35 protein-coding genes and 1 pseudogene are annotated in these 44,136 nt (G+C 54.8%); 19 read left to right on the forward strand and 17 right to left on the reverse strand.

Annotation, left to right across the window (positions count from 1 at the left end; all coding sequences use genetic code 11):
- On the reverse strand, positions 1 to 443 hold a 443-nt coding region (locus tag ACW8F6_RS02300), incomplete at its 3' end, for a rod shape-determining protein (protein ID WP_491574225.1).
- A 338-nt stretch (positions 444 to 781) separates the two neighbouring features.
- Here ACW8F6_RS02300 and gatC point away from each other — a divergent pair.
- The 5 genes from gatC to cysZ all read left to right on the forward strand — a co-directional run bounded on the left by gatC (position 782) and on the right by cysZ (position 5,204).
- Positions 782 to 1,069: an Asp-tRNA(Asn)/Glu-tRNA(Gln) amidotransferase subunit GatC gene (gene gatC, locus ACW8F6_RS02305; protein ID WP_491574226.1), complete on the forward strand. Its 288-nt coding sequence runs from the start codon at positions 782 to 784 to the stop codon at positions 1,067 to 1,069.
- A 21-nt stretch (positions 1,070 to 1,090) separates the two neighbouring features.
- Positions 1,091 to 2,545 carry an Asp-tRNA(Asn)/Glu-tRNA(Gln) amidotransferase subunit GatA gene (gatA, locus tag ACW8F6_RS02310; RefSeq protein ID WP_491574227.1) on the forward strand — a complete coding sequence of 485 codons (1,455 nt, stop codon included), beginning with the start codon at positions 1,091 to 1,093 and terminating at the stop codon, positions 2,543 to 2,545.
- A 29-nt stretch (positions 2,546 to 2,574) separates the two neighbouring features.
- The gene (gene gatB / locus ACW8F6_RS02315) at positions 2,575 to 4,026 is read left to right on the forward strand and encodes an Asp-tRNA(Asn)/Glu-tRNA(Gln) amidotransferase subunit GatB (RefSeq protein ID WP_491574228.1); all 1,452 of its coding nucleotides are present in this window, start codon (positions 2,575 to 2,577) and stop codon (positions 4,024 to 4,026) included.
- An 85-nt stretch (positions 4,027 to 4,111) separates the two neighbouring features.
- Positions 4,112 to 4,408, forward strand: a complete 297-nt coding sequence (locus tag ACW8F6_RS02320) for a PA4642 family protein (protein WP_491574229.1) — start codon at positions 4,112 to 4,114, stop codon at positions 4,406 to 4,408.
- A 13-nt stretch (positions 4,409 to 4,421) separates the two neighbouring features.
- A complete protein-coding gene (gene cysZ, locus ACW8F6_RS02325; RefSeq protein WP_491574230.1) occupies positions 4,422 to 5,204 on the forward strand; it encodes a sulfate transporter CysZ in 783 nt (260 codons plus the stop codon).
- Between the two features lie 34 nt (positions 5,205 to 5,238).
- Here cysZ and ACW8F6_RS02330 read toward each other — a convergent pair whose 3' ends face one another.
- From ACW8F6_RS02330 to ACW8F6_RS02340, 3 genes are all read right to left on the reverse strand, one after another.
- Entirely contained in the window at positions 5,239 to 6,498 is a 1,260-nt protein-coding gene (locus ACW8F6_RS02330) for a GGDEF domain-containing response regulator (RefSeq protein ID WP_491574231.1), read from the reverse strand.
- Between the two features lie 80 nt (positions 6,499 to 6,578).
- A complete protein-coding gene (rhlB, locus tag ACW8F6_RS02335) occupies positions 6,579 to 8,150 on the reverse strand; it encodes an ATP-dependent RNA helicase RhlB (protein ID WP_491574232.1) in 1,572 nt (523 codons plus the stop codon).
- An 85-nt stretch (positions 8,151 to 8,235) separates the two neighbouring features.
- A complete protein-coding gene (locus ACW8F6_RS02340; RefSeq protein WP_491574233.1) occupies positions 8,236 to 9,882 on the reverse strand; it encodes a diguanylate cyclase in 1,647 nt (548 codons plus the stop codon).
- 97 nt (positions 9,883 to 9,979) lie between these two features.
- On the opposite strand from ACW8F6_RS02340, the gene ACW8F6_RS02345 reads away from it, so the two are divergent.
- Complete coding sequence (locus ACW8F6_RS02345; protein ID WP_491574234.1) at positions 9,980 to 10,852, forward strand: HDOD domain-containing protein; 873 nt, start codon at positions 9,980 to 9,982, stop codon at positions 10,850 to 10,852.
- On the opposite strand, the gene ACW8F6_RS02350 is transcribed toward ACW8F6_RS02345, so the two are convergent.
- Positions 10,809 to 11,633: a hypothetical protein gene (locus ACW8F6_RS02350; RefSeq protein WP_491574235.1), complete on the reverse strand. Its 825-nt coding sequence runs from the start codon at positions 11,631 to 11,633 to the stop codon at positions 10,809 to 10,811. The two genes, ACW8F6_RS02345 and ACW8F6_RS02350, sit on opposite strands and share 44 nt — an antisense overlap.
- A 217-nt stretch (positions 11,634 to 11,850) precedes the next feature.
- On the opposite strand from ACW8F6_RS02350, the gene ACW8F6_RS02355 reads away from it, so the two are divergent.
- From ACW8F6_RS02355 to ACW8F6_RS02370, 4 genes are all read left to right on the forward strand, one after another.
- Complete coding sequence (locus ACW8F6_RS02355; protein ID WP_491574236.1) at positions 11,851 to 12,375, forward strand: RNA polymerase sigma factor; 525 nt, start codon at positions 11,851 to 11,853, stop codon at positions 12,373 to 12,375.
- Positions 12,376 to 12,729: 354 nt separating this feature from the next.
- Positions 12,730 to 13,728 carry a FecR family protein gene (locus ACW8F6_RS02360; protein WP_491574237.1) on the forward strand — a complete coding sequence of 333 codons (999 nt, stop codon included), beginning with the start codon at positions 12,730 to 12,732 and terminating at the stop codon, positions 13,726 to 13,728.
- Between the two features lie 251 nt (positions 13,729 to 13,979).
- The gene (locus ACW8F6_RS02365) at positions 13,980 to 16,814 is read left to right on the forward strand and encodes a TonB-dependent receptor (RefSeq protein ID WP_491574238.1); all 2,835 of its coding nucleotides are present in this window, start codon (positions 13,980 to 13,982) and stop codon (positions 16,812 to 16,814) included.
- 135 nt (positions 16,815 to 16,949) lie between these two features.
- Positions 16,950 to 19,742, forward strand: coding sequence for a TonB-dependent receptor domain-containing protein (locus tag ACW8F6_RS02370; protein ID WP_491574239.1), 2,793 nt, complete (start codon positions 16,950 to 16,952; stop codon positions 19,740 to 19,742).
- Between the two features lie 125 nt (positions 19,743 to 19,867).
- Here the strand turns inward: ACW8F6_RS02370 and ACW8F6_RS02375 are convergent, their stop codons facing one another.
- Positions 19,868 to 21,016, reverse strand: coding sequence for a tetratricopeptide repeat protein (locus ACW8F6_RS02375; protein WP_491574240.1), 1,149 nt, complete (start codon positions 21,014 to 21,016; stop codon positions 19,868 to 19,870).
- Positions 21,017 to 21,140: 124 nt separating this feature from the next.
- On the opposite strand from ACW8F6_RS02375, the gene ACW8F6_RS02380 reads away from it, so the two are divergent.
- Positions 21,141 to 22,907 carry a peptide MFS transporter gene (locus tag ACW8F6_RS02380; RefSeq protein WP_491574241.1) on the forward strand — a complete coding sequence of 589 codons (1,767 nt, stop codon included), beginning with the start codon at positions 21,141 to 21,143 and terminating at the stop codon, positions 22,905 to 22,907.
- A 95-nt stretch (positions 22,908 to 23,002) separates the two neighbouring features.
- Here ACW8F6_RS02380 and ACW8F6_RS02385 read toward each other — a convergent pair whose 3' ends face one another.
- The 3 genes from ACW8F6_RS02385 to ACW8F6_RS02395 all read right to left on the reverse strand — a co-directional run bounded on the left by ACW8F6_RS02385 (position 23,003) and on the right by ACW8F6_RS02395 (position 26,064).
- Positions 23,003 to 24,781 (reverse strand): M2 family metallopeptidase, encoded by a 1,779-nt coding sequence (locus tag ACW8F6_RS02385; RefSeq protein WP_491574259.1) that lies wholly within the window; start codon positions 24,779 to 24,781, stop codon positions 23,003 to 23,005.
- A 68-nt stretch (positions 24,782 to 24,849) separates the two neighbouring features.
- Positions 24,850 to 25,503, reverse strand: coding sequence for a glutathione S-transferase family protein (locus ACW8F6_RS02390; RefSeq protein WP_491574242.1), 654 nt, complete (start codon positions 25,501 to 25,503; stop codon positions 24,850 to 24,852).
- 27 nt (positions 25,504 to 25,530) lie between these two features.
- Entirely contained in the window at positions 25,531 to 26,064 is a 534-nt protein-coding gene (locus tag ACW8F6_RS02395; protein WP_491574243.1) for a GNAT family N-acetyltransferase, read from the reverse strand.
- A 594-nt stretch (positions 26,065 to 26,658) separates the two neighbouring features.
- On the opposite strand from ACW8F6_RS02395, the gene ACW8F6_RS02400 reads away from it, so the two are divergent.
- The gene (locus tag ACW8F6_RS02400) at positions 26,659 to 27,450 is read left to right on the forward strand and encodes a substrate-binding periplasmic protein (protein ID WP_491574244.1); all 792 of its coding nucleotides are present in this window, start codon (positions 26,659 to 26,661) and stop codon (positions 27,448 to 27,450) included.
- A 67-nt stretch (positions 27,451 to 27,517) separates the two neighbouring features.
- Here ACW8F6_RS02400 and ACW8F6_RS02405 read toward each other — a convergent pair whose 3' ends face one another.
- The 3 genes from ACW8F6_RS02405 to ACW8F6_RS02415 are packed head-to-tail and all read right to left on the reverse strand — an operon-like array spanning position 27,518 to position 32,090.
- Positions 27,518 to 27,820: an Mpo1-like protein gene (locus tag ACW8F6_RS02405; RefSeq protein ID WP_491574245.1), complete on the reverse strand. Its 303-nt coding sequence runs from the start codon at positions 27,818 to 27,820 to the stop codon at positions 27,518 to 27,520.
- Positions 27,821 to 27,840: 20 nt separating this feature from the next.
- Positions 27,841 to 30,939 carry an efflux RND transporter permease subunit gene (locus tag ACW8F6_RS02410; protein WP_491574246.1) on the reverse strand — a complete coding sequence of 1,033 codons (3,099 nt, stop codon included), beginning with the start codon at positions 30,937 to 30,939 and terminating at the stop codon, positions 27,841 to 27,843.
- A complete protein-coding gene (locus ACW8F6_RS02415) occupies positions 30,939 to 32,090 on the reverse strand; it encodes an efflux RND transporter periplasmic adaptor subunit (protein ID WP_491574247.1) in 1,152 nt (383 codons plus the stop codon). The genes ACW8F6_RS02410 and ACW8F6_RS02415 overlap by 1 nt, the downstream gene beginning before the upstream one ends.
- Before the next feature lie 148 nt (positions 32,091 to 32,238).
- On the opposite strand from ACW8F6_RS02415, the gene ACW8F6_RS02420 reads away from it, so the two are divergent.
- A complete protein-coding gene (locus tag ACW8F6_RS02420; protein ID WP_491574248.1) occupies positions 32,239 to 32,883 on the forward strand; it encodes a TetR/AcrR family transcriptional regulator in 645 nt (214 codons plus the stop codon).
- Positions 32,884 to 33,112: 229 nt separating this feature from the next.
- Positions 33,113 to 34,390, forward strand: coding sequence for an aspartate aminotransferase type Ic (locus tag ACW8F6_RS02425; RefSeq protein WP_491574249.1), 1,278 nt, complete (start codon positions 33,113 to 33,115; stop codon positions 34,388 to 34,390).
- Between the two features lie 56 nt (positions 34,391 to 34,446).
- On the opposite strand, the gene nhaA is transcribed toward ACW8F6_RS02425, so the two are convergent.
- From nhaA to ACW8F6_RS02450, 5 genes are all read right to left on the reverse strand, one after another.
- The gene (nhaA, locus tag ACW8F6_RS02430) at positions 34,447 to 35,811 is read right to left on the reverse strand and encodes a Na+/H+ antiporter NhaA (protein WP_491574250.1); all 1,365 of its coding nucleotides are present in this window, start codon (positions 35,809 to 35,811) and stop codon (positions 34,447 to 34,449) included.
- Positions 35,812 to 35,953: 142 nt separating this feature from the next.
- Entirely contained in the window at positions 35,954 to 37,873 is a 1,920-nt protein-coding gene (locus ACW8F6_RS02435) for a cation:proton antiporter (protein ID WP_491574251.1), read from the reverse strand.
- 24 nt (positions 37,874 to 37,897) lie between these two features.
- Positions 37,898 to 38,653, reverse strand: a complete 756-nt coding sequence (locus tag ACW8F6_RS02440; RefSeq protein WP_491574252.1) for a mechanosensitive ion channel domain-containing protein — start codon at positions 38,651 to 38,653, stop codon at positions 37,898 to 37,900.
- 29 nt (positions 38,654 to 38,682) lie between these two features.
- A complete protein-coding gene (locus ACW8F6_RS02445; RefSeq protein ID WP_491574253.1) occupies positions 38,683 to 39,294 on the reverse strand; it encodes a LysE family translocator in 612 nt (203 codons plus the stop codon).
- A 198-nt stretch (positions 39,295 to 39,492) separates the two neighbouring features.
- Positions 39,493 to 39,831 carry a DUF1820 family protein gene (locus tag ACW8F6_RS02450; protein WP_491574254.1) on the reverse strand — a complete coding sequence of 113 codons (339 nt, stop codon included), beginning with the start codon at positions 39,829 to 39,831 and terminating at the stop codon, positions 39,493 to 39,495.
- A gap of 165 nt (positions 39,832 to 39,996) precedes the next feature.
- Here ACW8F6_RS02450 and miaB point away from each other — a divergent pair, with 165 nt between their 5' ends.
- The 5 genes and pseudogenes from miaB to ACW8F6_RS02475 all read left to right on the forward strand — a co-directional run.
- Complete coding sequence (gene miaB / locus ACW8F6_RS02455; RefSeq protein WP_491574255.1) at positions 39,997 to 41,361, forward strand: tRNA (N6-isopentenyl adenosine(37)-C2)-methylthiotransferase MiaB; 1,365 nt, start codon at positions 39,997 to 39,999, stop codon at positions 41,359 to 41,361.
- Between the two features lie 167 nt (positions 41,362 to 41,528).
- A complete protein-coding gene (locus ACW8F6_RS02460) occupies positions 41,529 to 42,554 on the forward strand; it encodes a PhoH family protein (RefSeq protein WP_491574256.1) in 1,026 nt (341 codons plus the stop codon).
- Positions 42,551 to 43,009 (forward strand): rRNA maturation RNase YbeY, encoded by a 459-nt coding sequence (ybeY, locus tag ACW8F6_RS02465; RefSeq protein ID WP_491574257.1) that lies wholly within the window; start codon positions 42,551 to 42,553, stop codon positions 43,007 to 43,009. Before ACW8F6_RS02460 ends, ybeY begins: the two co-directional genes overlap by 4 nt.
- 73 nt (positions 43,010 to 43,082) lie before the next feature.
- A complete protein-coding gene (locus ACW8F6_RS02470) occupies positions 43,083 to 43,934 on the forward strand; it encodes a CorC family transporter (protein WP_491574258.1) in 852 nt (283 codons plus the stop codon).
- An 8-nt stretch (positions 43,935 to 43,942) separates the two neighbouring features.
- Positions 43,943 to 44,136: pseudogene (locus tag ACW8F6_RS02475) on the forward strand (apolipoprotein N-acyltransferase); the annotation flags it as partial.

Raw genomic sequence — 44,136 nt, forward strand, 5'->3', positions numbered from 1 at the left:
CCTATGGCCGCGGCCATAGGCTCTTCGATCAAGCGAACCTCGCGTGCGCCCGCGCCCAAAGCCGACTCGCGAATGGCGCGTTTTTCAACTTCGGTGGACAGACAGGGAACACAAATCAGTACCCGCGGGGACGGCTGAAACCAGCTGTTTTCGTGCACTTTGCGAATAAAGTGCTGCAACATTTTTTCGGTGACCTGAAAATCGGCAATCACGCCGTCTTTCAAGGGCCGGATTGCAGTGATGTTGCCCGGTGTTCGGCCCAACATGCGCTTGGCTTCAACACCGACCGCTTCGACAATTTTTGAGCCATTGTGCTGGCGAATGGCAACCACAGACGGCTCGTCTAAGACGATACCGCGCTCACGTACATAAATTAGGGTATTGGCCGTGCCCAGATCAATGGACAGGTCGTTTGAAAACACTCCGCGCAGGCGTTTAAACATGGGTGGGTCGCACCTTACTGCTAAATAATCTGAATAGTTGTTGGGATTCGGGCCTACTTATTAGAGCCTGTTACGCTCACGCTATTCTGAAATGAGACCTGATCCAGCGTTCAACAGGACCTGCCAGACAGGATTTGCGCAGGTTAATGGCCACTTCGTCCATAATCCACGCACTCTAACAACGGCAGGGATTTTGAGCAAGGCGCAAATATGGTAACTTTAGCGCCCTTTTTCACATTCCTGTGCCCAACGACACCCTGGCGCATATCGCGCGGGACGGTGTTTTGCCCTTTAACCGGCAGCGCAGACCGAATGATCCAACACAGTGGAGACAAACAATGGCAGTGGATCGCTCTGACATCGTCAAACTGGGTGAACTCGCCCGTTTGCAAATCAGCGAAGAAACCATCGACGAAGTGACCCGCCGACTGGGCGACGTTTTGGCGCTGGTGGATCAGCTGCAAGCAGCAGACACCGACGCCGTCACCCCCATGGCGCACCCCATGGACGCCCTGCAACGCCTGCGCCCAGACACAGTGACCGAAGCCAATCAGCGGGATGCATTTCAGGCCATTGCCCCGGCCACCGAAGACGGGCTGTATCTGGTACCCAAGGTCATCGATTAAGGCCGCACAAGGAAAGACACCATGCACAACAAAACTTTGGCCGAACTGAGCGCCGGCCTGCAAGCAAAATCCTGGTCCAGCGTTGAGTTAACGCAGCATTTTCTCGAGCGCATCAAACGCTTAGACAGCCGCTACAATAGCTTCATCACTGTGACAGAAGACATAGCGCTTACCCAGGCGCGCGCCGCTGATGCGCGCTTGGCAGCGGGCGACCCCCACCCCCTGTGCGGTCTGCCCATTGCCCACAAAGATATCTTTTGTACCCAGGGTGTGCGCACCAGTTGTGGTTCGAAAATGTTGGATAATTTTATCGCGCCCTACGACGCCACCGTGGTGTCGAACTACCAGTCCGCCGGCGCGGTCATGCTGGGCAAGACCAACATGGACGAGTTCGCCATGGGCTCCTCTAACGAAACCAGCTTTTACGGGCCGGTGAAAAATCCATGGGATACCGGCTGTGTACCCGGTGGGTCTTCAGGCGGTTCCGCTGCCGCCGTGGCTGCACGCTTGGCGCCAGCCGCCACCGCCACCGATACCGGTGGTTCAATCCGTCAACCGGCCGCCCTTTGTGGTCTTACCGGTTTGAAACCCACCTACGGGCGCGTATCGCGTTGGGGCATGATTGCCTTTGCCTCCAGCCTGGATCAGGCCGGCCCCATGACGCGCACGGCGGAAGACGCAGCGCTCATGTTAAACAGCATGGCTTCCTTCGACCCGAAAGATTCCACCAATATCGAGCGCGACGTACCCGACTACACGGCACAGCTAAACGATTCGCTAGCGGGGCTAACCCTCGGCGTGCCCAAGGAGTATTTTGGCGAAGGCCTGGACGCCGGCACCCAAGCGGCCGTAGAAGCAGCCATCAAACAGTATGAAGCCCTGGGCGCCAAGGTGAAATCCATCAGCCTGCCTCACTCGCACCTGGCAGTGCCCGCCTATTATGTGATTGCCCCAGCCGAGTGCTCGGCCAACCTGTCGCGCTTTGACGGTGTCCGCTACGGCTATCGCTGCGAAAATCCTGCGGACTTGGCCGACCTGTACAAGCGCTCGCGTGGTGAAGCCTTCGGCGAAGAAGTTCAGCGCCGTATCCTGGTGGGCACCTACTGCCTGTCGGCAGGTTACTACGACGCCTACTATCGCAAGGCGCAAAAAGTGCGCCGGCTAATCAAGCAGGATTTTGTGGACGCCTTTAACGAGGTAGATTTAATTGTCGGCCCCACTTCGCCTTCGCCCGCCTTTGCCTTTGGCGCCAAAGGCGCAGACCCTATTGCCATGTATCTGGAAGACATTTACACCATCGCCACCAACTTGGCAGGGCTACCTGGTATGTCGCTACCCTGCGGCCTGGTCGACAACAAACCTGTGGGCCTGCAAATTATTGGCAACTATTTTGATGAGGCGCGCATGTTAAACGCCGCGCACCAGTTCCAATTGCACACCGACTTTCATCAGCAAGCGCCCGCAGGCATCGAGTAGGCCTAGGTATATTATTAAGGAGTGACCCCATGCAATGGGAAACGGTAATTGGCCTAGAAGTGCATGTGCAACTGGCCACCGCAACAAAAATATTCTCTGGCGCCAGCACCGCCTTTGGCGCTGAACCCAACACCCAGGCGTGCGCAATTGATCTAGCCATGCCCGGCACACTGCCCATCGTCAATGAACAGGCCTATCGCTACGCCACCATGTTTGGCCTGGCGATAGACGCAGACATCGGCAAGCGCTCATTTTTTGAACGCAAAAACTATTTCTACCCCGATCTGCCCAAGGGTTATCAAACCACGCAACTGGAAGCCCCCATCGTCGGCGCCGGTCACGTCGATATCAGCCTGGCCGACGGTCGCACCAAACGCGTTCGCATCCACCACGCGCACCTGGAAGAAGACGCGGGCAAGTCGTTGCACGAAGACTACCACGGCATGAGCGGCATCGATTTAAACCGCGCCGGCACGCCGCTGATCGAAATCGTCTCCGAGCCCGACATGCGCAGTGCCGAAGAGGCCGTCGCCTTTGCGAAAAAGCTGCACTCCATCGTCACCTCGCTGGGCATTTGCGACGGCGATATGTCTCAGGGATCAATGCGTTTCGACGTCAACATTTCCGTGCGTCCGATGGGCGAAGAAACCCTTGGCACCCGCACTGAAACCAAAAACCTGAACTCTTTCCGGTTTATGGAGGAAGCCATCAAGTTGGAAGTAGAGCGCCAGATTGATGTCATCGAAGACGGCGGCACCATTGTGCAGGAAACGCGCCTGTATAACGGCGAGCGCAAAGAGTCCCGCTCCATGCGCTCGAAAGAAGAGGCCAACGACTACCGCTACTTCCCCTGCCCCGACCTGCTGCCTGTGGTTATCGACGACGAATACATCGCCGCCGTGCGCGCCAGCCTGCCCGAGCTGCCCGACGCCCGTCACGCGCGCTTTAAAGACACCTATCAATTGTCTGACTACGACGCCAGTCAGCTCAGCGACGCACTGCCCACCGCCCAGTTTTTTGAGGCGACTGTCGCCGTTGCCGGCGACGCCAAGCTCGCTGCCAACTGGATCATGGGCGAGCTGACTGCGCGCCTTAACGCAGAGGATCTGGTACTGACCGCAAGTCCGGTTTCGGCTCAGCAGTTAGGTGGCATGATTGCCCGTATTAAAGACGGCACCATTTCCAGCAAGCAGGCCAAAGAAGTATTTGAGGCTATGTGGGCCGGCGAAGGCGATGCCGATGCCGTCATCGAGAAGCGCGGACTCAAACAGGTATCGGACACCGGCGCCCTCGAGGCCATGGCCGACGAAGTCATCGCCGCCAGCCCCAAGCAGGTGGAAAACTACAAAAATGCCGATGCCGACAAACGCCCGAAAATGCTGGGCTATTTTGTGGGTCAGATCATGAAGGCATCTAAAGGCCAAGCTAACCCACAGGCCATAAACGACATTTTGCTGAAAAAATTGAACGCACTACTTTAAAAAGCTGCCAGCGACGCCTGCTACTGGCAGGCGCCGTTGGCCGAACAAACACAATAGCTACAACACTACCGTCACAGGAAACACGATGTCACTTAAGAAAGACAAACAAAAAGTTCTCGGCCAGGTTTTTTCCGACGAACAAGTGAAGACCTTTTTAGATTTTGAAGCGCCCGCAGGCGTAAATCCCGATTTTCACTGCCTCGAAAAAGCCTATCGCGGTATGGTGGCCGAAAATTTCGCCACCTTTGTTGAGATGTTTAAAGCCGCCGGTCGAGACCTGAACGCCACCAATCCCGAAGGTCATACACTCCTGCACATCGCCAGCTTGCACAAGCAGAGCGAAGACTACGCAAATATTCTTCGCGCCGCCGGCGCCCAATAGGCGAACAATTCAGATGATTAGACTCAACGGCACACCCACCTCGGGCCCGGCTGCTATTTCACTGGGACTTCGGCTGGTGCTGCACCCGGATCTGCGCCTGTTTATATTGGTGCCTCTGATCATCAACGTCGTGCTGTTCTTCCTGCTAACCGCATGGCTGCTGCATGAGTTTGGGCAGTTAACTGACTGGCTGCTCACCTTGCTGCCCACCTGGCTCAGTTTTCTAGGTGGTATCTTGTGGTTAATTGCGGCATTTTTACTGGTATTCGTATACGGCTACAGTTTTAGCATAATTACCAATCTAATAGCTGCGCCTTTTAACGGTGTATTGGCTGAAAAAATAGAAACCAAGCTCACGGGTATAGCGCCCCCGCCTGAACCCCTGTCGTCTATGATTCCCAGAACCCTGGGCCGTGAATTGCAAAAGCTGTGGTATTTTATTTCTAGAGGGGCCTTGGTGCTCTTGGGCTTATTCGTGCTGTCGTTTATTCCGCCGTTCAATTTACTCGCACCGGCGATTGCGGCGCTTTGGGGTGCTTGGTGCATGACTATTCAATATGCCGATTACCCCGCAGACAACCACCAAGTGCCTTTTAAGCAACTGCGTCAACAACTGGCGGGCCAGTCGCTGGGGAGTTTTAGCCTGGGCGGGCTGGTGATGCTGGGCAGCATGGTACCGATCGTGAATATCTTCGTGATGCCCATTGCGGTGGCGGCGGCTACCGTGTTTTGGCTACGCGATATTCAAGGCCGCGCGCTCAATGCCGATGTGTTACTCGAGCACAAAGACGCGTGAGGTTTTACGGGTTGAGTCGACTCAGCCAGCCCCACTAGGGCTCATCGTCATCACCTACCACCAAGTTTCGACCCGCCTCTTTCGCGCGCATCAGGTACTCGTCGGCGCGTGCAATCTGATCATCTAGGGAGGCACCCAGTTCGTTGGTGACGCCGGCACTAAAACTGCAATAGATTTCGCTGCCGTCGTCCAATACCAGGGGCTTGTTAGCCACCATTTGCCGAATTTGGGAGATGAGCGATTGTGCTTGATCGTTATCCAGGCCCGGCAGCAGTGCGTAAAACTCTTCACCGCCAGCGCGCGCCACTAAAAAGCGCTTCAGCGCACCTTGTAGCATCTCGGCCACCTGTACAAGCAGGCAATCGCCAATTTCGTGGCCGTAGACGTCGTTCAGGTGACGGAAGTTGTCCAAGTCCATAATCGCCGCCGCGATGGGCTTGTTATTGGCCACGGCGTCCTGATACAGCAGCTCGCCGCGCTCGTAAAAATAGCGCCGGCTCCAAATGCCGGTCAGGTAGTCTTTAAAGGTAGCGTCGCGAATTTGCCGGATCAGCTCCAGCGACTCCACATTGTGGCGCACGCGACAGTTAAACTCTTCGTAATTAAAAGGCTTTTGCAAAAAGTCATTCGCGCCGTTTTTGATGAATTTTGCCGACAGTGACTTATCGCCCTGCCCCGACAGACCGATTACCACAAGATCACTTTTACCGTATTTGTGGCGCAAATTTTTGACTAATTCTACGCCGTCCATTTCCGGCATGTGAAAGTCGGTGATCACCAAGCTGATATTTTCCTGCGACAAGATCACCTTAATGGCGGCCTTGCCATGCTCTGCGCTGAACACTTGAAAACCCTGACGCAACAGCAGCTCACTAATGTAACGGCGCGAAGTGGAGGAGTCGTCCACCACCAATACGGCGATCGACTGATTGAGTTCCAGTCGCTTAACCATGCCCACCGCATACTCATAGGAGTAGCGACCTTCCTTTACGACATAATCCACTATACCCTTGCCGAGGATTTTTTCGCGGCGTTCTTCATCGTAGCTGCCGGTGAGCACAATCACCGGCACGCCGGCGTCTAGCACCAAATCAACGACCTCGCCGTCGGGGGCATCGGGTAAGTTCAAATCGGCCAAGGCCGCAAATAGCTGGTCCTTTTGGGTTTCGAGGATGGCTCTCGCCTCGGCTAGGCTGGTGGCAAATACAGCCTCTAAGCCGCCCACCTGCTTCACCACATGTTTGACAATTTTGGTCACCAGCTGACTGTCTTCAACAACCAATATCCGCTTCATGGCGCTCCCAACCAAGGCATCTAAGGGTCAGTCTAGACAATAAAACAAAACCCGGCCTGGGCCGGGTTTTACTTAGCTAATCAGCGACGGTGAGAGCCGCCGCGCGACCCTCCAGACCGGTGGCCGCCAGAGCGACCATCCCGGCTGCCAGGTCTGGGACCGCGGCTGCGCCGCGCGGGTGGCAGTAGCGCCGGGGCTGGCGCCAGCAGCTCCTCGGGGGGCTGCTCACATTTAAGCTGTGCCCCCAGAAGTTCGCCGATAGGCATGAGTCGAAAGGCGTCATCCTCGCAGGCAAAGCTCACCGATTTACCCTTGCGGCCGGCCCTGCCGGTGCGACCAATGCGATGTACATAGTCTTCGGGCTCTTCCGGCAAAGTGAAATTCACCACGTGGCTGATGCCATCGATATGAATACCGCGCCCGGCCACATCCGTTGCCACCAGAACTTTAATGGCGCCGGATTTAAAATCATCCAGCGTGCGAACGCGCTTATTCTGCGCCACTTCGCCAGAGAGTAGCCCTGCTTTAAACCCGTGCGCCTCCAGCTGCTCGTGCAAGCGCCGACACTGATCGCGGCGATTGGCGAAGACGATCAAGCTGTCCACTTCCTCCTGCTGCAACAGGTTGTACAGCAAGGTGTACTTCTCCTCGGTGCTGGCCAGATAGACGTGTTGCTCCACGGAGTCGGTGGCCACCGACTCGGGCTCAATTTCAATACGCACTGGATCAATGGTCCATTGATTGGCCAAGTTCAGCACATCGTCGGTAAAGGTTGCGGAAAACAGCATCGTCTGGCGGAGGTTTTTCTGCGGCGTCTGACGAATAATTCGCCGCACCTGCGGAATAAATCCCATATCTAGCATGCGGTCTGCTTCATCCAGCACCAGAATTTCCACGTGATCGAGATAGACATCGCGATTGCCGGTGAAATCGATCAAGCGTCCCGGGGTCGCCACCAGAATATCCACCACTTCACTGTGCAATCGCTGCTGTTGCTTGCCGTAATCCATGCCGCCCACCAGGGTGTGCACAGTAAGATCGGTGTATTTCGTCAACAGCTTGGCGTCGTCGGCAATTTGAATAACTAACTCGCGCGTGGGCGCGATAATCAATGCGCGGGCTTCGCCGGCAAAGCGCTCGCCCTCGATAGGGTTGTTCAGCAATTCGTCAATAATGCCCACTAAAAACGCGGCGGTTTTACCGGTGCCGGTTTGGGCTTTACCCACTAGGTCATCGCCGTTGAGTGCATAGGGGAGCGACTGCGCCTGAATGGGCGAGGCGTATTCAAATCCCAGATCTGCAATGGCGCGCATCAGCGGCAGCGGCAGATCGAAATCGTGAAATCGGGTTTTGCCAGGTAGGGGCGGCACTTTGAACTGGCTGATATCCCAGGGTTCCTGAGCCGCCTTGGTCGCCTGCTTTTGAGGCGCTCGCCCCTGGCCTGCTGCCTGTTCGCCGCGCTTGCGGCCACCGCTGCGCGGTTTGCGCGCCCGGCCGCTAGAGGGCTCTGCCGCCTCTTTCTTCGGACGATCAGCGCCGCGCTTGGGCTTGCGCTCACTGCCACTCGCAGATTTTCGATCGGGTTTAGATTGGCTTGTGCTAGGCTGTGGCTCCCCACTACCTACCAGATTTTTTATAAATTTAACAATCAACGTTGATTACTCACCTGTTTAAGGCGCGGGAGTATAACACGACGCCAGCGCCTGCGCGTATTTTAACCAAATACAGCTGGAATGGTCAGTGCACTCGGCCCATACACACCCGATTTCTACCCGCACCCTTGGCCTTATACAGAGCCTCGTCGGCCGCCTTGAAAATAGTGCGCAAGGGGTTGGTTTCGTTCAGCGCCCGCACTCTAGGCTCGCTGGCATCTGCCAGCACTGCGCCAATACTGACGGTGATCTGTTCCAACTCGGCGGCCCGATGTTCAATATTCTCGATTTCCACCGCGTGACAAATCCGCTCGCATAGGCTCTGCAGACCACTGTGGGAGATTCCCATAATAACCAGACAAAACTCTTCGCCACCGTAGCGCGCCGTCAATGCATCCCGAGCGGGCTGCTCAGCCAACAAGATCTCAGCCACCTTTTTAAGTATGCGGTCGCCAGCCGCGTGCCCATAATAATCGTTGTATTTTTTGAAGTGGTCGATATCAATTAACACTAAGCCATAGGTAGACGCCTTCGCCATACACGATAACCAGGCCTCGTCCATAAACTGATCTAGATAACGCCGGTTGGCGAGCCCGGTTAAGACATCCGAAATAGAGGCTTGCAGCAACTCCTCCTGGCGCCGCTTGGCGTGCTTTTCGCGCTCGCAAACCTCTTCTAATAACAGGTTAAATTGCTCGGCCAAATGATTGAGCTCCAAGTAGCTGTCAATGTTTAGCCGGCGCTCGTAACTGCCGCAGGTCGTGATGCGCTCCATCTGCAGCTCAAGATCGCCAAGGGGCAGCAGCAACCACCGACGCACAGCATAGGCAAGCCCCAACAACAGCACCAATGCCGCCAACAATCCCGCTACGATAGCGTCGGAGATCAACTCGGTCTCCATACCCAATTCATCGAGCGTCAACCACAGCAACATCACTGGCTCATCATTGACATCGCGCAGCAACCAGTAAATGCGGTTGTCATCGTCCCGCGCACGCACTTGCCCCGCCAATAGATAGCGCCACATCGGCGCCAACGAGGCTTTGCCATCGGGTAAAAACTGGCCGTTAAATTCTAATTGAGTTTGCTCCGCAACGCCGGCGAGGTAGGCGCGCCCCACCCACGCCCACATCACCAAGGTGCCGGCGCTTTGTTGACTCCCATCGCCCAAACCCGTGGGAAAAATCGGATAGGCTGCGAATACCACGGGGCTGTTTGCCCCGCGCACGTACCCCCGTCGACTTTCAATGTGGCCGGCGACCGGGCGGTGGGGCGGAATATAGAAATACTGTTGCAGTGTGGCGTCGCTGACTGGCGCTCCGCTCAACAGGGTGCGCTTATCAGCTGTACTGCCCAGTTCCTGACCATAGTGCCACACGATTTGCCCAGCTGCGTCCAGAAACATCACCCCATCGAGCTCGTTGTCGATCAGTGTGCGATCGTCAAAATTGCTGGCAATGAAGGCATCGTGGGGGGCGCGAATATAATCGTAGGCAGCATCCCAAAGTGCATTATCCGCGACACGGCTCTCGTACACGGTCAAACGCTGTAATAGCGCGTTATTAATGCGCAATACATCTTTGCCGTCGGATTCATTGATCACAGCGCGCAAGGTGGGTAAATCGATGAAATGGCGAACCGCCAATTGCGCCGCCAATAAAAAGAAGAATGCTACTGCGCCTAACACTAAGGCGCGAGAACGCAGCAAGTAACCCGACTGAAGTGCAATCAAACGCTTAATTTCTCACCGTAAATTGACAGGATTTGGCACAGCCCTACCAGTGTAGCTGCAATTTACCGCCTCACGCCGCCTGGCCAAGCAATGAGCTATGCTGCATAGGCAACTAGCCATTTGCTGTGAGATCGCCATGGGGCTTTCAAAATTACTGGATCAAACCCACCAGCTGCCTGCCGTTCCCGAAGTGGTGCAGATGGTAATTAACTCCTTCGACGCGCCGCACATCAACACCGAGGCTTTAGCCCAAAAGCTCGCGAGCGACCAGGTGCTTACCGCGAAGGTGTTGCGCCTGGCAAACTCGGCGCACTACGGCAGCCAACGGCAAGTGGCCTCGGTCAACGCGGCACTGGTTACACTAGGTTTAAATACGCTGCGCACTTTGGTGTTGGCATCGGGCTTAACTGGTGCCTTTCGCGCTCCGGAGGGGTTTGACCTTGAACAATTCTGGCGCAACAGTTTCTACACAGCCAGCCTTTGTCGCTGGCTGGCGCGCCTTTCACCACTGGAACCTGAGACCGCCTTCACCTGCGGCATGATGCATAATATTGGCAGTTTACTAATTCACATTCTTGCGCCGGACAGAGCTGCACTGATCGACAGAGTACAGCCGGCGAACCCCCACGGCTCAGACGATAGCGCGTGGGATTTTACCGATTTGGGCGCCGAACTTACCGAGCGCTGGCGCTTTCCCGAGCGCATCAGCCAGGCAATTCGCCACCAATTGGCACCAGAACGCGCGCGCACTAGCTCGGCAGAGGACGCTGGCTATGCCTACCTACTGTTTCTGGCCAACTATATAGTGGTGCTTAACGACAGCAAGGACCCCACCGCCATGCTAGCCCAATTCCCCACAACCCAGGCACTGGCTGCAGGGGTCGACCTGGACTCCCTGTTGCACAAGCTGCCAGAAACTCGACAGCTCAGCGCCGGTTTTGATCTATTGCTGCAGGAATTGCGGACCTAAGTGGCCGCCAGGCCGAGCCCAGAATTGCATCGCCCACCACCATGCTCAAATCGGCGCCGTCGACACCTGCCGCCAGACCCGTGATTTGAAACCCGTCGACTCGGTAGTGCGACTGCCAGTTCGGCTCGGCTCCACTGCGATCAAGACGCCATACAGTCGACCCACGCTCGCTGTACCCGCTCACCCAAATAACTTTCCCCAAGGCGTAAATTGCACCGGGTTGCTGCCCCTCCCACGGGGGAAGTACACCGCCCGCAGCACGACTGGTCAGAGCATAATCTGGTAGCGAAATACTGGCGTCGACCAACCCCTCAGCCTCGCTAAATGCCAACACTCCCAACGCCTTGGGCCCGGCATCAGGACACGCCAGCTCACGCCAGCTGTCCGGTACTGACACAACACCTAATACCGAAGATTTCGGGTTCTTGTCCCAATTGCGCAACTGCAGGTGAACCAGATGATGACGATCAGGCTGGGCTACCAATAGCAGCAACTCCCCGCGATAGTCAGGCACACCACAGGCCGCCAATACCTCGCCCGCCAGCACCGACTCCCAGTCCTCTATGCCCAGGCTGCGGTAGCGCACCGTTGTTTCGGAGGGCTTAATCAGACCGAAGGTGGACTGCGCGCGCCCCTGGTGAACCACCAGAAAGGTGTCGTCATCGACGCCTGCCAAAGCCGCCATAGGCCCTTTGGTGGGCGGCGGCGGGGTCGATGCCATCGACCAGAGTAGTACGGCTATTAAGCCCCACGCCAAGGTATGAAAGGCTGCATGAATCAAAACAGAATACCCGCTAAATCCAACAAAGCGGCCATGTTACCGGCTTCGAGCGCCACTGCAACATGCGCTGGTTGCGCTGGGCAACTGCTGTCCTATAAACTGCCGCCGTGATATAACGCGCTACCCGCCCAGAAGTGCCTCCTTAGGGAATTTGCACACATAACAACGAATATCCAACTTAAGATACCTTCGGTAAATGGCATTACGAAAGAAATCAATGCTAGAGCAGCTCTTTGACAGCCATGCGACAGGTCTGGTGCGTTACCTGACTCGCAAGATGAAGAGTGCCGAAGATGCGGAGGATATCGCACAAAACGCCTTTATTCGCATCCAAAAACTTGCCGAAGCAGGCGAACTGGAAAATCCCAAAGCCTACCTCTACCAGACCGCATCCAACCTGGCCATCGACCAGATTAGGCGCGAAAAGCTGCACAGCAACTACTTGCAGGGCGAGGTGACGCGGCAACTGGCCGATTACGAAGTGCCCGGTGCCATGCCGGACTACTGCACCCCCGAGCGCTTACTCGGTGCCAAGCAGCAGTTAGATGAAATGGAGCGAGCCATCGGCAAGTTGCCGCTAAAATGCCGCCAAGCCTTTCTGTTGCACCGGTTAAAGGGCCTGTCCTATGCAGAGATTGCGCACGACATGGGAATTTCAGTCTCCAGTGTCGAAAAATACATCCTCCAAGCACTAAAAGCGTGCAGAAAAGCCCTTGAACGGGTCGGCGCTAGCGAAATTTAGAAGCAGTCGACTTTTTTCACCTTTCCCATTGCGTCTTCCCACCGCCGGTTCGTCTAAAAGTCATAGAGAGCACAACAATTGTGCCAATTTGGAAAATGCTGTGCTATTATCGCGCGCCCCAAGCGGGACATAATTGCAATAAAACAAGCGTTTCATTGCAAGAAATGGCAAGCAAACACCAGAAACACGACGAATTGCGACTTTTCCGTGATCAGCCGCACTTCATCGACGCGTTAAATTGGCGAACAATAGCAGTGCCCAGCTAGGGTTAGAGAGGCCCAGCGAACTAATTTGAGTGCCGCCCGTCTAAGGTGCAGCGCCACACTAATTAACCAGTTATATTTTGGAACAGACGTGAAACCAGCAGAGCAAAATAAGATTTTCGAGGAAGCGACCCAATGGATCGCTCGCCTGCGCTCTGACCAAGTCAGCACGTCAGTTCACGCAGCCTTTTCTCGCTGGCTCAACCGCAGTGCGGCCCACGAGCAAGCCTTTGATGCAGCCTACGCGGACTGGGAAACGACCAGTGCCTTGAAATTCAGCAACGTGGCACAAGCTAGTCTCCGCCACATCGAACCCGCTCGCCCGTCCAGCCTGCAATGGTTGTGGCAATGGCAAGGTGCGGCCTTGGCCTCTTTGGCACTAACCGCCACACTCGCCCTTAATTACCTACCCCAGCTTGCCCCCACCACCGATGTGGACAGCCAGCATTTTGCCACCCAGCGCGGCGAGCAAAAGCTGATAAAGCTGGCCGATGGGTCCGAGGTAAAACTTAACACCGATTCCGAAATACACATTGAGTACACCGAAGCCAAGCGCTATTTAGTGCTCGAAAAGGGCCAGGCGTTTTTCAAAGTGGCGTCTAATCGAGCACGTCCGTTCGTGGTAAATGTGGGCGAAGGCACCGTGACCGCAGTTGGCACAGCATTTGGCATCAACCGCACACACAGTGGTGTTCGCGTAACGGTTATGGAAGGCATCGTCAGCGTCAAGGAAAAGGACGTACAACCGGAATTGAAACCCGAATCCAAGCTGGTTAAGGCCGACGAACAGCTCGTGATCGACAAGCAAGGCCTATCCCAAATCACCACCACTAACGCCAGCCAATCCTTGGCCTGGCGCGACAGCCTGCTGGTGCTTGAAGCCCAGCCATTGCCGCAGGCACTGGCCGAGCTGAACCGCTACCTGGATCGCCCCATTGATGCCTCAGACCCCTCACTGGCAAAGCTGAAAGTGTCTGGTACCTTTAGCCTACAAACGCCAGAGTCCACCTTGGCCGCGCTAATTACTTCGTTCAACCTCGCTCAGGACAATAGCGGCGAGCAACCGCGCTTGTATGCCCGCGACGAATAAGATATAACCTCTCTTTGACCTCACCTTTCAGAGCCTGGCTCTGCAAGGTGTTTCGCCTATTTTTATAAGAATCAGTTATATAAATACTGAACTTAAGGTCGACGACTGCCCCACAGAAAGGCAGCGCGCCCAATGCGAGAGAGATGCACACAACTTATTCGCGCCACTTACTGTTAGCAGGGATTGCTGTTAGCACCTGCTTGACTGCCCCTTGCGCTCTGGGAGCGCTGGATAGCCGGGTTGTTTCAGATGTGGAACGCAGCCACACAAGTCCTCTGCTGGCCGATCACCTCATCGAGCTGGGGCGACAGAGTGATGTCAGTATTATCTTTCCGAGCAAACTGCTTGCCGGCAAGCTGGCCCCCAAGTCGCTGGCACAGACGCGCGAACTGAGCATTCTAGAGGCGTTAGACCTACTGCTTAAGGGCTCAGACTTAACTTATAAAGTCATTAATGAGCAAGTCATTGCGATTATCTCCGTAACCGCGCCCAATTCAGCCCCCCAAGAACAGCCGCTGAACTACTACCTCGAAGAGATTGCCGTCGTCGGTCAGCAAATAACTGGCAGCCGCATTCGTCGCAGCAACATCTTGGGAGCATCGCCAGTAGACGTTATTTCACAACCTGAGCTCGCCGCCAGCGGCGCCCAGTCGCTCGGTGAATTTTTGAAGTTTATTCCCACTGTGGCCGGCAACTCCACCAGCACGGCCGTTAGCAATGGCGGCGATGGCACCGCAACGGTCACCTTGCGCGGGCTGCCGGCAAATAACACCCTGGTGCTACTCAACGGCCAGCGCACAGCCTACGCCGGCTTGGCAGGCGATGCCATCGACCTAAACTCGATTCCACCCGCAGCCGTAGAGCGCATCGAAGTACTGAAAGATGGCGCCTCCGCACTTTATGGCTCCGACGCCATTGCCGGGGTGGTCAATATCATCATGCGGCAGAATTATAACGGCTTTCAGGTAGAGCAATTTTACGGCGAAACCTCCCGCTCCGACCTAGAGACCAGCACGACAAACTTGCTGTGGGGCCAAACGGGCCCGTCCGGCTCGCTAATGGTGGCGGCCTCCTACTTTAAACAACAAGGAATTAACAGCCGTGATCGCGCTGTTTCAGCCTCTGCCGACAATCGCAGCCTGGGCGGGCAAGACCTGCGCTCCAGCGCGACCACAACGGGGCGCTTTACCTTGGATGACGAGGTGTTCACGCTCATTGACGGCAACACCGGTTCGGCAGCCGAAGACTTTCGCACGGCAACCGACGAAGACCTGTTTAATTACTCCGACTATACATCGGCCATTTCGCCCTCAAGCAGGGCGAGCCTGTTCACTACCGGCCGGATTGAACTCAACCATAACATCAGCTTATTTGCCGACGCATCCTACACGGGTACCGAGGCATCAATCACACTGGCGCCAACGCCACTCTTCTCAGACTTTGAACTCGAAAAAATAACCGTCGCCGCAGACCAACTGTATAACCCATTTGACGCGACTATTCACGACGCTCGCAAGCGCTTTCTGGATCTGGGCAGCCGGGAGCAATTTAACCAAGCGCACGCCTATCGCCTAAACTGGGGGTTGGAAGGCGACGATAACTTGGTGCGCTGGCAACTCAACCAATACTGGAGCAAAACGAACGCGCGCGTAGACTATAGCAACCTACTTAGCGGCCGCCGGTTGCAGCAGGCGCTGAATGGAAATTGTAATCAGCCCTGTGTTCCCCTAAACCTATTTGGCGACCAGGGCAGCATGACCCCAGACATGCTCGATTTTGTGCGGGCAGAAAGCACCACCAAAGGTCACAGCCAGCTCATCGGCCTCAGCTTTGCTGTGGACGCCCCCTTAGCCAACCTCCCCGAGGGCGAGCTGTTAGGCGCAGCCGGCTTTGAAATCCGACGCGAAGATACTTACCGATCGCCAACCCCCTCCGACGACTTCCTGATCGGCGGCGGCGAAAGATCTGTCACCAAGGGCGCGCGCAACATCACGGAAATGTTTGCCGAGTTGCAATTGCCCTTGGCCGCCGAGCGCCAGTACGCGCACCAACTAGACCTTGAACTGGCCGCGCGCCTATCCCAGTACAGCGACTTTGGCTCGGCTGCCACCCCAAAAATCGGCCTGCGCTACCAACCGGTGCGCGGCCTATTGTTTCGCAGCACCCTATCTAAAGGCTTTCGCGCCCCCAGCCTTAACGAGATCCACAAGGGCGGCAACATCACCCAGGCATTCCTTAACGACCCCTGCGCAGAAGCGGAAAACGTTGGCGTTATGCCTGGCTGCACGCAGCAGAGCGACACCACTCGCAATCAATATTTGACTGAATTTGGCGGATCTCAAAACCTACAGCCAGAGCGCTCAACCAACAAGACCTTAGGCGTAGTCTGGACACCCAGCCAGCTACCGGGCCTATATGCCAATGTCGACATTTTCTGGATCGACCAATCCAACGTCGTCGACGCATCGGCACAGTACATTTTGAACCAGAACGCACAGTTCCTTGCCTTTCCAAGCCGAGTCATTCGCAATGACGAGGGCGAGATAGAAAAAATCAACGCCAGCTTTTTAAACATTGGCCGGCGACAATTGAATGGCGTCGATCTAGCACTGCGTTACCAACACCTACTGGAAAACGGCGTGGCCACCTTTTCTCTTAACGCGGCCCATTTACGTAAATTTGAAGATCAACTGGCGCCCAACGCACCCGCCCTGGATCTGGCCGGCAGCTTTTCAGACGAAGCTTCAGAAGGTAACGGCGCCCTACCCAAATGGAAGGCAAACACCGGCTTCAACTGGAAACAAGAGGGCCTGGACCTGCACTACACCATTAATTTCATCAGCGCCCTTGAAGAAGAAATCCCCAAAACCACAAATAAACGCGATATATCCCACTGGATTACCCACGACGTCCAACTCAGCTACCTGCTCGCAGTTCAAAAGGGGCTAACCCTGACCTTGGGCGCCGACAACCTGCTCGACACCCCCGCCCCATTCGCCGCCTCGGCCTTTAATGACAGCATGGATTCCCGCACACACGACCTGAAAGGTCGATATTGGTATGGGCGAATAAGCTTAAAACTCTAAGCTATTGTTTTTTAATAACTTTTATTGCGTAAAAAAAATTGAGGCCCCCCTGCATCGCTTCGTCTTATAGGCTGAGGTTGAAGTTTGGCGTTCAAGCTCAGCCCATCATAAGAACACATAAATGAGGAAGCCATAATGGTTAAACGCACTAAACTAGCTACTGCTATTAAGTTCGCAGCGTTGGGAGCTACCAGCGCTGCAATGTTGATGTCCGGCCAAGCTCTTGCGCAAAATGACGCAGGTCTAGAGGCACTGGAAGAAGTCATCGTTACCGGTTCAGCAATTAAGCGCAAAGACCTGGATGGCGCACTACCCGTACAAATCTTCGGTCGCGAGGACATGGACCGCAGCGGCATCACGTCAACGGGTGATCTGATCTCTAAGATGACCGCCATGCAAGGCTTCACCACCCCTGCTGACTCAGCGGGCGGCGGCGGCGGCGGCATTCAAACTGCCAGCATCCACGACATTGGCAGCGAATACACCTTGGTACTTTTAAATGGTCGTCGTATGGCGCCCGCCGACTCTGGCGGCACCATCGATTTGAAGGCCATTCCAATGAGCATGTTGCAACAGGTAGAAGTGCTGACTGATGGCGCGAGCGCACTGTACGGTTCAGATGCAATTGCAGGTGTAGTGAACTTCAAACTAATCGATGAAATGGAAGGCACCAACATCAGTGCGCGCTACTCTAGCCCTGAAGCCGGCGCAGGCGTTGGCGTAGACTTTGATATCAGCACAGGTTTTGGCAGCTTCGCTGAAGATGGCTTCTCTATTGTGGCTGCGTTCAACCACAGCGAGCAAGAACAGCTTGCGGCAGCGGACCGTGACTTTGCTAAAACAGGTATCCTAACCGTTGGTGAACCTATCAGCGGCCAAGATGGTCTGTTCTTTAACGGCTCAGGTAATGCCATTCCCGGTAATGCTCGCGTACGGTATTTAGATCCCGCAAATGTTACGGCGGACAACCCAACCGGCCTGACCACAATTACCTTTAACCCTTACGCCAAAACCAATGGTAGCTGTGCTGAGAATACGTCAGCAATTGGCGAAGAATGCTGGTTCGACTACACAAGCACCATTGAAATTGTGCCGGAATCCACCCGTGACTCCTTATTTCTAAATGGTAAGGCTCGCATTTCTGACGACCTAACTGCTTTCGCTACCGTGGTCTACTCAGACACAAGCACTACTGCCCGAATTGCACCTTATCCCACAGGTTGGGTTCCATTGCCCAACGACTCAGATTTGGTAGCAAACGAAGTACTGCCACATTTAACAGCCGCTCAAATCGCAACACTGCAAAACGTTGCCGGTCGCTGGAGGGCATTACCTGCTAACGGTCGTACCACTGAATACAATTCCTCAGCACTGCATTTTGTTGCTGGCCTGGAAGGCACATTTGGCGACGTCGACTACACTGCGGCATACACTTTCGCCAAGAATGATCAAGAACAGAACTACCCTACCGGCTGGTTAATTCGCGATCCTTTCGTTGCAGCAGCTGGCAGCGGTGCGTTCAACATTTTCGCCCATCCCGATGATTTTACCGACGCCGATCGTGCAGCACTGGCACCCGCCATTTACTCTGGCAACTGGGATAACACCGAAGTTACCGTAAATACCATTGATGGCGTTGCATCAAAGCCCATGTTTGACATGGGTGGCGGCGAAGCCATCCTGGCAGCGGGCTTTGATTATCGCAGCACGTCGTACAAGCGCACAGTCGCAGAAGCAAATGCCAACGAAGAGCTGCTGTTCCTGTCGCCAGATACTCCTTACGACATGAGCCGTACTCAGTGGGGCCTCTTTGGTGAATTCTTGATGCCTGTTACTGAAGATCTCGAGGTGACCGCGTCACTGCGCTATGACTCTATCAGCGACATCGATTCTGATGGTGCGTCAGTAGGGCAGACCATGGATGATGCCACTTACAAAATCAGTGCTCGCTGGGACCTGACCGATAGCCTCGCACTGCGCGCTGCATACGGCACTGGCTTTAAAGCCCCCACCATGCGTCAAATCGCCGAGCCTCGCTCAGAATTTGGTGTGACCTCTGATAACTATAGCTGCCCCTTTGCTTCGGGTGATGAATTGCGTCAGTACTGCTTAACCGGTGAATCACAGTACACGATTTTCCGTCAAGGCTATGCCGAGCTGGAGCCTGAGAAATCAACGCAGTTCACCTTTGGTGGCGTATTCCAGCCAAGCAACACTGCAACGTTTACTGTTGACTACTGGAATGTGGAAATCACTGATGTTGTAGAGCGCTTGACTGAGCAGCAAATCTTTGGTGATCCTGTCACTTACCGCAACCTCTTTACCACCAAGACCAACTTGGCCACTAATGAGGAAGAGCTTGCAATTATCCAAGCTGCGGTTAACGCCGGCGAATATAAAGCGTCAGGTATCGATTATAATATCAGTGAATCATACGACTTGAGCTTTGGCGTACTTACCACCACCCTCGGCGGTACCTATATGATTGAATCTGTAAGCTCGCTTACAGGCTCAAGCTTAGGTCGGTTCGGCGAGAATAACGCGGTAACTTTCCGCAATCGCGTTCGCCTGGGTGCAACCCTGGATCAAGAAATGTTTAGTCACAGCCTGTCTCTTGACTTCAAGTCTGGCTACCGTGACCAGGCACAGACTGTAAACCTGATTGATCCAGATACAGGTGAGCCAGACTACTCTGTTGACACACCAATCCAGCTGTCAATCCCGTCTTACTACACTGTTGATTATCAAACGCGTGCTTCGCTGATGGATGACCAATTAACAATCACCATCGGTGTCAACAACTTACTGGATGCTCAACCGCCGCTCTCATTGCGTACTGGCGGTGCTGGTCACCAAGTAGGCTGGGACCCACGCTATGTAGACGCCTATGGACGCACTGCTTACATCCAAGCAGGCTATACGTTTTAAGTAGTCTATAAAACAAAAAAGGGTAGAGATTAATCTCTACCCTTTTTTTATTCCTGGAACTTACATTAAGCCAAATCGCCTGAACTTGAAGATGAAACCACTCCAAATCCAAACCCTCTAAATAGCTAATCGACCCTGAGCAAAAGAGCTTCCGCCTTTTTTTCATAAAGCAAAATATGGTCAGGTCGCAAGGAATATTTTTTGGCATTATTCAGCGACGATATAATTGACTCAATTCCATCCACGTGAACCTGCACCTTAGCCTTTAAGTAATAAAACCTGTGGTCTCGCGGCTGAAGTTCTATTGCTTTGTCGAGACTTTTTAAAGCACCGGCATACCTCCCCTGATCATACAGCCGCTCTGCTACTGAAAAATGGTAGTATGGATTTTTCGACCTTGCTTCAGCTACCTGATTTCGCAATACTTTCGCCTCCTCGCTTCGCCCTTGAACTTCCAGTAAACCTAGCAAGTTACCAGACACAACCTCCACAACGGCACCTTGATTTAAGGCATGATGAAAAGCTACTTCCGCCAAATCAAGCCGCCCAACACTTTTGTAAATTACACCCAGATTCCCCCATACCACGCCTGAATGAGGGTCTAAAGACAGCGCCTTTTTCAAGTACAAGAAAGCATTTTGCTTATCATTTGTTCGCAAAAATTCCATCGCTCTATTATTGTAATACTGCGCTTCCAACTGGTCCTTTCCTATGCGTTTGGATTGGTAACTTGGATCGAAATTTTCTCTATTAATATCCACCGCAATTACTTTGCTAAATGGTAACTGAGCAATTACATTGACATGCTGGTAATAGATCATTCTCCCACTTTCGTCCAAATCCCACGTTGGAGGAACATCTACTAAATTAAACTCAACGCTTAGTCCCTGCCTCTTTGCAAGAGCATAATACAGAATGGAAAAAGACAGGCAGTTTGCTTCTGCTCTATAAAACGCCTCTTGAGCTGTTAAGGTTTTCCCTGAGTGATAATCAAGCCCTAAACCACTCGATTTCATTAAAGCTTCCGCCAAGCTCCTCACCCTAATCTCTGATGGCATGCTTCTTGGTGCAAAATATTCAGCAAACTGTTCCATGTCAGGACTCAGCTCAAATGGCTTATCATCTGGCAACTCCTGACTTGCTCCCTCGGCTACTAAGCCGGTGCCTTCCAGCAACTTATGCAATTGCTCATTTGAAACATCGCTGACCAATCCATTAGTCTGGCATCCTGCAAAACAAGAAATTGATATAAGTACTACCCATAATTTGACCATTCTAGCTCCTTTATTGACATCATCCGTTTTGGCTTGCTCTACAACCTATCCCAAGAACCTTTGAGGCTCAGCATTTTTTAACCGTCTTTATTACGATGTGAAATAACCATAATGAGGATTAGGCATGACTACTGCCACTATTTCAGCTCCCGGGGAGTTCCTGGGACACCCCAAAGGGCTCTATGTGTGCTTTGCCACAGAGCTTTGGGAGCGCTTCTCTTTCTATGGCATGAAGTATTTGTTACTCCTTTATGTCACAAAATACCACCTATTTACAGATTCTGCCGGTTATGACGTACTTGGTGCATATGCCGGTTTGGTATATGCACTGCCTCTCATTGGCGGTTTATTGGCTGATCGCTACTTGGGTATGCGCAAGGCGGTGATCTTCGGGGCCATTTTATTGACTGCCGGTCATGCCACTATGGCCTATGAAGGCTTTGAGGCAATGAAATTTGCGGCAGGTACCACGCTGGCTGAGGCGATTACCCTGAACGATGGCACTGTACTCGCCGCTGGCACGGTCTTGGCCGAGGATGTCATTATTCAGGACGTGGTGGCACTGAAAGTGTTTTTCTTTGCACTCGCCCTGATCACTGTGGGTGTAGGCTTCCTGAAGCCCAATATCTCCACTATTGTGGGTAAACTTTACGGCAAAGATGACCCGCGCCGGGATTCAGGTTTCACCATTTTCTACATGGGTATCAACATAGGCTCCTTTACCGCCACATTACTGTGCGGTTGGTTGGGTGAGACCTACGGCTGGAGCTACGGCTTTGGCGCTGCAGGCATAGGCATGCTGTTTGGCTTGATTACCTTCCTGAAATTCCAGCACACACTGCAAGGTCACGCGGAGCCCGCCGAGCCGGCGCGCTTGAAAGAGACCTTTTTAGGACCTATCAACAAAGAGTGGGCGATTTACCTGGGCGGTCTGCTGTCTTTGTCGGTGGTTTGGTTCCTGATTCAAAATGAACCTGTGGTACACCTCGCTCAAAACAGCCTGCTGATTATCGCCGTGGTGGGTATTATTTTGTACTCCATGCTCTACCAGCCCGAGAAAGGCCACGATTGGCTAGCCATTGGTATGGCAGTAGCCACGATGGTGGTGGGCTTGGTATGGGCCTTCACGGGCGACGACACCTGGCTGGGCTTAATGCTGCTGGGCCTGGTGGCCTTTATCGGCTACGGCTTTAAATCCCACAACAGCGCCGAGTATGGCCGCACGGTTGTCTTGATGGTATTGATTGTCTCCACCATCGTTTTCTGGGCACTGTTTGAGCAATCTGCCGGCAGCATGACACTCTACGCCGATCGCGTATTGGACCGCAGCTTCGGCGACGGCGAGATCCGCGCATCCATGTTCGGTTCGCTAAACGCGGGCTTTATCATGCTATTTGCCATTCCCTTTGCTGCACTTTGGGTTTGGTTATCCAAGCGTGGACTGGAGCCCTCAACGCCCGTGAAATTTGGCTTGGGTATCATGCAGGCGGGCCTTGGCTTTGGCGCCTTGGTGATTGGCGCCGAATTTGCGGACGATGCCGGCAAAGTTGCGATGATCTGGCTGGTACTTGCCTACATGCTCCACACCACCGGCGAACTGTGCCTGTCACCCGTTGGCCTGTCGGCGGTCACCAAACTGTCAATCGGCAAGGTGGTGGGGGTCTCTATGGGCACCTGGTTCCTGGCGACCGCGCTGTCTGAAACTGTTGCCACCCGCATCGGCAAGATGGCGGCAATTGATACCGGCGGTGCTGAAGCAGCTGATGCCATGCAGTTGCTGACCACCTATACCAGCCTGTATGAGTTTTTGATGTGGACCGGTATCGGTATCGGCGTGTTTATGATCATCATCTCGCCGCTACTCAAGAAAGGCATGCACGGTATCCACTGATTTATCACCGTTATGGCCTCGATCAAACCAACAAAAAGCCCGGCAATTGCCGGGCTTTTTTATTTAGCGATTATTAACTGATCCAACCAACGCGTTTACCAGCCACACTGGCGGTCTTTATTCTGCTCATCCAACCAAACCTTCAGCGGGGCAAAATAATCCACGATAGCCGAGGCATCCAGGTTTGGCTGACCGGTGAGCGCAGCCATGGCGTTTTGCCAGGGTTGGCTGCTACCCATGGCCATCATGGCCTGCAATTTATCGCCTGCAGCCTTGCTGTTATAAATGGAGCAGCGATGGAGCGGGCCCTGGTAGTCGACAGTTTCACACAGCGCTCGGTGAAATTGAAACTGCTGAATAAAGGCCAGGAAATAGCGAGTATAGGGTGTATTGCCGGGAATATGGTACTTAGCACCCGGGTCAAAGTCCGCCTCTGTGCGCGCCACCGGCGCGCTAATGCCTTGATACTGCTCCCGCAGTTGCCACCAGCCTTTGTTGTAATCAGCCGACTTAATTTCGCCGTTAAACACCTGCCAGCGCCACTTGTCTACCATTAAGCCAAAGGGCAGGAAGGCAATTTTATCCAGCGCCATTTGCATCAGGTAGCCCAAGTCTTCCGACACTGGCGGCTCTTTGTCTAACAGCCCCAGGCTAACCAGATAGGAGGGGGTAATCGACAGCGCAACCGTATCGCCTAAAGCTTCGTGGAAACCGTCGTTCGCACTGCCCTGGAATAGAAAAGGCTGTTCATTGTAGGCGCGCTGATAGTAATTGTGCCCCAGTTCGTGGTGAACGGTTTGGAAGTCCTCTGCATTTTTCTGAATGCACATTTTAATGCGTAGATCATCTTTGCTGTCGAGGTTCCAGGCGCTCGCATGACACACCACTTCTCTATCGCGCGGCTTTAAAAATTGCGAGCGCTCCCAAAAAGTCTCCGGCAAGGGGGCAAAGCCCAGCGATGAAAAGAACGACTCGGCTGTACGCACCATGCCCAATTCATTCATTCCACTTTTTTCGATCAGTTTGGTCAAATCGTAGCTTTGTTGACTGTTGGCCGGTTTGACCTTGTCGTACACATTACCCCAGGTTTGTGCCCACATATTCCCCAACAAATGGGCGGGAATTTTTCCGGTTTTAGGTACTACTTCTTCGCCGTAGGTATCGCTTAACCGCGCGCGCACATGGCAGTGCAGCGCCTCGTACAGCGGCTTCACTTTGTTCCACTGGGCATCCACATCTGCGGCAAAGGCGTCGGGTGCCATGTCGTAGTTGGAGCGCCACAAGACCGACAGGTTTTCAAAGCCTAAATCTTTAGCGCCGGCATTGGCGATTTCAACCTGGCGCTCGTACAGTGGCCGCATAGGCGGTGATACCTGGCGCCAGCCAGACCACATTTCCTGCATTAGCGCGGGGTCTTTGCCCTCCGCCAAAATATTGCTCATCTGCTGAAGATCAAAACACTCGCCCGACGGCCGACAGTATTTACCCTCGCCGTACATGCCCTGCATCTTGGACCCGATATCTGCCAGCTCACCGGCCAGCGCTTCGTCGTCCGGCGATGGAAAGCTCAACCCCAAACGCAGGGCGTCCAATTTGCGGCGGGTTTCCGGCTTGAGTTCAACACCATCCCAGTTTTTAACCTGCTTGGCGTACTTCACCACCTGTAGCGTAAAGTCCTTGCCGGCCCTGGCCTCGATAAATTGACTGTCTTTATTGATGTAGGTGGCGGCCAGCCAACTGGCTCGCGACGCGTATTCCGCCGTATCCTTTAAGGACTTTTCCGCCTCTGCGACAAAAGCTGCGGCACTGGCCTGATCGTAAACTGGAGCCTGTGCAACGGTCGCCTTTTCGGCGCCCTTGGGCTGGCAAGCCATCAGCAAACCCGCGGCAATTGCAGTGGCCAGCAGTCTATTAGTGGTTTTTATTTTCATTGTTGTTTCCCTTAATCTTGCCACTCGTCGGCGGCGACTGTTTCAGTTTCTTTCTTTGCTGCAGCAATCCATTCCTGTAAAGCCGGCAGTGTTAACACCTGTTCGACATAGGCCAGGCACCGGTCACTCACGGGTAATTGGTAGGTATGTATACGCAGTGCCACCGGCGCAAAATAAGCGTCGACAATGCCCAGCTGCCCACCCAACCAAGGCCCCTGACTAGCATCTAGCAGGCTGTGCCATAGGGATTCTAAACGCGCCAAATCCCCTTCCACGCCTCCGCGCAAGGGCGCCTTAAAGGGCGGCTTACGACAGTTCATGGGGTAGTGACTGCGCAGCGCCATAAACCCCGTATGCATTTCCATAACTGCCGAAATGGCGAGCCCCTGCACCACGGGATCTTTTGGCCAGTTGGCGCTGTCCGGAAAATTGCGGTACACGTATTCGATAATGGCCAGCGAGTCCGACACGCGCACCTTGCCGTGAATCAATGCCGGCACCTTGCCCGAGGGCGAATAGGTGAATATTTCCTGCTGGAATTGGTGTGTGTCTAAGGGCAAGCGAATTTCATCAAAACTGATGTCGTTCAACTTGAGATACAACCAGGCTCTGAGCGACCAACTGGAATAGTTTTTATTGCCGATAACCAGCGTAAGTTCTGCCATAAATGCGATGTCCTGCGCGTATAAGAATTAGTCCGTGATGGTTTTATAGAGTGTAAAACCCCGTTTTTGATAGTTTGCCAGTGCGGCGGGGTGATCTAAGTCACAGGTATGTACCCATACGCGGCTCGCCCCGGCGAGCCAAGCCCGCTCAATTGCCGCACTCAAGAGTGGGCCGCCCAAGCCCTTCGACAGCGCCTGGGGCAGCAGGCCGAAATAGCGAATCTCCACAGCCACAGGCCGCTCACCGTTTATGGGAACGGCCAGCTCAAAATAGCCACAGTCCTCGCCCTCTAGCTGCAATACCACAGTAATGATACGTTCGACCGCTGCGTCACCCTGTTCCTCCTCACCAAAACCTTCCACGTAGGCCTGCCAGCGCGCCAGCGGCCAGTCAGCCTTGTCCCGCCAACCCCAAGGCTCGCCAACACCAAGATAAAAACGGCGATTCAAGGCAGCATCGGGCCGCTGCAGCTCAATGAGTTTCGCGTCCTGTGTCGCAAAGGCTTTCAAATTTGCCGAGGCGGGCGTTAGCATCTCCAAATAATAAGTTTTGCAGTTCAAATCAGCGCCTCCGCGCATAGGCAATGTAAGTAAGACGAGGGGCGTGCCAGGGCCCTCATAACCTTGCAGGCCGCGCTGGACAGGCATAGGGTATCTAAGTAGGTAAGCAGCTATAAAAATAGCAGGCAACCACCTCTACAGCTCATTTGGTAACCGCCTGCTAAACTTTTGTATGAATCCGTCAAGCAGTATCCGCCATGAACACAACGCCCATGCACAACCGCACTATTAAAGGTAAATCTTTGATTTCATGGCGGTTAATAGCAAATCCTGCGGAGAGATTGTGCGGCAAACCTCCTAGCCTGGGCGGTTGCGACTCAGCCAAGGGCAATGTGCGCAGACCACCCCGCAGCCAGTGCGCGCCACACCCCCAGCCTTTCCCAGGCCAATGTCTATTAATGCCGCACAACAGCGGCTATCCACTGAACCTACCCCAGCTACGCGCACAGTGTCCGTTACGCGCCACGAGCACCGGAAACTCCGCCAATTGGAGTGCCTACGTCAGCCCACAGTGGTTAGTGCATCGAACAGCGCCGAGCAGGCAGCGTTGGGTATTGAGCTACCCTGGCTGTAGCCCTGCAACCGGGGCACCCTATGCTCGCTAGCACATATCGCAACTTCAAGACGCTTGGTGCGCTTTTGCTCGCCACCCTCCTTGGCGGTAGCGCCGTTGCGCAAGCAGACGAAGTTACCTACACAGCACGCGTCTGCATCGACGACTACCCTCCATTAAGCTATTTCGTCGACAACCGGGCCACCGGCGCTATGATCGACGCGCTGAATATCATTGGCGAGCGGATGAACATTGCCGTGCTTCCCTCCCCCGACACCCCCTTTGCGCGCTGCTTGCGCATGGCTGAAGCCGGCTTAACCGATTTTATGGTAAGCCTAATTCCCACCCCAGAGCGGCTTGTTTACCTAGAGATGTTTCCCTATGCAGAAATAGAACCTCTGCGCTTTTTAGTGCTCGCCGATCAAAAAAAAGTATTTGATAATCTCGGAAAAATAAAATTAGCGCGATTGGGGCTGGTCAACGGCTTTCAATACCCCGACGAATTCCACGACAAAACACTGAACGTCGTATTGTCACCGAATGCAGAGGCCGGGGTCAGACTGCTTCGTTCGCACCGCATTGACATCCTGCTGCTCAACCAAACGGTCGCGCAACACCTGGTAAAGCACGAACTGGTTAACCGTCAGTTTCCAACTCAACCGATCAAGCTATTACCCTACGAATACACCCGCGAAGGCAATGCAAACTCAATAGCCTTGTCCAAAAAATCGCCACTTATGGCGCGACAAGAGGAGCTGGCCGCAATCATTGAGGAGTTAAGGCGAGACGGCACCTTTGAGTTGCTCATTGAAAAACATCAGCAGCGACCATAAAAAAGCCCGGCAAGCCGGGCAAAAGCACGATTATGTAGGTGCAGAAGTATTGCGATCTGGCAATATTCTAAAATGCAATTTTTCCTGTGAGCATATCCTTAAACATCACCCAGTCGCCTAAAAAGCTGTAGCCGGGATGCTCAAAAGTTGCCGGCTTATTTTTTTCAAAAAAGAAATGCCCCACCCAGGCAAAGCCATAACCCTGAATTAGCCCGAGCAATAGCCACCAGAGGTTTAGCGTCACAAGCGTCACAACCACTAGGCACAGCGCAATCAGAGAACCCACAAAGTGTAACCGTCGGCAGGTTACATTGGTATGTTCCGCCAGGTAGTAGGGATAGAACTCTGCAAAATTTTTAAACGTTTGCACGATTAAACCTCCAGCCTTCGCTAAGCCAATGTCTGGCCCACCGACAATTCAAAATGGCGCTTGCGGGTAAACAACACGAAGGCCGCAGGCACGAATAAAAACGACAACAATGTCGTCAACACAGTACCACCGGCAATGGCAATCGCAAAGGGCGGCCAAAAGCCGCCGCCGGCTAGTATCAAAGGTAAAAAGCCCCCCACGGTGGTAATCGTCGTCGACAGGATATGACGCCCGCAACGCATGACACCGGCAACAATATCCACTTCATCCCCACGCACCGCGTTAGCGTCGGATTTCAGCTCGGCCAAGATGACAATAGCGGCATTAATAGCCAACCCCATCAACCCTAGCAAGCCAATAATGACCGTAAAGCCAAAGGCGTAACCAAACAGGTACACGCACAACAATCCCAGGCCCACGGATTGAAAAGCAACGGCGAAAATAATCAGACTAATACGAAATGAGTTAAAGCTAAGCACTACAACTAATACCAGCATCGTCAGGATCAGCCCCACCGATCCCATTAAATCGTGCACGGCCTCATCACGCTCGGCGCCTTCGCCGCCCAACTCCAAACGGTAGCCCGCAGGCAGCTGAAAATCGCGTTGCGCCAGTTCGTTTTGTACTGCCGACAACACCGCCGCCGGCAATACACCATCGCGCACGAAGGCCTGCAAGGTATTTACGCGTTCGCCATTGCGCCGTGCAATACTGCCCTGGGTGGGCTGCAACGACGGTGTGGCGATGCTCGATAATGGCACCCCTTGGTGGCTACCGTCCACGGGCGTTACAAACTGAAATTGCTGTAAGCCTTCCATATCCCGACGGCTATCGCCGTGAATACGAACCCGCACTGGGATTTCGGTGGTGCCTTCAATTAACGAACCACGCACGACGCCGTCCAGGCTGTTGCGAAGCTGTTCAGACATATCCACCAGCTGAAATTGCGCACGCTTGGCCGCGTCTTCATCCACATCCAACCATAATTTTGGCACGCCCGCGGCTAGCGACGCGCGAGTATGAGTTACACTTTGCACGGCCACCATGGCGGCGCGTACTTCGTCGCCCTTGGCCTTCAGCACATCCAAACTCGGGCCGTACAGACGCAACTCAACGGGTGCTTCAAAGGGAGGTCCCTGCTCCAATTTCCTCACTAAAATTTGAGCCTGTGGAAACGCCTGATCTAATTGTGCCTGCAGCCGGGGGATGAGTTTATTGGCCACCGAAAAGTGTGCAGTTTTCACCATCGCCTGTGCGTAATTTTGCGAGCCGTCGTGGCCAAACATCAGGTTGTAATAAAAGGCAGGGGCTGCGCTGCCCACAAACCAATGCGCAGATTCTATTTCGGGTACTTCGCGAGCCAAGTACTCGTGAATATCTGCCGCTAACGCACGGCTGTGCCCAATGGTGGCATGCTCGGGCAAATACACTTCTATGTGAAACATATCGCGATCAGAGGCCGGGAAAAATTGCTCCGTTAAGTGTCCGGCCGCCACAAATCCCAACAGGGGTATGCTGGCCACCGCCACCACGGTGGCCACTGGTCGACGCATCGCCGATAAAATTAGTCGCTCTGCGGTCGAGCCTAAACGCGCGCTCGAAAAACCACATTGCAACCAATGGCCGCCGCCTCGCTCCTGGGGCAGCCAACGCCCCGCAAGACCGGCAATGAGCGTATGAGAAATCAACCAGGAGCCAATTAGGGAAAAAATAACCGACAATGCAATGCCGCCAACAAACTCACCGGCTGGCCCCGGCATAAGCACGATGGGCATAAAGGCCAGAATTGTTGTTAGCGTCGAACCCAATAGCGGCAGCCAAAGATGGCGCACCGAGCGCAGTACCGCCGGCGTGCGACCGTGGCCGGCCTGCCGTTCGCGGGCAATGGAGTCCACCATGACAATGGCATTGTCCACCATGATCCCCAACGCGACGATTAAGCCGGTGACTGACATCTGGTGAATTGGCAGGCCATAAAACTTCATCACCGCCAGGGTAAACAGTGCTGTGAGCGGCAGCGACAAGGCAACAATAATGGCCGAACGCCAGCCCAGCGTAAAAAACAACACAATAAAAATCAGGGCAAAACCCAGCACCACATTGCCAAGCAAATCGCTCAAACGCTGTTCGGTGTAACCGCGCTGATCGAACAGCGTTTCCAGCTTCACGTTAGCCGGCAATATCGCTTCAAAGTCGCGCAACCTGCCGTCAACTTTTTCACTCCAGCGGTCAATGCGCTCGTCTGCCAGCATGCTCACTGCAACCACCACGGCTCGCTCGCCGTGAATCATCGCAATACTCTCTTGCGGTGTCTGCTCGCCGCGGTAAACCTTGGCGATATCGCCCACCAACAGGCTGCCCTGCGCCGGCGAGTGCAGGGGCACCCGCCGCACGCGCTCGACGCTGTCGATGGCGCCGCGGATCTCGACGGCGATGGCCTGGTTGCCACCTGATAACTCACCGGCGGCCACCTTACTGTCGGCGCGACTGATCGCAGCGCCTATGGATTGCGGTGTCAGACCTAAGCGGCTTAATACGGCGTTATCGACCTCCACCTGAATTTCTTCTTGGGTTTCGCCAAAGCGCTCGACGCGCCAGCTGCCTTGCAGGCTGCGCAACCGGCTTTCCAATTCTTGCGCGTAGCGGCCCAAAATGGCCATGTCGGGCTCGGTGGCACCCTGCCAACGCAGCGCGATAATACGGGTAAAGGCATGTGTTCGGTTGTCCAACATGCGCGATGGCAACACGCCCTGCGGCAGATCGCCTTGCACTTCATCGATAAGCGCGCGCGTGCGCGACCAGAGTCCCGGCACCTGCTCTGGCTGAATGCTGCCTTTGAGCTCTACCATCAACACCGATAATCCCGCCTTGGATGTAGAGGTCACTGTTTCAATTTCGGCGAGTTCACGCACCTTGTTTTCGATTTTTTCAGTGACCAGTACTTCCACTCGCTCGGCACTGGCACCCGGGAAGGGCGTTAGAATCGTGGCGTGGCGGCCGGTTATGTAGGGATCTTCCGAGAGCGGCAGCGAGTTGATGGCGGCGAGCCCACCCACTATCAGCACGGCAATCACCATCGCCACCAGACGGGGATTTTCCACAAAATGTTTCACCGGCATTATTGCGCTCCCGGCTGCAAACCCAGCTGGGTCGCTTCTGCGGGGGGTAACTCGGTGGCTGTCACCTGTTGACCTGGCACCAAGCGGTGCACACCCGTGGCCACGATAAGTTCACCGTCGGATAACGCGCCACTGACAAACACCTGCTCAGCGCGGCTGTGGTGAATCTGCACATCGCGCGACTCCACGCGCAACCTGCCCTCGGCCTGCGGCTGCAGCGCATATATGGTCCAGCGCCCGCGCACACCGTCGGTCACGGCGTCGGCGGGAATCCAAAAACCGGCCTGTGGCACCGACTCAGTCATCACTAATTGAATGATGTCGCCATTAAAAGCCTGCACCTCGGGCGGCAGTAATAGGCGCACGTTGACGGTGTTGGTTACGGTATTTACATCCGCGCCGATGGTAATCACGCGCGCCTGAAGCCCCTGATTGCGAAGTTGCATGGGCAGCTGCTGCCCGGCGGCCAGATTGAGTGCAAAGCTCACCGGCACGCCCACCATGGCCTCCATGGCGGCGACCTCCTGCAGCCGGATAACGGGACTGCCGGCGGCCACAACTGTGCCCTGATCGGCAAAGCGGTGAGCCACAACGCCGTCGTAGGGCGCGCGCAGCTGGGCTTTGCGCAGCCGGCTGGCCACGTTTGACAAGGATGCCTGCATAGCGTCGGCACTGGCGGCCAAAGTTTTTTGCTCGGTCAGCAATTCGTCCAATCGCTGTTGAGAGGCGAAACCACTGGCCTGCAACGACTGGTGACGCGCGATATTGGCGGCATTCAGCTCTTGTCGCGCCAGGGTATCTGCCAATTGCGCCTGCAACTGATCGCGCTCAGTAATTAGTAATTCGGTGTCTAAACTTGCCAGCAGATCCCCCTGCTGTACCCGCTCGCCGTCATTGACATGCATGAATGCCACGCGGCCGCCCAGCTCAAAGCCCACATCGGTATCCTGACGCGCGGCAACCCGGCCCGCAAACCGCCGCTCCACTTCGTAGCTTGGCTGTTCGCGCAGTTGGAGGCTGGCTGTGTGCAGCAGGTGCTTCTCGGCCTGCTCCGCGCTATTGCTGCGGAAGGTTGCAGACAGCAGCAATGCGATGGCCACCAACAAAACCGGGCCAAAAGCCCAATAACGTCGTACGAATTTGTTTACCACTGGAGACGTTTCCTAGTTAAAAAGACCCTTGCCTGAAAGCCCACCCACGCCATAACGGCGCCAAAATGGACGGCAGGGTCTAGAATAATGAAATTAGACTAGTCCGTCTAGTTTGTTTTTAGAAGAATTTTTCAGTTAAACTGCCGCCATGAACGATATATCGAAAAAAAGCACACGCGGTCGCAGCGAAGAAAAGCGCCAGCAGATTATTCACGCGGCCAGCCACCTATTTACCGAACAAGGCTATTTGAGTACCAGTATGGACCAAGTAGCCGAGGCTGCCGGGGTGTCCAAACAAACGGTGTACAGCCATTTTGGCACCAAGGATGACCTGTTTCGTTTTTGTGTCGAGAACCGCTGCAACGCCAATGTGATGAACGAGTCGGTGCTCACCGATAAAGCCCCCATCAGGGATGTGCTTACGGCCTTTGCAGCCCATTTTTACGAACTCATTCAAAGCCGAGAGGCCATTCAACTGGTGCGATTGTGTGCGGCTAGCGCCGAGCTGCATCCGGAAATTTCCCAGATTTTCTTTGCCGCCGGCCCCAGCAATGTGATCGCCAGTCTGCAGAACTACCTGGCCCGCAAAGTGGCCCAAGGCAGTTTATGCTGCAATAACGTGGAAATGGCGGCCGAACAGCTGCTGTGTTTACTAAAAACCAACAATCACTTTGCCGCCCTACTCGGGCTGCCCACCGAGGAATCGCCCGAACAGCTCCAACGCTACATCGCCTGCGCGGTGGATATGTTTTTAAACTACTACGGAGCTGAAAACACAGCTGTTGCCAAATAACGGATTAACCCGACAGGTAACAGCACCCAGCCGGGCTCCCACCTCACAATTACCTTCAAGATATACCGCGGTGCGCAATTTTTCCTCGCGCTGATTGCATGCCGCGCAAGTAAAACCGCGGCACCTGAAAAATATTGTGCCAGAAGCTACAAAACCGATTAAAGATTGCACAAAAGCTGTTTATAATGCCGCCCGTTTTTTGTAGTCGTATTACAAGCCGAGGCCTAAATTGAACGTATCTAATGCCAGTCAAGACCAACTTCGCCAGTGGGAACAGCAATTAGCGGCTGAATATGCCGCCATCGTCGATCGCAAACTTAATCTCGACCTCACGCGCGGTAAGCCCTCTGCGGAACAGCTGAGCCTATCCGATGAGCTAGACGGCATTCTGAAAGGAAACTACAAGAGTCTGGACGGTACCGATACCCGCAACTACGGCGGTGGCGACGGCCTGCCCGAGGCGCGCGCGTTGGGTGCGGCCATCTTGGGACTGGATCAAAAAGAGGTGCTGGCGCTCGGCAATTCCAGCCTGACGCTGATGTTTCAGTGTCTGCTGAACGCCGTGCAATTTGGCTTTAATGGTCCGGACAGCGCCTGGCACAAGCAGGGGCCTATGACGTTTATCTGCCCGGTACCCGGCTACGACCGCCACTTTACCCTGTGCGAGCAGCTGGGCATCAAGATGATCACCGTCGATATGACCGCCGACGGCCCAGACATGGACCAGGTGGAAGCCCTGCTAGCCAAAGACACCAGCATTCGCGGTATCTGGTGCGTGCCCAAATACGCCAACCCCACAGGCGTTATCTACAGCGATGCCGTAGTCCAACGCCTTGCCGCCCTGGCCAACAAGGCCAATGGCGACTTCAAGGTGTTTTGGGACAATGCCTATGCGGTACACGATCTGAGCGAACAGCGGCCACTGGCCAACATCATGGACGCCTGCCGGGCCCTGGGTACCGAGGATTCGGTAATCCAGTTCGCCTCCACCTCCAAAATTACCCACGCTGGCGCGGGTGTGGCCTTCGTGGGCATGAGCGAGGGCAACCTCAAGAGCTTTCGCGCATTTCTGGGCGCCCAAAGCATAGGTCCCGACAAGGTTAATCAGCTGCGCCACATGCGCCTCCTGCCAGATATAGCGGCGTTGACCCAGCACATGGCTCAACACGCGCGCATCTTACAGCCGCGCTTTGACGCCGTGCTCAGCGCCTTGGACAGCGCCTTTGCCGGCACTGATCTGGGCCAATGGGAAAAACCCGAGGGCGGTTATTTTGTGGCCTTTGACACCCGTCCGGGCTGCGCCAAAGAGGTGGTGCGTTTGGCCGCTGAAGCAGGGGTCAAACTGACACCCGCCGGCGCCACCTTCCCCTACGGCCGAGACCCGCGCGACTGCAACATCCGCATTGCCCCGTCAGTGCCTACGGTAGCGGAAGTGAAGGGTGCCATGGACGTATTTGTCACCTGCGTTAAACTCGTGGCCGTGCGTCAGCAGCTGGCGCGCTCATAACCCGCTAGACGCGCCCTGAGCGAATAAAAAAAGAGCCTCTTGCGAGGCTCTTTTTTTTATTCCTTTTCTGGCTTCTGCGCCGAAGTCTGAGGGGCATGTGGCTCCTCCGGGAGTTTCCGCGCTGGATCGTCCGGCGGCAACATTGGCGCCTGCTCTTTAAACCAGGCGGCTGACTGTGTCAGAGACTCCATCAGCGAGCCCACACTGGAGGGCAGGTAAATAACGTCTTCCGAAACCGCCTTGGCACTGGTGCCGAAGCGCAGGACCAGATACCCCATCACACCAGAAAGTAGCGATCCGATTAATACCGCTAATCGATCGGCGCCCTGAAACAGCGTGTCGTCTTCGAAGGCCAGCGAATTCACAAATATACTCATGGTAAAACCCACCCCGGTTAGCAAGCTGACGCCGTAGAGCGACACCCAGTTAACCCCCTTCGGCAGGGTCGCCAGTTTGCATTTGATGGCCAACCAGCTCAAACCAAACACACCTACCTGCTTGCCGATAAACAGTCCCAGGATGATCCCCAGCGGGGCGCCCGCCGACAGCTGCGCCAGCGAAATGGAACGCAAGTCGATACCTGCATTGCAAAACGCAAACAGCGGCAGAATAAAAAAGCTCACCCAGTAGTGCAGATCGTGCTCCATATTTTTAGAGGGAGAAAACACTTCGCCCCGATCGTTAGTGGCCGACAGGGGAATCATAAAGGCCAAGGCCACACCGGCGAGCGTCGCGTGTACACCCGACTTTAAGACGCTAACCCAAAGTACGACACCCACGATGACATAGGCGCCGCGCCTGAATACGCCGAGCCGATTCATCGCAAACAGTACCGCCAGGGCGATGCTGGCAACCCAAATGGATGTCACCGACAGATCCGCCGTATAAAACAGCGCAATGATAACGATGGCTCCCAAATCGTCGATTATTGCCAGCGCCATTAAAAACACTTTCAGCGACAATGGCACCCGATTGCCCAGCAAACTTAAAATACCCAGCGCAAAGGCGATGTCCGTAGCGGTGGGGATGGCCCAGCCGCGCATGGCAAGGTCGTCGCCGGCATTAACGTAGACATAGCACAAAGCCGGCACCAACATACCGCCTATGGCCGCCACCCCAGGCAGAGTCATCTGCGAGACTGAGCTTAAATTGCCCTCCACCAGTTCGCGCTTTACTTCCAACCCAATGAGCAAAAAGAACACGGCCATCAGGCCATCGTTAATCCACAACAGCAGGGGCTTGGCAATATCCAGTGCGCCAAATTGCACCGCCACCGGTGTGTGTAAAAAGCTGTCGTACAGGCCGCCCAAGGGCGAATTTTTTAAGGTTAGCGCCGCCAGTGTTGCGATGATCAGTACGATGCCCGCCGAGCTGTCTTTTTTAATAAATCGATGGAACGCATTGCTTATAGCTTGAGACATTTTCCCTCCGGGGCAGTAGCTGCAGCCCGCCCTTCACTTTTACGAATCCATTTGAGTGGCGTCGGCAAAGCAAGTTCCCCTAACTCGGCCCTTGCCCATCTTGCTGACTGATACCCATGGTAAAATGACGACACCTGAGCAGCTAAGCTTCGGTGGGCGCCGCCGATTGATCGCGGCCCGAATCGCGCGCTTTGGCCTCTTGCAGCGCGCGCTCATCGGCTTCTTTTTGCAGGCGCGCAGCTTCTTCGCGCGCCTCGCGCGCGGCTTTTTCCTCGGCGGTTTCAGGCGTAATCAGGCTGACAATCTGCCAATCTGCCTTGGGCTTAAAGTCGTGCGAAATGGTGTAGAAGTACACCTTGCCATTGGGGTCGAGCGCACACAAAGGCAGCGCTCGTGCACCGTAGGTTTCGCCGTAATTTTCCATAGTAAAGGAGTCGGACAGGCGCGTGGTTTTAATGGTTGCGCCCTTGGCGACCAACGCCGCCAAGCGCCCGTAGGTGGCAGTTTCGGCAAATAGCCCCAGCTTTTTAGCATAGGCTTCAGACACCTGGTGCGAAGCCCTACTCTCCTGCTCGTTAGCGCTCAATCCCAACACTGAGCCTTTGCCCATGGCGTGCTCAAAATGGTAGGTCACCAGCGGATTGAGTTGCCGATAAGGCGACATTACCAACACCTGACCAGTGGCCGACAAATCCATGGTGCGGCGTGCATGCTCGGAAATGGGGTTACCATAGTAGGTGGGAATATTATCCATGCGCGCCTGGCGAATAGAATCCCAGTTGGTATCGGCAATGCGCACGGGAATATTTTTGTCTTTCATTTCCAGCGCGAACATGCGGGCAAATTTGCTGCCGCCAAAAATCAGCAAGCCGTTGGGCGTGGGCGCCCGCTGGCCCAAAAAGTTAGCCACGTGCACCGCCGTCAAGCTCTGCAATACCACGGTGGCAATGATCACCAAAAACACCATAGGCACCAGCAGATCCGCTTCGGCGTAGCCCAACTCCTCTAACTTCAAGGCAAACAGCGCAGACACCGCCGCCGCCACAATACCGCGCGGCGCAATCCACGACAGCAGCGCAAGTTCGCGCCAATTTAGCCCAGCACCCACTGAGCTCACCAGCACCGACAGTGGCCTGGCCACAAAAATAATGGCAATCAAGACTAAAATCGCGCCCCAGCCCACCTGCAAAATGGAGCCGAAATCGAGCCGTGCCGCCAACAGAATAAACAGCGCGGAAATCAATAGAACACTGAGCGTTTCCTTGAATTCCAGGATGTCATCCACATCCACGTCTTTCATATTAGCCAGCCACATGCCCATAACCGTCACGGTCAACAAGCCCGATTCGTGGGCGATGGCATTCGACGCAGCAAAAGCGCCCAGCATTAAGGTAAGCACCGCCGTGTTTTGCAAATAGTGCGGCACCCAGTTTTTACGCACCACCAAGCCTAAGAAGTAACCCATGATGGCGCCCAATCCCAGGCCCACCAGTAACACCAGCCCAAAGGTCATTAGTGTGTGCGTCCAGGCATCCTGCACAGCGATCACATACTCGTAGACCAGTACCGCCAGCAGCGCGCCCACAGGGTCGATTACAATGCCTTCCCAGCGCAGAATATTGGCCACCTTGGCCGAGGGGCGCACCGAGCGCAGCATCGGCACTATCACCGTTGGGCCGGTGACGGTCACAATGGCGCCAAACAAAAACGCCATTTGCCAGGACATGCCCAAGGCGTAGTGAGCAACCGGTGTGGCGACTGCCCAGGTGACCGCCGCGCCCACGGTACAGAGGTTGCGCACCATCGAGCCGTGGCCTGCGAGGTCTTCGAATTTCAGTGTCAGCGCACCTTCGAATAGAATTATGGCCACTGACAGCGACACCAGCGGAAACAACAGGTCGCCAAATAGCGCGTCCGGGTTGAGTAAACCGAATGTAGGGCCCAGTAATATACCCGACACCAGCAGTGGCAAAATCGCGGGCAATTTGACCTTATACGCCAGGTATTGGCAGGCTATGGATAAAAGTCCAACGGCGACCAACAGGGCCATGGGGTCCATCATTGTAAATCCTCGTCCATATACATCTTAAGACTGCTGCGCCGAAACAGCCGGCGCTGCGTGGGCTGTCGCCGGTTGAGTTTCCACCGCACTCGCCGCTTGTATCAATGCGCCCTGTAATTTTGCCGTAGGCACAGCTAGGGTGTCGCCACTGTCTAATAGCAAAAGCAAGCGGTGGGGATTCTTGTGTAAAATTGTCCCGCTCAAGGATTGCTCACCAAAGCTCAATTGCACCGTGCGCCCCACCCCGAATGGCACCAGCTCTTCGCTCAGTTCCACTGCGGCATGCACATTCGGCCGCTCCTTCAAACGCACCACCGGTTTTTGCAAGATCAAATTGTTGGGGTAGGTAATCAGTTCTCCGCGCAAATTGCGGATCAACACGTGGAACAGGGTGATATCCTCCACCTGACCGATGATATCCACATCCTTTTCAACCACCGAGACCCAGTCGCCCACCCGATAGGGAAAGCTGAAGAAAATAATGGAACTGGCGGTGATGTTGCTCAAAATGGACCACTGGGCAAAAAATGCCACGCCCACCACCGCAAAAACGGAGCTCAACAAGACCTCAATATCGCTGAAATCCAGGCCCAGCAGGCCAAGCACCACTAAACCGTAGACGATAATAAGCAGAGTGTTTATTGAGCGCAGCGCAAAGGCCAGTCCCAACTCGCTGACGGCCTGTTTCACTGCCAACTTGCGCAAGCCCGCATTCAACAGGTGACGGGTTAACAGCAACCCCAAGGTAGCTGCGGCGATAAGCGCAACGATGGTCAACATCTTCGTATCTGATCCTTCAAACATTTGGGTTACCCCACAGCCAACCAGACGCCCACAAGAACCATGAGACTGCCTGCGATGCGATTTAACCAGCTGGCGCCGCCGGCGCGCGCCAAAAACCGGCTCAGGTGTTTCCCGCCGCTGGCGTACAGCATCAACGAGGAGAATTCGATAACCACGATGACCGCCAACAGGCCCGCCATTTGCGTCCATAAGGGTAGATCATCGCGTAAAAACGGCGGCAGCAAAGCCACCATAAACGCCCACCCTTTGGGGTTGCTCACTGCGGTGGTAAACCCTTGCAGCGCTAAATCCCAGCGGGTTTGCGGCGTGTGCCCATGGGCACTTAAATCTGGCGGCGGCGCTCGCCATAACTTCCAACCCAACCACAGAAGGTAGGCTCCACCCAAGTAGCGAAACAAGGTAAACAGTGTTGGATAATTGAGCATCAGTGCTGCAACGCCCAATACGGCAGCCACTGCGACAAGCGCCACGCCCAGCAACTCGCCAGCCATCATCCACAGACTGCGGCGGACTCCCACAGCCATACCCAGCGTCAAAGCCAGGGTCATGCACATGCCGGGAGAAATCGAAACCAGGAAAAATGTGGGTATGAATAACGCCAGTAAACCTATGTCCATTGGCCTGTCGTAGTCGGAATGGGAGGGCCATTGTGGGGTAAGGCTTTCCCCACTGTAAAGTAGTGCGCGGGGAATTTCTGGGGGAAATCGCCAGTTGCGGGCTCCTCACCTAAACTGGACGGCATATACACCCCCGGCCTAAAACCTGCCCACCCACAGTAAGTAATCACTTACAAGCCGACATTTAGCTGCCGAAACTCAGCTTTCAGACTGAGGCTTGGGTATATTGCCGCCAAAGGGAAAATGGGTCACTTTGTCGCCACTTTTTACTTCCACCACTTTGGGTGCGCCCTCTTTCTCCACTTCGTCGATGCGGATGATGCTGTGCATGGGAATATAGGAGCGCTTGACGTTGGCAAACTCGCCTTTGAGCTTCTCTTCGCCCGGATCTACGATCATGGCGGATTTCTCACCAAACACAAACTCCTCCACCTCGATGAAACCGTACATTTCACTTTGGTAGATGGCGCGCGCGTAAACCTCATAAACCTGATTCTGGTTATAAAAGATCACTTTGTAGGTGGGATTTACAGACATAACGCTCACACACTGAGTTGAAAGGTGCCCCGAAACAGGTATACACCGGAAAAGGCGCGCAAGGATACCATAAAAGACCAGACTGCCAACTGGGCAAGGCGTGGCCCGCCCGCTATAATGCGCGGCTCTTTTTTGATTGTTCAAGTTTTATACAGGTATCACCTTATGTCTACGTCTGAAAAGGCCGTTAAAAAGCTCTACATCAAGACGCACGGCTGCCAGATGAACGAGTACGACTCAGCCCGCATGCGCGATCTGCTGGGCGACTCACATCAAATGGTGACCACCGACAATCCCGATGAGGCCGATGTGCTGCTCATCAACACCTGCTCTATTCGCGAAAAAGCCCAGGAGAAGCTATTTCACCAACTGGGCCGTTGGAAGCACTACAAAGACAGCCGCCCCGATGTGGTCATCGGCGTAGGCGGTTGCGTGGCCAGTCAGGAGGGCGAGGCCATCAGCGAGCGCGCGCCCTTTGTGGACCTGATTTTCGGCCCACAAACGCTGCACCGACTGCCCGAAATGATCGAGACCAAGCGCGACTCGGGCGCCGTGGTGGTGGACATCAGCTTCCCGGAAATCGAAAAGTTTGACCGTCTGCCCCAGCCCGAGGCCGACGGTGCCACGGCCTTTGTATCCATTATGGAAGGCTGTTCCAAGTACTGTACTTTCTGTGTGGTGCCCTACACCCGCGGCGAGGAAGTATCCCGCCCGCTCGACGCCGTACTCACCGAGGTGGCCCACCTTGCGGCACAGGGCGTGCGCGAAATCAATCTGCTGGGCCAAAATGTGAATGCCTACCGGGGCGAGACCGCCGACGGCCAGGTGGCCGACCTGGCCGAACTGATTACCTATGTGGCGGCCATCGACGGCATCGACCGCATCCGCTTTACCACCAGTCATCCGGTGGAATTTTCAGACTCCCTAATTGAGGTCTACGGCAAGGTGCCCGAGCTGGTGAGCCACCTGCACCTACCCGTGCAATCGGGTTCAGACCGTATTTTGGCGGCCATGAAGCGCGGCCACACGGCGCTGGAATACAAATCCAAATTGCGCCGAATCAAGAAAATCCGCCCAGACATCTGTTTTTCATCCGACTTTATCGTAGGCTTTCCCGGCGAAACAGAGGCCGATTTTGAGGCCACAATGAAGCTTATCGAAGACATGAACTTCGATTTATCTTTCAGCTTTATCTACAGCCGCCGCCCCGGCACACCGGCCTCGGATCTGCCCGACGACACCCCCGAGGAAGTGAAAAAGCAGCGCTTGCAGCGCCTGCAGCACCAAATCAACCAGCAGGCTCAAATGATTGCCCGCCAGATGGTGGGCAATACCGAGCGCGTCTTAGTCACTGGCGTATCCAAAAAAGACCCCGGCCAGTTGTCGGGTCGCACGGAAAACAACCGGGTGGTCAATTTCCGCTGCGATCAAGCCGAACTGATTGGCAAATTTGCCGACGTGCTGATCGAAGAGGCGCTGCCTAATTCCCTGCGCGGCACACTCCTCAGCTCGGAGCTGGATGGGCTGTAATCACCCTGTCACCCGCCCGTGCCACTGTGACGGGCGGAATTCCCTGTGGTAAAGGGGCTATAAACAAGCTGGTTTTTATAAACAAATGGCCGTTCCACGCCGTTCCCCCCCTCGCGGCCTTAGGGTAATCTGGAACTACCGCAGACCTTAAAGGAAGACACTTTCATTTGAATACCGCCGACACCCACACCCGTCAGGCCATAGCGGCCGAAACCCGCAATACCTTCACCCTTGAACCCAACGACGCCAATCGGCTGGCCAATTTATGTGGCCCGATGAACGAGCACCTCAAACAAATCGAAAAGCGGCTGAATATCAGTATTCACAATCGCGGTGCCGACTTTGCGCTGGTGGGCAGTGAGCAGGCAGCGCTGGCCGCACAACATATATTGAAACAGCTTTACGCCGGACTCGAGGGCGATCAAACGCTGACCGCCGACGAAGTGCACCTGGCACTGCAGCAGTCGGACGTGGAAGCCATTACCACGGCCACCCCCGCCGCACCCGATACGCTGACACTGATTCGCACCGCCAAATGCACCGTGCGTCCGCGCGGCGCCAATCAGCAGCGCTACGTCAAGGCCGTACAGTCTAACGACATTAATTTCGGGATTGGGCCGGCCGGTACCGGCAAGACTTACTTAGCCGTAGCCTGTGCCGTAGAGGCGCTGTTGAAAGACGAGGTGGAGCGCATCCTACTGGTCCGGCCGGCGGTGGAGGCCGGCGAAAAGCTCGGCTTCCTGCCCGGCGATTTGTCGCAAAAGGTAGACCCCTACCTGCGCCCACTCTACGACGCACTCTACGAAATGCTGGGTTTCGACACAGTGGGCAAACTCATCGAGCGCAATGTGATTGAAGTGGCGCCGCTGGCCTATATGCGCGGACGCACCCTAAATAACTCTTTCGTGATTCTGGATGAAAGCCAAAATACCACCCGCGAGCAAATGAAAATGTTCCTAACCCGTATCGGCTTCGGCTCCACGGCGGTCATCACCGGGGACCCGTCGCAGATCGACCTGCCGCGCGGCCAGCACTCGGGCTTGAAACACGTCATGGACGTGCTGGCCAATGTCGCCGGCATTAGCTTCACCTACTTCCTGTCCAAGGACGTGGTGCGTCACCCGCTGGTACAACGGATAGTGGAAGCGTACGAGGAACACGAAGCGCAGCAACCGGACGACGCGCGCCGATGATCACCCTCGATACGGAAGTCGCGAGCGCAGCACCCAATCTACCTTCGCAAACCCAACTGGCGCGCTGGGTGACGGCCGCCATTGGCGAGCGCCGCGCAGAGGCCGAGGTAAGTCTGCTAATAGTCGACGAGGAACAGGGTCAACAGCTCAACCGGGATTATCGCAATAAGGACTATCCCACTAACGTCCTGTCCTTCCCCGCCGACCTACCACCGGAAGTGGCACTGCCGTTGCTGGGGGATCTGGTCGTTTGCGCGCCTGTCGTGGCGCGCGAAGCGGTGGAACAAAATAAAACCCTCGAGGCCCATTGGGCCCACATGCTGGTACACGGCACCCTGCACCTACTGGGCTTCGATCACCTGGAGGACGCCGAAGCCGAGGCCATGGAAGCGCTGGAAACAGACATTCTATTGGCGCTGGGTTACCCTGCCCCCTATGCAGAACGGGATTCTTAAGTAAAATGGCCCCTTTGCACCGGCCCTTAGGCAGGTGCAACCCTAGACAAACAACAAGGACATACCCCGCGCCATGAGCGACGAGCCACCCAGTAGTCAGAAGCAGTCGGAGAAATCCTGGCTGCGCAAACTGCTTGATACATTTACCGCTGAACCCACCTCCCGCGCCGAATTGCTGACCATTATCAAAGAGGCGGCCGAACGCAATCTGTTCGATCAGGAAGCTTTGCACATTATCGAAGGCGCCCTGGAAGTTTCCGACCAGCGCGTACACGATATTCTCGTACCCCGCTCCAAGATGGTGGTGGTGCGCATCGAAGAAACCCCCGAACAATTTTTACCGCGCATTATCGAATCTGGCCACTCTCGCTTTCCCGTGATTGAAGAGTCCACCGACAATGTACGCGGTATTTTGCTGGCCAAAGATCTACTGCCGCTGGTGCTGGGTGGCAAGGAAGACTTCAGCCTGGAATCCATCATCCGGCCCGCTAACGTCATTCCCGAGAGCAAGCGCTTGAATATCTTGTTGCGGGAGTTTCGCGAAAACCGCTACCACATGGCCATGGTATTGGACGAGTACGGCGGCATCTCGGGCCTGGTCACCATCGAAGATATTCTGGAGGAAATTGTCGGTGAAATAGAAGATGAAACCGACGAAGAAGATCACGACCTGGATATCCGTAAACTCGAGAATAACGTCTATGTGGTTAAGGCACTGACCACCGTAGAAGATTTCAACGAGCACTTCAGTAGCGGCTTTCCCGAAGATGAGTTCGACACTATCGGCGGCGTAGTCCTCAATGCCTTTGGCCATCTGGCAAAGCGCAATGAAACAGTGACCATCAATGGTTACAGCTTTACTGTGCTCTACTCCGACAGCCGCAAACTGCATCTCTTGCGCGTTTCAACGCCGCAGGATCAATAGGACCGGCAATGCCCCTCAGCCCCGCACGCCGCCTGGCACTCTCGCTGGCTGCCGCCCTGTTGGCAGGCTTGGCACAGCCGCTGGGGTTAGCGCCCTTTGACCTTTGGCCGCTGGCCCTGCTCGGTTTGGCGGTTTTTTTTGCAGGCCTGCACACCTCGTCCTCAGCGGGCCCACTGGCCTTTGCCTTTGGCCTGGGTATGTA

The sequence above is a fragment of the Simiduia sp. genome, assembly GCF_058345725.1.

What these genes read in the sequence shown, in the direction of transcription:
- gatC (WP_491574226.1), top strand. Translation starts at nt 782, where the DNA reads ATGGCAGTGGATCGCTCTGACATCGTCAAACTGGGTGAACTCGCCCGT.
- gatA (WP_491574227.1), top strand. Translation starts at nt 1,091, where the DNA reads ATGCACAACAAAACTTTGGCCGAACTGAGCGCCGGCCTGCAAGCAAAA.
- gatB (WP_491574228.1), top strand. Translation starts at nt 2,575, where the DNA reads ATGCAATGGGAAACGGTAATTGGCCTAGAAGTGCATGTGCAACTGGCC.
- ACW8F6_RS02320 (WP_491574229.1), top strand. Translation starts at nt 4,112, where the DNA reads ATGTCACTTAAGAAAGACAAACAAAAAGTTCTCGGCCAGGTTTTTTCC.
- cysZ (WP_491574230.1), top strand. Translation starts at nt 4,422, where the DNA reads ATGATTAGACTCAACGGCACACCCACCTCGGGCCCGGCTGCTATTTCA.
- ACW8F6_RS02330 (WP_491574231.1), bottom strand. Translation starts at nt 6,498, where the DNA reads ATGAAGCGGATATTGGTTGTTGAAGACAGTCAGCTGGTGACCAAAATT.
- ACW8F6_RS02345 (WP_491574234.1), top strand. Translation starts at nt 9,980, where the DNA reads ATGCTGCATAGGCAACTAGCCATTTGCTGTGAGATCGCCATGGGGCTT.
- ACW8F6_RS02355 (WP_491574236.1), top strand. Translation starts at nt 11,851, where the DNA reads ATGCTAGAGCAGCTCTTTGACAGCCATGCGACAGGTCTGGTGCGTTAC.
- ACW8F6_RS02370 (WP_491574239.1), top strand. Translation starts at nt 16,950, where the DNA reads ATGGTTAAACGCACTAAACTAGCTACTGCTATTAAGTTCGCAGCGTTG.
- ACW8F6_RS02375 (WP_491574240.1), bottom strand. Translation starts at nt 21,016, where the DNA reads ATGGTCAAATTATGGGTAGTACTTATATCAATTTCTTGTTTTGCAGGA.
- ACW8F6_RS02380 (WP_491574241.1), top strand. Translation starts at nt 21,141, where the DNA reads ATGACTACTGCCACTATTTCAGCTCCCGGGGAGTTCCTGGGACACCCC.
- ACW8F6_RS02385 (WP_491574259.1), bottom strand. Translation starts at nt 24,781, where the DNA reads ATGGCTTGCCAGCCCAAGGGCGCCGAAAAGGCGACCGTTGCACAGGCT.
- ACW8F6_RS02390 (WP_491574242.1), bottom strand. Translation starts at nt 25,503, where the DNA reads ATGGCAGAACTTACGCTGGTTATCGGCAATAAAAACTATTCCAGTTGG.
- ACW8F6_RS02400 (WP_491574244.1), top strand. Translation starts at nt 26,659, where the DNA reads ATGCTCGCTAGCACATATCGCAACTTCAAGACGCTTGGTGCGCTTTTG.
- ACW8F6_RS02410 (WP_491574246.1), bottom strand. Translation starts at nt 30,939, where the DNA reads ATGCCGGTGAAACATTTTGTGGAAAATCCCCGTCTGGTGGCGATGGTG.
- ACW8F6_RS02420 (WP_491574248.1), top strand. Translation starts at nt 32,239, where the DNA reads ATGAACGATATATCGAAAAAAAGCACACGCGGTCGCAGCGAAGAAAAG.
- nhaA (WP_491574250.1), bottom strand. Translation starts at nt 35,811, where the DNA reads ATGTCTCAAGCTATAAGCAATGCGTTCCATCGATTTATTAAAAAAGAC.
- ACW8F6_RS02435 (WP_491574251.1), bottom strand. Translation starts at nt 37,873, where the DNA reads ATGATGGACCCCATGGCCCTGTTGGTCGCCGTTGGACTTTTATCCATA.
- ACW8F6_RS02440 (WP_491574252.1), bottom strand. Translation starts at nt 38,653, where the DNA reads ATGTTGACCATCGTTGCGCTTATCGCCGCAGCTACCTTGGGGTTGCTG.
- ACW8F6_RS02445 (WP_491574253.1), bottom strand. Translation starts at nt 39,294, where the DNA reads ATGGACATAGGTTTACTGGCGTTATTCATACCCACATTTTTCCTGGTT.
- ACW8F6_RS02450 (WP_491574254.1), bottom strand. Translation starts at nt 39,831, where the DNA reads ATGTCTGTAAATCCCACCTACAAAGTGATCTTTTATAACCAGAATCAG.
- miaB (WP_491574255.1), top strand. Translation starts at nt 39,997, where the DNA reads ATGTCTACGTCTGAAAAGGCCGTTAAAAAGCTCTACATCAAGACGCAC.
- ybeY (WP_491574257.1), top strand. Translation starts at nt 42,551, where the DNA reads ATGATCACCCTCGATACGGAAGTCGCGAGCGCAGCACCCAATCTACCT.
- ACW8F6_RS02470 (WP_491574258.1), top strand. Translation starts at nt 43,083, where the DNA reads ATGAGCGACGAGCCACCCAGTAGTCAGAAGCAGTCGGAGAAATCCTGG.